This is a genomic window from Stenotrophomonas sp. GD03777, from assembly GCF_029842485.1.
In the GTDB taxonomy this organism is placed as follows: domain Bacteria; phylum Pseudomonadota; class Gammaproteobacteria; order Xanthomonadales; family Xanthomonadaceae; genus Stenotrophomonas; species Stenotrophomonas sepilia.
In genome coordinates this window covers 1-53,116 of the sequence record NZ_JAOCGL010000009.1, presented here as the reverse complement: position 1 = coordinate 53,116, position 53,116 = coordinate 1, and the positions used below count along the sequence as shown (strand labels likewise).

The window sequence follows — 53,116 nt, the reverse complement described above, 5'->3', positions numbered from 1 at the left end:
CGGTGCAATGGCGCTGGTGATGGTCGACCTGGTCAAGGACCATGGCCTGCAGTACCTGTTCGCCGCCAGCATCCTGGCCGGCCTGCTGCAGGTGCTGGCCGGTGTGTTCAAGCTTGGGTCGCTGATGCGATTCGTCTCGCGCTCGGTCATCACCGGCTTCGTCAACGCGCTGGCGATCCTGATCTTCCTGGCGCAGATGCCGGAACTGATCGGCCGCGGTCCCACCGTCTACGTGCTGTGTGCCGCCGCACTGGCGATCATCTACCTGCTGCCGCGCCTCACCCGCGCTGTGCCTTCGCCGCTGGTGGCAATCGTCGTGCTCACCGCCGTAGTGATCGGCTTTGGCGTGGACGTGCGCAGTGTTGGTGACATGGGCCAGCTGCCGGACAGCCTGCCGCAGTTCCTCATCCCCGATGTACCGCTCAGCTGGGAAACGCTGCGCATCCTGCTGCCGGTGTCGGCCACGCTGGCCGTGGTCGGCTTGCTCGAATCGATGATGACCCTGCAGATCGTCGAGGACATCACCGAGACGCCCAGCGAGCGCAACCGCGAATGCGTCGGCCAGGGCGTGGCCAACACGGTCACCGGGTTCCTCGGCGGAATGGCCGGCTGCGCGATGATCGGCCAGTCGGTCATCAACGTGACGTCTGGTGGCCGCGGCCGCCTGTCCTGCCTGGTGGCCGGCGTGCTGCTGCTGGTGCTGGTGGTGTACGGCAGCGACCTGGTGCGGCAGATCCCGATGGCTGCGCTGGTGGCGGTGATGATCATGGTCAGCATCGGCACTTTCAGCTGGCGCTCGCTGCGCGACCTGCGCACGCATCCGCGCAGTTCCTCGGCCGTGATGTTGCTGACCGTGGTGGTCACCGTGGCCACCCACGACCTGGCCAAGGGCGTGCTCAGTGGCGTGCTGCTGTCGGCGCTGTTCTTCGCCCGCAAGGTCGGCCGCATGCTGGAGGTGCAGCGCGAGGATGCCGGAGACACGCAGGTCTACCGCGTACGCGGGCAGGTGTTCTTTGCGTCTGCCGGCCAGCTGGGCGCGGCGTTTGACTACCAGCACGTCGCGCCGAAGGTGCAGATCGACCTGCGTGACGCCCACCTGTGGGACCTGACCGCAGTGGCCGCGCTGGAACGTGCGCAGGAAAAGCTGGCCGCGCATGGGGCGGAGGTGGTGGTGGTAAGCCTCAATGTGGCTAGCCAGACGCTGATCGAACAGGTGGGCGGGCGCGCGGGCGGGCATTGAGGCTTACGCATCCTGCTTCTGCGACGAGGTGCACGCATTCTGAATCCGGTCAGGCATCTGAAACCGGCGCTCGCGTAGCATGCGTTTCCTGATGGGGCCGATGGACGGCCCCGCGTTGACGGGCCACGCGCCTGGATGCCAAGGAGATGCAAGCAATGCAGGGAATAAACCACCTTCCAGCGGCCCCCCGTGAAACGTTCGGCAAGGCTGGGGCCATCGCCCTTGCGCTGGCCTTTGGCCTCAGCCTGGCGGCATGCCAGGCCAAGAGCCCGGAGGCGGATACGGCAGCTGCTCCCGCGGCCGCCGCGCCGGCCACTGCATCGCCGCCCGCCACTGCAGAGCCTGCACGTGCCGCACCTGCCACGACGGTGGCCGATGCCGATGACCAGGACATGCCGCCGCAGCGCCCGGATGATTCCTACAACAAGGCGACGTTGCGGCCGCAGTATGCTGCATGCGTGAGATCCAGCGGCGGCGAGACATCGGCACTGCAGGCGTGTGGTGATGACGAGCTTGCTTGGCAGGAGCAGCGGCTCGAGCAGGCTTTCATGAAGATCGTTGACGGCCCCGATGGCAAGGACAAGGACAGGCTGATGGACGAGCAGGCTGCCTACATGTCCGATACCAATCGCTACTGCAGCTGGAACCCTGCCGAAGACGGGCAGGGGCAGATGCTGGACGCGCAGTCCTGCCGGATCAATCGCACCGCCAACCGTGCCGATGTGCTGCAGGCACTGACCTCAAAGTAAATCCCCCGCAAAGGAGTGCAGGAAGATGGATGTTGTGACCCAGGCAAAGCAGGCAATGGACAGCTGGCATCGCGGCCAGACGTCGGCGCATTTCGAAACCGGAGGTCGTGGCCCCGGCCACGTTTCCACCGGCAGGGGCGACCATGGTGGCGTGTCGTATGGCAGTTACCAGTACGCCACCAACGTTGGCGGCGTGGACGAATACGTCGCCGCCTCGCGCTATGGCAACCGCTTCAACGGCCTGCAGGCAGGAACCCCGGCCTTCACCGAACGCTGGAAGGAAGTGGCGGCGGCCGATCCGGCAGGGTTTGCCAGGGATCAGCACGACTTCATCCAGCACCAGTACTACGACGTGCAGATGGGCCGCCTGAAGGATGTAGGCATTGATCTTTCCGGCCGTGGTCCGGCCGTGCAGGACGCGCTGTGGAGCACCTCGGTGCAGTACCGCGGCATGACACGTTCGGTGTTCCAGAAGGGTCTCCAGCAAGCCTACAGCGAAGACTTCAAGCTGGCTGAGCTGAGTGACGAGCAGATTGTCCGCGCGGTGCAGGACTACAAGCACGCCAACGTGCAGTCGCACTTCCAGAGCTCGCCCACCCTGTGGGATTCGCTGCGTGATCGTGCGCTCACCGAGAAGAACGCGCTGGTCGGGCTGGCGCGCTACGACCAGGTCAACCAAAACCCCGAGGCTTACCGGGGCAAGGATTACCAGCAAGCGTTCGGTGAACCTGAGCCGGGCCGGCGCGGGCAGCGCGCGGCCGCATCGGCGATGGCCGACGGCGTGCTGGCACCCGGCGAGCACGGTACCGAGGTCCAGGCCCTGCAGGCCAAGTTGATCCAGGCCGGCCATACCGGCCGCAACGGGCAACCTCTGACAGCCGATAGCCACTACGGTGCCAACACCGAGCATGCAGTGCGCGAGTTCCAGCAGGCGCATGGGCTGACCGTTGATGGCAAGGCCGGCCGGCAGACCCTGCAGGCTCTGGATACGGTGGTACGCGAGCACACGCCGGCGCAGCCTGTGGCACCGGCCACGCCTGCTGCGGCACCCGCACCCGCGACTGCGCGCGAACCCGATGCCGCTGCCGCACCCGGTGGCCAGCGCATCGTCGTGGTCGAACCCTTTGGCAACGGCAGCAGCAACCGCACACTGCGTCATGGCACCAGTGGCGAGGATGCCTACCGCGAACTGAAGATCCATCACCCCAACACCAACGCCGAGGCCGTGCGCACCGGCAATGCCGCCAAGGCTGACCGCCCGTCGGCAATGGTCGAGGGCGAGCTGGAAACGGTGCGGACCCGTGGTGATCGCAACGGCATTCCGCTGGTGCACAAGGATCTGATCCTGAGTACTTCGCGCGGCGACCGGGAAGTGATGATTCCCAATCCGGTCGCGGGCTACGTGCAGGTCAACAACGACAAGTGGAACTCCATCAGCATCTGGAGCCATCCGGCCGGGCATCCGCAGCGTGAACTGGTCGGGCAGGTGCTGCATGGTGCACGTGGAAGCACCCCCTACAAGACTGGTGATTTCGTCGAGTACGGCGCGCCGTTGATCCGCCAGTCCGATGCCGGCACCCCGGGTGCCGTGCACGCACATATCGAGCTCGAGCCGGACCAGTACCGCAGGTTCCTGGGTGACATGCTCAATGACCGCATCACCCTGGGCGGCAAGGTCCACGCGCAGGGCCCCGAGGCCGCGCAGGCCGCACGCAGTGCACAGCAGGCGCCGATGGCCGATGGCGTGCTGAAGCAGGGCGAGCGCGGCGATGAGGTCAAGGCCTTGCAGGGCAAGCTGGCGGCGCTGGGCTATGCCGGGGCCGATGGCAAGCCGCTGCACGCCGATGGTGTGTATGGCAAGGACACCTTTGCGGCGGTCAAGCAGTTCCAGGCCAACAACGGCCTGGACGACGATGGCAAGGCAGGCCGCAAGACCCTGGCGCAGGTCGATGCCCCCAACGCGGTCAAGGCCGGTACCCCGCCGGCGGCACCGGCCCGGGCCGAGCCCGCAGAGCCGGCCAGCATGCGCGACCCCGGGCACGCCGACAACGCGCGCTTCGGCCAGGCGCTGGGCAAGCTGCAGGCGCTGGAGCAGCAGCGTGCCCAGGCCGGCCTGAAGCCACTGTTCGCCAACCCGCAGGAGGTTGAGCGGGCGGCCGGCCAGCTGGCGTACGAAAGCAAGGTGTCCGGGATGCGCCAGATCGACCACGTCGTGGCCCGCCCCGACGGCACCGGTCTGTTTGCGGTGCAGGGCGAGCTGGGCGACCCGGCGGCGCAGCGGACCTTCGTCGACCGCCAGCAGGCGGTATCGCACTCGGTCGAGGCCAGCAGCCGGCAAAGCGAAGCGCTGGACAGCCAGTTCAACCAGCGTGCGCAGGAGCAGCAGCAGGAACAGGTGCGCAACCGCGGGTTGTAAGCCACGCGGCGACCCCGGGGCCGGTCGAGCGGCCAGTCCCGGCGCCACCCGCCGCCGTTCAGCCGTCCGGTGTAAACTATTGATCTCACTGGCAATGCCAGTCTCCGCGATCAACACCCCGATGACGTCCGCCACCGCCCGCTACGCCGATTCCCTGCGCCTGTCCGTGGCCCCCATGATGGATGGGGCGGATTCTTTCTGAATTCAATTAGTTAGGCGATGGCTGGTGCACTGGTGGTGCACCCTTCGGAGGCAGTCACTCAATGTTCGTCTCGCAATGGTTGAGACAACGTTGTTCTACTATGCAGGAAATGAGGGAGTGCGCAGGAAGCGCACTCAGCATTTGCGACGTGCAAATGCATGTGTAATCACTGAGAGGACGTAGTCATGGCTACGCAAAAGGCGCTTCGCAATTTTGACGTGCCGAAAGCCATCGCAGCAATTGGCATGTTTGTGAAGGGAACTGGCGAAACGCTGTACCCGATCATGAAGATGATGTATCTGGCTGATAAGCGCCATCTGCATGAGTATGGCCGTTTTATCGTGGGCGACGAGTATTGCGCGATGGCTCAGGGGCCAGTTCCCAGCTTGTCATACGACATGCTCAAGAGAGCGAAAGTCGGCACACCGAAGGGTGATGCACTCGACGCGGCAATTGATTTTTTTGATTACCTCGCAGACCACCACATCGCGCTCAAGCAGGAGCCGGATTTGGAGGAACTCAGCGTTTCTGAGCTGAACTGCATACAGGCAATTATTGACGCATACCGAAACGTCGGCAAATGGGCGGTCAAAGACCTGTCCCATGACGAAGCGTGGCGACTTGCGTGGGCCAATAAGCCAACACAAGCGAAGCGCGGTGGATACATCGAGCCGAAGTCTATCGCTGAGACCCTTGAGGGTGGCGACAGGCTGATAAGGCACCTCATAGATGCACACCCCGGTGAGGCGAAGCTCCGACACGGATAACGGGACTGGGCAGGGAAGCGATGGCAGCAGTAGGCGACGTGTACTTTCTTCGGTGTAAGAACTGCAATCCGCCGAAGGATAAGTTCTTTGTGGTTGCGCTGGCGGAGCCTCTAAAGCTCTTCCTAATCAACTCTGAAATGACAGATTTCCAGCGTGTAAGGCGTGAGCATGTGGTTGCGCAAGCACATATCGCTGTTGCTGAGCATGGATTTCTTGAGTACGACAGCTTGATCGGCTGCGACTGGTTGTCACACGAGTACAGCACTGAGGACCTGGAGCGGGTCCTCGCCATTGATGAGCGCTACAGGTATGTAGGTAGCTTGAGCATGGCGGCACGCCAAGCGGTAGCAGCCGCGCTCCAGGGTAACGTGCACATTGCGGGGAAGTGGCTCAAGCAGATCAAGGAACACTGGCCTTAACTTCTTGTGTTCCTCTGCACGTCCCACCATGAGGCCACATCTCTCACGTCGATAACGCCATTGATCGGCCTGGGCGCATCGCCTCTCGCAATCCAATTCTGCACGGTTTTCATCGTCATCTTCGGCAGGAATTCCTCTCGGAACTTTTCCACGGTCATCGTGGGGCCGTACTGCCCGTAGAGCAGCCAGAAGGTCGAGTGTTCAGCTGCGGCCATTCCCTGCTCCTACCGCGCGCTGCCGCGTTGATTCTTCTCCCAGGGTGAGCTTGAACTGCAGCACGTTGTCGGTCGCTTCTGGCGCCGTCGCAGGTCGCGCGCTGCGCTCGGGACGGTTGAGCCGGCGCCACGCTGCGATGGCCTTGTCGGGATCGGCATGCTTGCTGGTCGACCTGCAGGCGCACTCGACCAGGTGGCCACCGCCGGCGGACGCGCAGCGCTTGTCGTGGATGTGGCGCGCGCGGTGGCCGGCGGCGCAGTTCGGCAACCCTTCCGGGTGGCTGATATGTTCCTGGGTCATGGCTTGTTGCACTCCTCGATGTGGGCCTGGAGCTTTTCCAGCAGGAAGGCGGCTTGCGCTGCACGGTGGCGGCGGTCGTAGGCGTTGAGGTTGGCCGGCGCATCCCTGAGCCACTCCAGTGGCTCGACCAGCCATTTCGGATCGAACGGGAGTAGGGTGCGCGGGTCGACCTTCCTGTCGGGCGGGAAGCAGTCCGGGCCGGCCCAGTCCTCGCTCTCGCCGCAGCGGACACACACGCGCTGCTGGAAGTCGTGGATCTTCTCGGGCTGGATGACGCGCGGGGTTTCCCACAGAGCGCGCACGACCCAGCCGCGCTTGGCGGCGTGATAGAAGTGCTCAGGGGTGGCAGTCACCCAGCATCCGGGCCCCACGTCGTTCTTGTTGCGGTACTCCCAGCGCACGGGCGGTTGCGAGTACAGCTCCTGCAGGAGGGTGTCGCCCCACTCGCGAACCTGGTCGGCAGAGATTGGCGCGCCGGCGGCGCCCAGGCGGCGCATGGTGGTGACGACTGCAGCGACGGGCGACGATGCCCTGGTGGCCTCGGCCACCGCGCGTTGGTCGGTGGGGAAGCTAATTTCACCCATGGAAGCGGTCCCTCCGGACAGGAGTCGCGGCCGCAGCTCCCAATTGACGGAGCAGCGTCCTGTCTGGATCAATGCTGGCATTTGTGCCTACTGGGGAAATCCAATGCAGTGTCTTGAGCTGATCGGTTGGGGCCTGATGTCCGTTTCTGCAATTTTGCTCGGGGTAACTGCGCAGGCTGGGGTTACCCTTATGCCGGACGGAAGCGTGGTTATGGGAAACGCCAAAGCGAAATCCCCTGAGCATGGCAGAGCACTCAACAGGAGGCGCTACCGCTGGCAGAAATACGGCAGTGCGGCCGGATGGATCGCTTTTGGCATCGGATCCGTTTGTCAGCTTTTGGTTGTGCTGCTGAAGTAGCGCGCAACCTCGCCCGGCATGAGCATTGGGGCCGGCGATGCCACGCGTCAGTGAGATGGTGAGCAGCTGGTCAGCCATTGTGTTGACTCCGGATTTGGATCCGCCTTGACTCGGTGTTGCGGAACGGACCGTGGATTTCGGCAGCTGCCTGGCAGTAGGCAGCGTGGGCTTCGTTCTTGTCGTGGAAGTAGCCGACGTGGATAGTGCGCTTGCCCTTCATGATCTTTGCCCTCCATCGACCCATTTGAGGAACCCAATAAACCCCGCGCAATCCAGACCGACCCGGACGGGACTTTGCGCTACTTTGGTTCTCGCTGTTGTTCGCCAGTCTTAGGTTCACCGGCCGGTTGTCAGTCTTGATCCCGTTGATGTGGTCGATCTGCATTCCATCTGGCGGCCAGTAGCCGGTGTGCAGTGCCCACGCCACCCGATGGGCGGCCAGCTTCACTTGATCCACCTCCAAACGGACGTACCGGTTGCGGTCGTGCCAGCCAGCCACATCGCCAGGCTTCGCGCCGTTGGGCCGTTCAACCAACCAATGCAGAAGTCCGGTATCCACGTCCAGCCTCAGCAGCGACCGCAAACGCTCCAATGGGACCTTGTTCACTTGGCACCTACGGGCGGGGCGGCGTAGAGCGCCATCGAATCCCATTTCTCTGCGTTGAAGTCGCAGTCGTACATGGGCGATAAGCCGAATTCAACCCGGCCTGTTGCTTTGTGAGTGTGCATCCACGCCGCCGGCACCCCCACCGGCTGCGCGGGCGGGGCGGCGTCGTACTCCGCAAGCGCTGCTCGCAGTTCATCCCCAATGCCGCGCAGGGTGTACCACTCAGCACCGGAATCAGTCTCGAAGTCGAGGCTGTATCCCTGCGCCTCCAGCTCTGCATGGCGTCGATCCCACCATGCTCGCCCTGTGCCGTCCCCATCACGCTGGTAGCTTAGTTCAACCGACTCCGGCAGCGCGGCGCGCTCGCGCAACAGGCGCACCAGCTTTTCGCCCACCGGCTCCCCCACCGGCTGGCGGGCGGCGAGGGCTTCTCGCAGCTCGGCGATGGCCGCAAGGATCGGCTCAGCGCCACCCTGTTCCGGATCGCAGCCCAGTTCTCGCGAAACCTCAGCCAGTGCGGCGCAGGCGTCTACGAACATGCGCTCGTAGTTCAATCCCCCCTGACCACCCGGGGAGGGCTGGGCGGATAGTTCGCTCAGCACTTGAGCTGCAATGCGGCAGTCACGGGCGCGGTCAGCCCACTCGGCAAGCCCGGTTGGCATGTAGGTGCTGAGCCGGTGTGCAACCTCGCCGATGCTGCCGGATAGCCATTTCAGATCAACGTCGCCGTGATATGCCACCTGCGAGGGCTGGGCGGGAATGATCGCGTCGTGCAGCTCCATGGCCTGCTGGCTGTAGCCGATGCCGTGAGTGCCGGCGTTGTATGCGTCGCCCAGCAGGTCGTGCGCGCGGTCGTACAGCACAGTGGCCAGCCTCACCGTCCCACCGGGCTGCACGTCCGCCAGGGTCTTCTTGTCGTTGCTCATGCCTGCATTTCCTTGCTGTTGGTGGAGCGCGCGCCGCGCGCCCTGGCTTCAAGTTGTTCGGCCACGCCGAGGTAGTAGGCATGCCGTTCCAGACGGATCGATTCGGGGAACTGGAAGTGCCTCAGCGACTCTTCCGCCTGCACGCGCCAGGCGGCTGCCTCGCGCGCTGGGTCGTCGTCGAAAATGTCCATCTGGACCGGCTTGGCCATGGGTCAGTGCTTGTCCACGGCGCGGTGGCGGCTGTAGCCGACGCCTTCGATCGGGATGCCACACCAGGTGAGCGTGGCGCCCGGGATTGGCTCGGGCTTCGCTTCGCGCCATGGCTGCTTCGACCCGGCCTTGCGCGCCCGCATCCATGCTGCCTTGGCTTCATCACGATGAGGCTTCTGCATGCGGGCGAGGATCCGGCGCACACAGTGCTTCAGGTCTGACGCCTGCACGACGATGCGCGGTGGCCGCTGGCCCTTGGCGGTGGTGTAGCCCTCAACGAACCCGGCAACCTGCTCGCGGATCAGTTCAACTCGGAGGAGTTCGCCGTTCTCCTTCTTGGCAAACTCGGGTTCGTGCTGGAAATCGACAACGACTGAATCGGTCATGGCGGATCTCGATGTGGAATGGGTTGCCGGCTGCTGGAACCCGGCCGGCGCGGGTTCCCTGCGCTACAGGGGGAGAGCGCAGGGCAGGGGGTCAGTGGGTGTCGTCAGCGATCAGCGACGCGCGTTGTCGTTCATTGCTGCGGCGCTGCATTTCGGCCTTGAACGCTGGCCAGCTGGTGTGGAGGTCTTCCCAGCAGCGCCATCCGAAGAACAGGGCGCCGATGGCGCAGGCGAGGGCGACTGCGTCGACCTGGTTGCGCAGCGCCCAAGCGAGCAGGGCGAGCAGCAGGCCGATGACGACGGCGCAGTAGAAGGGCAGGGCCAGGTGGCGCATCACTCCGCCCCGCACAGGAAGCCCGGGCTGGCTTCTTCCAGCCACGTCCGCATGGTGGTCATTTCGCCGGTCGGCTGTTCGTCTTCGCCGAATTCGGGGATCGACCGATCCAGCTCCGCGGCGGACACCTCGCGGGGATAGCCGTCATCGCAGGGATCGCCCATGTCTTCCTCATACAGACGGGCGGCATCTTCGGGCGTAGCGGCGGCGTAGATGGTCGGCATGTCGTCGACATAGAAGGCTTTCAGCTGGGTCATGGGGATTGCTCCTGGCGGGGTGATGGGCGGGATGCCTACGGCCATGGCGGCGAAGAAGTCGTGGTCGGTCACGCGAAACTGCCATCGGCTGCAGTGGCCACCGGTTCGCGGTAGCGCCTGGGGAACCAATCGCAGTACGTGTCGGTGGGGGTGTGCCCGAAGATCAAGCAGCACCTGTGCACGTGGATGCAGTCGCCACATGTCTTTCCCTTGGGCAGTTCCATGCAGGTGGCGTCGCTGCAGGCTTTGTCGGTGTAGCAGCCGTGCTTATGGCTGGTGGCGCTCATGCAGCACCTGCCTGTGCGCGCGCTGCACGGCGGACGGAGGCGACGGCACCTGCTGCGCTCTGGCCGTGCCGCAGGACGGCATTGGCGGCGATGCTGGAAGCGATGACGACCTGGTAGGGGAGGAGGCCCCAACGGCGCCCGGCACGGGCGACGATGCCGGCTGCTGCAGCGGCGCGCTGAGCGTTGGAGTGGTGGGCGACGACGGCGCTCATGCGGCGGCCGCCGTACAGCTGCGCAGTTCCAGCGCAGCCTGCTGAATATCAAGAGCGAGGCGATCAGCCTCCTCCTGCTCAACGTACAGGCTGGCGGCGCCTACCTTGATGGCGACCATGCCGACTGCGGGCATTGCTACTACGGAAGGCGGCGCCTTGCTGACGCCGAGGGACAGGGTTGCCATTGCTTGATCTCCTGCGCCGGCCCCGGGGTGGGGCGCTGTTGAAGGGCGGAGATAAGATCACACAATGTGATTGTTAGTGCAACACGCAACGTGATGTTCGGTCATGCAAATTCTGAACGCCTCTGATCTCGTTCAGAATTTGGCGGTCGGGCTAGTCGAACGTGTGCCGGATCAAGCCAGCATCTTCAAAAGAAACATCGTCCCTGATGCATTCCCGAGCGCGATCGAGCGCGCGGTGCAGTTCGATCAGATCCTCGTCGCCGAGGTCATCAATAGAGGCGTGCCCTAGGGTTGCTTGGTCGATGATCAGTTGTACCCCAAAGGGGCGATATGTCTTGGCAAGGCTGCGGATCATCCGCAGATGACTCTCTCGGGCGACCGCATCGAAGTGCGTCGACCTCTTGCCCACAACCGCGCGGAGCGCGGGCTTCCTATCAGGCGCGGCGCTTATCCGTTCGACCAGCTTGTGCAGCAGCGCGTCCGTTTTGCTCATTTCTTACAGCTCCCCTTTGTGAATCGCGCTTTTCGCGCCATGCAGCAAAATCCACCAAGTTGCGCTGATCTGCAGGTCGCTCATCCGACAGGATCCACTCGTACACGTCGGCAAACAGATCTGCCTCGGACTCAATGTCGAAAGCTTTTCCAAGCGTGCCGAACGCCTTGTCCAGGAACCGGTGGGTTTCGGCAAGGATTGCAGGATCCGGTCGCGGGGACTGAGACGCCGGGGCCTCCCCGAAAAGGGACGCGATGCTGACCCCAAGCGCGGCAGCTAACAGGGGCACTTCCGAAACCTTGGGCTCGCGCGCGCTGGCGGCCGACGACTCGTAGTTGGCAATACGACTCTGCCCCGACCAGCCGCACGCGAGTGCCAAGGCTTCTTGGGTCATGCCAGCCTTGAGCCGGGCGGCGCGGAGGTTGTCGGAGAAGGCCATACCGGAATTCTTCACGGTATGTGATAAGTCGCTAACACGAAATGTGTTGCGTGGAGGATCACGATATGTGATTCTCCGTGAATGGACGCACTCGACAGAGCCGTGAAAGCCGCCGGCGGGGTCACATCCCTTGCCTCCCATCTTGGTGTTCGCCAGAGCGCTGTCAGCAATTGGCGCTCGCGGGGGCGCGTGCCCCCAGCCATGGCGATCCCCATCGAATCGGTCACGGGCGTCTCGCGCCATGACCTCTGCCCGGAAATCTTCGGCCCCTTCGCCGGGCTGGCCCCAGTCACGAAGCGTGATCTTCTCGCCAAGCTCGGTCTGTCCAATGACGCACATCTTGCGGTCGTGCTGGCGTTGCCTGCGGACCGCGTCGCCGCTTGGGAGTTGGACGCAGCTGTGCCTGCCTTGCCCAGCGTTCTCGCCGTCCTGGGCCCCGCAGTTGGCGCTCCTTCGCCCTGCGTCGATACGGACCCCGACGTTGGCCGCATCGGCCCTGTCGACACCGCCTGAAAGGCCCTCCCTGGCCGTCGTCCCTGAATTGTTGATCTCCATGGCGTCCATCGTGCGCCACCCGGGCCCAGCCCGAAACCTTGAAACACAGCCTTCTCCAAGGTGACCCATGACCTGCCGCACATCTGCTCTCAACTGGCTCGACGTTCTCTACAACTCCGTGCGTAAAACGCCCGGTGGTGTTGCGGATGCGGCCGCATTCCTGGCCGACCGCCGCGGCAAGTCCATGCACCCGGAGACGCTGCGCGCGAAGCTGCGCGGGCTGGAGGGTGAATCGGTAACGCTGGAAATCGCCGAACTGCTGACCGAGTGGATGCAGGAGAAGGCAGGCGGCAGCGATTACGCCCTGGACTGGATGCAGGCGCTGGCCGGGCAGTTCGGCATGGCCGTGGCCACCGTTCCGCCCCCGCCGGAGGGTGGCTGGTCGGACGAGATTGGCGCCATTCAGACGAAGCTGCTGGAGATCACCACGCGGGTGGGACGACTGTCGGGCACTGCGGTGGATGCGATGGCCGACCGACATATCGACAGCGACGAAGCCAAGCTGATGGTGGAAGAGGCCAACTCGCTGATCACCATGGCGCACCGGCTGATCCGCAACGTGTCGCGCGCTGCAGCAAAGGGGAGGGCGCGTCGATGAACCACCCGGCCCGCTCCACCGATCCCCAGTCCAGTCACATCGCCGCCGCCGCGCTCGCTGAAAGCGGCGCGCTGCGTGTCCAGCACGCCAAGACCGAGGCTACGGTGATCCGCCACCCTGGCCAGAGCAGCCTGCACCTGTCGACGCTGACTGGCCTTGACCGCCACATGTTGGGCCGCCGACTGCCTGAGCTGGCCCGCGAGGGCCGCATTTGGCGCGGCCCGACCGCGCCGTGCGCCACCACCGGCAAGCCCGCATGCACCTGGTGGCCGGTTGCGCCGGGCGAGAACCTGACGCTGGGGCTCTGACATGTCGACCATCATCATGTCGCAGTGCTGGCCGCTGCAGGGCCTGAGCGTCACGCAGAAGGCTGTGTTGATCTCGCTGGCTGATCAGGCGAACGACGACGGCGTGTGCTGGCCGGCGGTGGGCACCATCGCCGCGCGCTGCTGCATGTCGGCGCGCGCTGTGCGTACGGCAATGGATCATCTGGAGGCCGTCGGCCTGCTGACCCGTGACCGCCGGTTCAACAGCAGCACGGTCTATAAGGTCACCCCGGCCAACTTCGACAAGGCCGCTGCGCCGTCGAAGGCTGGCCGCAAGTCAGGAAAAGCCGGTACTGCACCGGGCGCAGGGGCTGCGCCCCATGCAGGGGGTGCGCTCGCTGCACGAGGGGATGCGCCCCATGCAGGGGGGGATGCACCGGGCGCAGGTCTAGGGGTGCGCCCCGTGCCGCCTAACCGTCATATAACCCTCAATGAACCGTCAGGAGAACCGTCATTTCCGGCGGGCCTGCCGGCCGCGCCGCTGGCGGTGGATTCCGAAACCGACCTGCAGGCCGCGTGCCGTGCCACCTGGGCGGCCTACGCCAGTGCCTACCGTGACCGCCACGGTGTGGCACCGGTGCGCAACGCCAAGGTGAACAGCAACGTCCGGCAGATCGTGCAGCGGCTCGGCCACGGCGAGGCCCCGCTGGTGGCCGCGTGGTTCCTGACCGTCAACGAGCGCTACGTGGTGCAGAACATGCACGACCTGGGCGCGCTGCTGGCGAAGTGCGAGGCATACCGCACGCAGTGGGCCACCGGCCGTCAGGTCACCGAAGAGGCCGCGCGGCAGACCGACAAGACGCAGACCAACCTCGGCGCCGCCGACGCGGCCAAGGCTCTGCTGGCACAGCGGAGGGCGGCACATGCTGGGTAATCAGGAGCAGGATCGGCTGGTCGATCTGCTGGTGGCCACCGCCGAGGTGATTGGCGACCAGCTCAGCCCGAACGCAGCCGCCTACATGGTTTCGGATCTGGCGCAGTACCCGCTGCCGATGCTGGAGCGCGCGCTGGCGTCGTGCCGCCGGGAGCTGAAGGCGCGGCTTTCGCTGGCGGCGATCCTTGAACGCATCGAGGACGGCCACCCGGCACCGAATGAGGCTTGGGCCAACGCGATCCGCGCCGCCGACGAAGGTGCGACCGTGGTGTGGACTGAGCAGACCCGCGATGCGTGGGCGGCGGCGCTGCCGCTGGTGCAGGCGGGCGACAAGATCGCTGCCCGGCCGGCATTCCTGGAGGTCTACACGCGGCTGGTGAAGGAAGCGCGCGCTGCGCACCGGGTCGCCACCTATCAGCTGTCCCTTGGCGGCGACGTTTCCGGTCGGGATAGCGTCCTGCGAGAGGCGGTGGCCGCTGGCCAGCTCATGAAGGAGCAGGTGGAGGAGTACTTGGCCCTTCCGCCCGCCACCCCGGCCTTCGACCCGGTGGCGCTGCTGGCCGGAACGGTTGAGGCATCGCCGACAGCGGACGACCGGACCCGTGCGCACCTGGCCGACATCGTGGCGCTGCTGGAGGGCAAAGCCGCATGAGCCCCGATCACTTCAACGTCGAAGTGCGCCCTGTGAGCGAGCCGGTGGCCGAGGCGGGCTGGTATCTGGCCTACGGCTACGGGATCAAGCCGCTGGTGGTCTACGCGACGCGCGGGATGACTGTCTGGCGCGACGGCATGCGGCGGATCCCGATCACCCGCTATGCGGGCCCAATCCCGGAGCTGCGCTGATGTGGTCGAACGCACCGCCGCCGACCGAGGCGGAGGCAGCACGCATCGAACTGGCGAAGACCGGGCCGTGCATGGCATGCCTCGTTCGCTACGCGCAGGGACTGATGGCGAAGAAGCACGTGATCTACGGCTGCGAATACAACCACGCCAAGTCGGGAAACATCCGGCGCGGCCATTTCTTCGGCTACGCGTTGTGCCAGTGGCATCACCAGCGCTACCGAACCGAACACATGACGCAGAAGCAAATGGTGGCCCGCTGGGGCCCACCGCTGCACTGGTCCAAGAGATTCCACGAGGCGTTCGGATCCGACGACGACTTGATCGCACAGCAGACCTACATCAACGAACTGAGGGCGGCAGCATGAAGAAGACGAAGGCCATGGCGCCGAAGATCAACCCCCAGCGTGCGCCCCGCGATCGGCGGATGGACCACAACACGGTGTCCCGGCCCAAGCGAGTCAAGGCACGTGTGCTCGCCGATGGCCCGGTTGAGACGGTGGAGCAGTTCGAGGAACGCGGAGGGCAGGTGCAGCGCCTGTCGGCCAGCTGGGACCGTGCGGCGTGACAGGTGCCGCAATAGAAGACAACCAAGCGCGATCACGCGCTGCACGAGCAAACCACCAAGGGGAAGGCGCATGGGAATGAACGAGGCACGCGAACTGCTGTCGAGCCGGACGGGGCCGAGGACACTGAGCTTCGACGGAAGCATCAGCGGACCGAGCACTGAGGAAATCTTGGCCGCCTTGGCGTACGTCCCGGCTGGTCTTGGTCGCGAACTGCTGGAGGCGCTGTGGTGGCCGGAGAGTGGTCAGCGGAGACGCGAACAGCTGCGCCAGGCGGTCATCTCCCTGGTCGCGCCCGAGTTCACCCGCCAGATGCACGCTCTTGCCGACGCCCGTACTGACTACGGCATCGCCAAGGCCAGCATGGGCTGGTGCGGCGGGTCGATTACGGAGGCACAGCGGCGCGAGCTGCTCCGTACGGAAAAGGCTCTGGACGACGCGCGCGCTGCGGCCTGGCCGAACAACACGATGGAACAGTTGGGAGTACTGGCCGGGGCGGTGATCGCTGAAATGGCCGGCGCGCGCCAGTGCGCGCACTGCGATGGCAAGAGGTTTCTGCGGGGCCAGCGCGTAGCAGGTGTAGTGAACTGCGTCGAGTGCGGTGGTAGCGGGTATGAGCCGCTGAGCGGTCGTAAGCGCGCCGCCGCGATCGGGGCCGACTGGTCGGCATACAGCCGGTTCTGGCGCCCGGTGTACGAGTGGATGCTGTGCAGCTTCCGTGCTGCCGAGGCGCGCGCTGCAAGGAAGTTCAATAGGGCTCTTTCCAAGGCTGCATAGCGATGACTTCCTAGGTCATCGGAAACGGGTGCAATCTTCCCAGCATCCAGACGCAAGCCCCGGCCAAGCCGGGGCTTCTTTTTCTGGAGTTGGGCCCTGGGATCAATGACTCGCCCAAGTGCTGTAGATGTACCATCCGATAAGCCACAGGCCGGATCCGAATCCGAGTGCGACGGTTGGTACGAGGATGAACAGCCACGTCCTGTGTGCGCGGCGATTGAAGTCCGTTATCGAAGCCTTGAACTGAGCTACGCCCGCAGGCGAGGGGTCTCTATTTAGGCGTTGATTCGCTAGTTGAACTGCGAATCCCCTCCGTACCGACATGTAGACCTCATAGCCGATGTAGCAGAGCAAGGACAGTAGGAAAAGCGTGCCGATCCACGCGTGGTGTGGCTGGGGTATCACCTGAGCAGACTTACCCCAGAAGGTTAAGAAGCCGGCGTAGCCCGCCGCTACGATCAGCTTGGTGTAAGCCTCATTGGCTGATCGTTCCTTGTCCATCAGCTTGTTGAGCGCCTCGGTCTCCTTCTCCGACTCGGCGGTGCGTTGGTGGTTCTGCAGGCTTTCAAGGCCCTTTTCCAACGCCCCTAAACGGCGCTGCGTAAGTTGCTCGGTGTATCGGGCTTCCGGCGATTGATTCATATGCCCCCCTGGCTGGTTTGTCCGCTGATTATGCGCAAATCCCCGCCAATTACTGAACTTAAGGACATTCTCAATGGCTGAGATCACTCGCCAAGAGGCTGGCGGCGTGAACGTCGTGGCCTTCCTCGACATGCTTGCCTGGTCCGAAGGTACGGACAACGGTAAGCAGCCCACCAAGGACCGCGGCTATGACGTGATCGTTGGCGGGCAATTGTTCAAGAGCTACGCCGACCATCCGCGCGTGCTGGTGGACCTGCCGAAGCTCAAGATCCAGTCGACCGCAGCCGGCCGCTACCAGCTGCTGCGCCGCTACTACGACGCTTACAAAAAGACGCTCGGCCTGAAGGACTTCTCGCCTCTGAGCCAGGACCTGATTGCGTTGCAGCAAATCCGGGAGCGCCGCGCGCTGCCGCTGATCCAGGCGGGCAAGATCGAGGACGCCATCAAGGCCGTCCGCAAGATCTGGGCGAGCCTGCCCGGCGCGGGCTACGGCCAGCACGAACACAAGCTTGCCGACCTGTTGGCGGTTTACCGCAAGGCCGGCGGGACGGTGGCGCCATGATCGGGGTCGACGTGGATTGGCAGGCAATCGGCACCGCCGTCGGCGGCCTGATGGTTGGGGCTGGCGGTGTGGCGCTGTGGTGGCGCAAGCAGTTCGTAGAGACAGCCAGAGAAGGGGCCGAGGTCAACGTGATCCAGCTGATGCGCGAGGAAGTGACCCGGCTGGGCGAACGGGTTGGTCGCATGGAGGCCAGGGAGCTTTGCCTGATCCGCCACATTTACCGGCTGGAAGGGTTGATGCGCGCGGCCGGCCTGGAGCCGCCGCCGTTTGACCCGGACAGCGACACCATCAGGGCAGGAGGGTCCGAATGAACCGGATCACCATCGCGGTTGCTGCCTTCGTTCTGTGGTCAGGTGCAATGTTCGGTGCTGGCTGGGCCTGGCGTGGCGACCGGGCCGATGCCAGCGACGCCACCCTGCGCGCCGCCGGCGCATCGGCAGTCGCCGACCAGGTGAACCAGACCCGTGCCACCGAGCAGAGCAAGGCTCTGCAGCTGGCCGACATTGGAGCTAAGCATGAAGAAGACCGCACTGCGGCCGCGACCGTCCCCGCTGCTGTTGTGGCTGACCTGCGCGCTGGGCGTCTCCAGTTGCGCGACGACCTCGCCACCTGCCACACCGCTCGCCTGTCCGAAGCTGCCGCCGGCGCCGCCGAACGTGATGCGCGAGCCGAATTACGTCCAGAGGTTGTCGGAGCTGCTGTTCAGATCGTCACCGACGCCGACGACCAGCTCCGAGCATGCCAAGCAGTGATCCGGGTGGATCGCGATCAGCACTGACCGAAATCTGGAGTCAACTTTTATCTGAGGGCCGCCTTGAGCGGCCCTCTGCCGTTTTGGTGCCTCGGATAGGCCGTTGCACCGACTACCGCCGCAAAGGCAACAACTAAGGAGCAATTCAATGAGCAAGAACGAACACAAGGACGACTACATGATGCAGCGCGCAGGCGGTGGCACGATCGATCAGCCGATGGACGATAGTGGCTGGCAGGTCAGCGGCAGCGTCGTGAACGAAAATGGGCGCCCCGTGGGTGCGAGCTTCACCGGCAACATCGACGGCACCGCCGTCAGCGGTGAGGTAAAGACGGGCAATGCGCAGGTCAAGGTGGGCGAGAACGACTCGTTCCTGAATCTGAAGTACCAGAACGAACGCGTCACTGGTACGGTCGGCTACGGCGTGGGTAACGAAGAGGCCCGACTGACCGGCACCTTCGACAGCAACGGCAAGCTGTCTGGCTCCGCCAAGGTCCAGTTCAAGAACACCGCGATCGACATCTCCCCTGCAAGTGCCGGCATCACGTATGACTTCGGCGGTGGTTGGTCCGGAAGCGTCCGACAGGAGTTCGGCGGTGGCATGGGAATCCAGTTCTCCGGCGGCTCGTCCTTTGGTGGTGGCAGCAGCTTCAGCCTGAGCCTGGGCGCTTCGGGGGGCGGTGGCGGCTCGTGGGGCGTGAATGCCAAGTTCCAGCTGATCGTGCTGACGAACTAAGGCCAGGCCCGGCCAGCGAAAGCGCTGGCCGGGCATCTACTTCTGGCGTGTCCAAGCGCCTCAGCAATGCAGGTGACAGATTCCGAGGTGCTTCGTCGATGGGACGAACTAACGGGGTGGAGCGCCGCATGCTGGCGCTTGGCCGGCTGCGGACCGGCGAGATGAACAAGACCGAGGCTGCGTATGCCGCGCGGCTGCGTGCGCTGCAGGCTGCGGGCGAGGTCCAGTGGCACCGGTTCGAGGGCATGAAGCTGCGCCTGGCCGACAACACGTTCTACACCCCGGACTTTGCGGTCATGGCTGCCGATGGCGTCATGGAGTGCCACGAGGTGAAGGGGCACTGGCAGGACGATGCCAGGGCCAAGATCAAGATTGCCGCGGCCATGTACCCGTTCCGCTTCATTGCGGTGAAGGTCAGGCCCAAGCGCGACGGCGGTGGCTGGGAAGTGGAGGAGTTCTGATGCTCGCGACAGTGACTGCATCGGTCCGCTTGCGCTGGTGGCTGCGGTGGTATCTGGCTGCCGTGGTGTGGTTTGCCCGGGCCACGGGCATGGAACCGGACTGGGATCGGGTCGAGTGGTGGATACGCCGCGGCCTGGTGCTGCGAACGACGAGGGTTGGTGATGGACGCTGCACGGATTGAAGAGGTGGCGCGCGCTGCGGCTGTCACGGCCCTGGCGGGGCTGATTGAGAGCAGCGCCGACAGCCGTATCGACCGACTGGTCGGGATCATCGAGCAGCAGGGCAAGCAGATCGCCGAGCTGGCGATGCACATTGGCCTGCTGGTGCAGGCCGTGGCGCAGCTGCTGGGCGAGGAGGCCGGAACGCCGGTGCATGACGAAGGTGCCGAGCCGGAGCGAGTCGACCTGGACGGGAAGCCTTACTGATGCCAGCCCGGCCACCCCAGCACCGCGCGGCCGGCTGGCGCCCCTACAAGGAGACCACCGCCCAGGTCCGCAAGAGGCAGGCACGCCGCGCCCTGCCCACCAACTGCTCGCTGTGGCGCCGGCTTCGTGTGGTGGTGCTGGCTCGTGAACCGCTGTGCAGATGCTGCGCTGGGCAGGGCAGGGTGCGGCCGGCCACCGAGGTCGACCACATCGACGGAGACGACAGCAACAACGCCGACAGCAACCTGCAGCCGCTGTGCCGGCCGTGCCATAGCGCCAAGACGGCGCGGGAGAACGGCGGGTTCGGCAGGGATGCCCGCCCACACGGCGGAGCTGGACGAGCGGCGAGTTATCCACCGAAAGCTGAACAGAATGGGAGGGGGGAGGGTCAAAGTTGAGGGCCTTCCTCGCCCGATACGCGCGCCCCCCTTTCTTCTCGCGTCCGCAGAATTTGAATTTCAGAAATGGGAGGTCCGATGGCTCGCCATCGACAGCCGAGGGAACTGGCCGAGCTGAAGGGCGCGACCAAGAAGGATCCGCAGCGCTACAGGAACGAAGCGCCCAAGACGAATTCGCCATTGGGCAAGGCGCCGGCACATCTTCCGACCGAGGTCGCGGTGGTCTGGAAAGAGCTGGAGAAGTGCGCCTTGCCGGGCGTCCTGACCAGCGCCGACCGTTTCATCATGGAGGTGGCGTCATCGCTGCTTTCCGAATTCCGCACCAAACCCGGTGATTTCGTCGCGGCCAAGTACACCCACCTGATCGGCTGCCTGGCGCGCCTGGGCCTGACCCCGGCTGACCGCCAGAAGCTGGGGACCGAAAAGACCCCGGAGGGCAACCCATTCGACGAGTTCTGATCCATGACGCCGAGCGAATCAGCCAAGGCATACGCCAAGGGCGTCACGTCAGGAAAGATCCCCGCCGGCGAGTTCATCCGTCTGGCGTGCCAGCGGTTCCTGGATGACCTGAAGCGCAAGGGGGCCGACTGGCCCTACAAGTACGACGCCGAGAAGGCGGACCGCGCGGTGCGGTTCATGGAGAAGATGCCGCACACGAAAGGAAAGTGGGCGGCGCAGAAGCGCCTGCTGGTGCTGGAGCCCTGGCAGCACTTCATCGAGTGCAATCTGTTCGGCTGGGTTCACAAGAAGACCGCCCACCGGCGCTTCCGCCGTGCATATGAGGAAATCCCGCGCAAGAACGGTAAGTCCTTGCGACTGGCTGCCCGTGGCCTGTACCTGTTCTGCGCTGACGGCGAGGCGGGCGCGGAGGTCTACTCGGGCGCTACCAGCGAGAAACAGGCGTACGAGGTGTTCCGCCCGGCCTGGCAGATGGTCCAGAAACTGCCGGCGCTGCGCGCCCGCTTCGGTATCGAACAGGCAGGCAACCCGAAGAACCCGGGGCCGCTGTTCGTCATGGAGGACATGTCCAAGTTCGAGACGATGATCGGCAAGCCCGGCGACGGCTCTAGCCCGCACGCGGCGCTGGTGGACGAGTACCACGAACATGACGATGACCACATGGTCGACGCCATGGAAACCGGCATGGGCGCGCGCGAGCAACCCCTGCTGTCGATCATCACCACGGCAGGCACTAACCTTTCCGGCCCATGCTTCGAGATGCGGGGCGATGCCATCCGCATCCTGCGCGGCGAGGTGACCGACGAAACTGTGTTCGCGGCAATCTACTGCATTGACGAGGGCGATCGCTGGGACGATCCGGCGAGCCTGCGCAAGGCCAACCCGAACTACGGCGTTTCCGTGTTCGAGCAGTTCCTGCTCGACCAGCTCGCCAAGGCAAAGCGGTCGGCCAGCAAGCAGAGTGCGTTCCGTACCAAGCACCTGAATGACTGGGTCGGCGCCAAGCTGGCATGGATGAACATGCTGGCCTGGCAGCGGCAGAAACGACGGTTTGAGGTGTCGGACTTTGCGGGCTGTCCGTGCTGGGTGGGCGTCGATCTGGCATCCAAGCTGGACGTGGCTGCTGTGGTGCTGCTGTTCGAGAAGGGCGATAGCTACTACGTCATTCCCCGGTTCTACGTGCCGGAGTCGGCCGTGGAGGAAAACGAGAAGTACCAGCAGTTCCTGCTGGACGAGCTGATCGTGTCCACGCCCGGGAACATGACGGACTACGCGTTCATCGAAGAGGAGCTGAAAGAGCTTGCGGCACAGGGCGTCGACGTGCGGGACATTGCCTTTGACCCGGCGCAAGCGGCGTACCTGATGACGCGCCTTGAACAGGAAGGGCTGCCGACCGTGGAGATGGCGCAGTCGGTGCGCAATCTCTCCGAGCCCATGAAAGAAGTGGAGGCGCTCATCCTGTCGCGGCGCCTGTGGCACGACGGCAACGCGGCCATGACCTGGATGATGGGCAACGTAGTGGCGCGCGTGGATGCCAAGGAACACGTCTATCCCCGCAAGGAAAAGATGGAAAGCAAGATCGACGGCGCGGTGGCGCTAATCATGGCCATGGGCCGCGCCATGCAGGCGCGGGACACCGGCACAACCCAACAAGGCTTCGTGGTGATCGACTGATGTTCGGACTATTCGAGAAGAACCGGCGGGCCGACGCCCGCGACCGTATCGAGCCGACGATCAGCAACCTGGTCGACGGCGAGGTGATCCAGTCCTCCGACATGCGCATGTTCGAGGTGTTCGGGAATCCGACGACGGCCTCCGGAGCGGTGGTCAGCCCGGAATCGGCGATGCGGGTTTCGGCGGTGTTCGCTGCCGTTTCGCTGCTGGCCGGCGCGATCGCCCAGCTGCCGCTGCCTGTGTTCGAGCGGGTGGACGGCCATCGCAAGCGGGCGGAGCATGACTACTGGTGGCTGCTGAACGAGCAGTTCTCCTCCGGCTGGTCGAGCGCCACCGGCTGGGAATTCATCGTCGGCCAGATGCTGCTGCGCGGTGATGGCGTGGTGTACGTGACGCGCAACCGTGCCGGGGTGGCGACCGGGTTGATCCCCTGGCCACGCGACAGGGTGATGATCCTCAAGCAGGAGAAAGCCAGCCCACGGGAGCCGACACGCCTGCAGTACACGTTCCACGATGCGGACGGGTACTTCACCGTCGACCAGGACGACGTGCTCCATTTCCCCGGCTTCGGTTTCAACGGCGTGCACGGCATGTCGGTGATCCAGTGGGGCGCGCGGAACGGCATCGGCATCGCCATCCAAGGTGACGAGCACGCCGGCAAGTTCTTCAGCGAGGGCGGCAAGCCCGAAGTGGCCATCCGAACGCCCAACAAGATGACCAAGGAGCAGCAGGACGACTTCCGCGATGCCTGGGTCAAGAAGTACGGCGGGGTGCAGGGTAACCGTCGCATCCCGCTGGTACTGACCGAGGGGCTGGAGATTCACGAACTGACCATGTCAGCGGTCGACCAGCAGCTGCTGGAGTCCCGGCAGTGGCAGGTGATCGACGTGGCCCGTGCATTCGGTGTGCCGCCCCACATGATCGGCGAGACCAGCAAGGCCACCAGCTGGGGAACCGGCATCGAGAGCATGGGCATCGGCTTCGTGAAGTACACCCTGGGGCCGCACCTGAAGCGGATCAAGGACGAGCTGAATCGCAAGCTGTTCCGCACGCCGCGCTACTTCGTTGAGCACAACGTGGACATGTTCATGGCCGGCGACTCGAAGACCCAGGCCGAGTACTTCAGCAAGGCGCTGGGTGGCCCCGGTACGCAAGGCTGGATGGTCGTCAACGAGGTCCGCCGCCTCAAGAACCTGCCTCCCATTGAGGGCGGCGACAAGCTCTACCAACCGAAAGATCCCGCGCCGCCGGCGAAGCCGGACAGCGACGACCCTGAAAGGAACCCTGAAGATGCCGATTCCTAAGTTGCTGCAGCTGGCCAAGAACAACGCCGGCCAGTCCAAGCCCATCCGGGCGGAGACCGAAGGTAAGGAGGGGACCATCTACCTGCACGGCGTCATCGGCGGGTGGTGGGGCGATATTGACGAGACGATGTTTGCCCAGGCCATGGCCGGAATCGACGCGGACGTGATCCATCTGCGCATCGACTCGCCCGGCGGTGACGTGTTTGCGGCCCGATCGATGATGACCGCCATCGCCCAGCACAAGGCAACTGTCATCGCCCACATCGATGGCTTGGCTGCCTCGGCTATGACCGGGGTCTGCATGGCGTGCGACAAGGTCGAGATCAGCCAAGGTGGTGCGTTCATGATCCACAACGCATGGACCATCACGGTCGGCAACAAGGCCGACATGACCAAGACCGGTGAACTGCTGGCCAAGATCGATGCCGGCCTGGCCGGCGACTACACCCGCCGTACTGGGAAGGATCAGGCGCAGATCGTCCAGTGGATGGACGAAGAGACCTGGTTCACGGCCGACGAAGCCAAGGAACACGGCTTCGCAGACGAGGTGGTGGAGATCGTGGGCAAGAAGAAGGCATCCAACACCTGGGACCTGTCCGCCTACGACAACGCGCCTGCCGCACTGGCGAACCGCACCCCCGATCCCGACGACGGCGCCGCCGCCGCCGACCACAAGGCCAACCTGTCGCGCCGTCTGGCGCTGCTGGAACGCTCCGCTGCGTAAGCGACTCCCGCCCGCAGTTCATCCTGACCGCCGAAAGGCGGTTTTTTCTCGACACGAGGAAATCACCAATGCCCTTCAACATTCAGGCCGAGCGGGAGCGCCGCACCGCGCTGGCAAAGGAAACCCGCAATCTGCTGGATACCAGCACCGGCGACGGCAACAAGTGGACGCCGGAGAACCAGGCCAAGTACGACAACAACATCGCCGAGATCGAGCGCATCGACGCGGCGATCGAGCGTCATCAGAAGGTCATGGACCTGACGGCCGACGAGGCGCTGCGCGAACAGGGCGTGCGTGAGCACGACACTGCCAACCGCGGCGGTCGTGACCTCTCCAACGAGGAGCGCCTGTTCGACCGCTGGGCGCGTGGCGGTGACAGCGCCCTGAGCGCCGAGGACTGGAAGCAGGTCAACGCGGCCATGTCGGGCAATCCGGCCGTCAACCCGGAGCAGGGTGGCTACACCGTTCCGACTACGCTGGCCGAGCAGATCCTGGATGCCCTGAAGGCATTCGGCGGCATGCGCCAGGTGGCTGATGTGTTCAGCACTGCCGGCGGCGAGCCGATGCAGTACCCGACCAGCGATGGCACCTCCGAAGAGGGCGAACTGGTCGCTGAAAACCAGTCGGCGAACGACCAGGACGTGGCCTTCGGCACCAAGGGCCTGCAGGTGTACAAGTACAGCTCCAAGGTGGTGACCGTGCCGTGGGAGCTGCTGCAGGACAGCACGGCCGATATCGCCGGCTTCATCGAGAAGCGCTTGCAAACCCGCCTGGGCCGCGTCACCAACCGCCACTACTCCGTCGGCACCGGCGTTGGGCAGCCGATGGGCGCCTTTACTGCCGCGACGGTGGGCAAGATCGGCGCTGTCTCGGCGCTGCCGATCGTCACCTACGACGACCTGGTCGACCTGGAGCACAGCGTCGATCCGGCGTATCGCCAGCTGGCCAAGTGGATGTTCCACGACGACATGCTGAAGCTGATCCGCAAGGTGAAGGACGACCAGGGCCGGCCGATCTTCGTGCCGGGTTACGAGCAGGGCAATCCGGGCGGTGCGCCGGATCGTCTGCTGAACCGCGATATCCAGATCAACCAGCACGCTCCGGCTCCGGCCGCGGGCGCCACCTCGATCGCGTTCGGCGACTTCAGCTACTACAAGATCCGCGACGTGATGGCCGTGACCCTGTTCCGCTTCAACGACTCGGCCTACGTGAAGAAGGGCCAGGTGGGCTTCATGGCCTGGATGCGCTCCGGCGGCAACCTGGTCGACGTGGGCGGCGCGGTGAAGACCTTCAAGCACGGCGCTGCGGCTTAACCGCCTCGGCCCAAGAACGGAGGGACGCCCCAGCGTGGGCGTCCCTCGGAGACGATCATGGCAAAGCAGAAGAACACCTCCGCGCAGGCGGCCAGCGGTCCGGCCGACGCGCAGGAAGGGCCCGCTGGGGTAGTGGACGCAGCGGCTGGCCAGGGCGAGCAGGCGGACGCCGAAAGCCCCGAGGCTGACGCGGCGGCTGCCGCCGTTGAGCCGGAGACGGACGAGGGCGGAGACAGCCAGAGGCCCGAAACCGTGAAGGCGGACAACGACCTGCCGCCACCGGATAAAGAACCGGCTCCGCCGGAGGGCGAAACCGTGCCGGCGCTGGTGCTCAGTAACAACCACCTCGGGAAGGTTGGCCAGGTGATCCAGGTCAACGCGGCACACGTTGAGGCGCTGCGCCTTGGCGGGCTGATCGACCCCCACCCCAATGCCATCAAGTCGGCAACGCCGGAGGAATGACCCATGCTGCGCACGTTGACCCCGGCGGCAGAGGAACCCGTGTCGCTGAGCGAAGCGAAGGCGCACCTGGTAGTTATCCACGATGCCGACGACGCGCTGATCGGCGCCTTCATCACCGCCGCGCGTGAGTCGGTGGAGCGCACCACGGGGTATGCGTTGGCAGCAGCGACCTATGAGTGGACCCCGGTCGGCGAGGGCCGCTCTCCGCTGCCTATTGAGCCGGCGGCGCTCGACAGCGAGCCAGGCGCCTATCCGGTCAAGTTCACGACGACACCTGGCCCGCTTCCGGGGCCGTTGCGCGCGGCCGTACTGCTGTTGCTGGGTGACCTGTATGCCAACCGCGAGGCGGTGGTGGCTGGCTCGCAGTTGGCCGAGAACCCAACCCTGGACCGGCTGATGTTTCCCTACCGGCGGGTGCTGCCATGAGGCGGGCGGGCAAGTACCGGCATCGCATCGAGCTGCAGGACTACGGCCCGGTGCGTGATCCGCTCGGCGGGGACGTGAAGCAATGGCGTAGATGGCGGGCTGACGTGCCGGCAGAGGTGGTTCCGCTCTCGGGTCGGGAGTTCACCGCGGCCGCAGCCGAGCATGGAGAGGTGACTGCGCGCATCGAGATCCCTTACCTGCCCGGGGTAGTGCCGACCATGCGCGTGGTGTTCGACGGGCAGGTGTACGCGATTCGTGCGGTGCTGCCAGATGCGACAGCACGCGGGCATATCACGCTGATGGTCGATGCCGGGGTGTCCGATGGCTGAGCAAGTGAAGATCGACGGCCTGGACGGCCTCCTGCGCTCACTGCGGGAGGCGCCCAAGGCGATTCAAGGGCGAGCCGTGCAAGCCGGTATGCGCAAAGGTGGCAACGTCATCCGTGACGACGCCCGCCGCCGCGCCCCGAGAGCATCGCGGTTCATGGCCTCGCAGATCGTCACCCGCCGGGCCAACACCAAGAGCCGGCAGCGCGCAGGTGTAGGCCAGGGCGGCGAGTACTACACGGTCGGGGTTAAGACCGGTCGCCGGCGCAAGTACGCCAACACCAAGCGCAACCGGCGCCGCGGCCGCGTCGGGAAGGTTTATGAGGAGGCGGGCTGGGCCTATTACTGGCGCTTCAAGGAATTCGGCACCAGGAAGATGAGGGCCGAGCCGTTCCTCACGCCGGCAGGCGAGGCCAAGGGGCCGGAGGCGGCGCAGGTGATCATCAATGAAACCTGGGCGGCGCTCGACAAGCAGCTCAAGAAGGATGGCTGGCGATGATGGTTCCCCTGATCCAGTCCCTGCTGCAGGGTGATGCAGCGGTTCGGCACGTGCTGGGCGACCCGATCCGGTTGTGGCCGGGAACCGCGCCACAGGATGCAGCACTGCCCTACGCGACGTGGGAGGTGGTCGGCGGATCGCCCACCGCGATGCTGTCCGATGCGCCGCCGGCCGACGGCTGGCGAGTCCGATTAACCGTGTGGGGCAAAGCCATGACGCAGGCCAACGGCGCGGCCGTCGCCATCCGCGACGCGATCGAGCGCGTGGGCAGCATCGAGTCTTACAACCCGACGCCTGGCAGCGACGGCACGGACGCCTTTGGCATCTCCTTCGACGCCAGGCTCCTGCAACTGCGCTGAACCACACAACGGCAACCCACTGGCCCCGCAAGGGGCCTTTTTCATGCCCGGCGACGGGCGCAACACAAGGAAACCCCTATGGGACAGGTAATCAAGTCGAAGCACACGCAGCTGTTCGTCGCCATCGCCGCGGCCGAGGTCATCAAGGTGACCCGCCTGCGTACGGTCGGCTTCCCCGATGGCCAGGCGTCGGAGATCGATATCTCCGACTACGACGACGACTGGGATCAGTTCGTCGCCGGCCGCAAGCAGACCGGCAGCACCAGCATCGAGATCATCTACGACAGCGTCGACCACGAGAAGCTGGAAGAGCTGCACGAGACCGGTGCCGTCGTGAATTGGCTGGTGACCGCGCCGCTGTCGGAAACCGAAGGTGTGGCCAAGCCGACCGCCGTTGCCGGAAAGATCACCCCGCCGGACACCGTGCTGTCCAAGCAGTTCGACGGCTTCGTGCAGAACTTCGCGGTGACCAGCCAGGACAACGATGTGTGGAAGGCGACGATCACCATCCGCGGCTCCGGCGCCGTCACCACGCACCGCCCGACGCCGTAAGGCTGCGGCAACGGCGCACACCCAGGCCCGCTCCGGCGGGCCATCTCTCTGACGGGGCGCGCGGATCCTCCGCGTGTTAGCCGTGCGCGGCCCGCGCGCCCTGTCGCCATTCAAGGAAACGGCCAATGAGCAAGACCAGCGAAACCACCCAAACCCAGCCGCAGCAGCCCGTGAGCATCCTGCAGTCGTTCACCAACCTGGGCATGTTCGCCTCCAAGGACGTTCGTGCCGACACGATCACCTTGCCCAACGGTGCCAAGGCACGGTTCCACGTGCGCGAGCTGCCGGACGCGGAGTTCCGCAAGCTGTGGGGCGAAGGCGATCGCGCCAAGCTGATCGCAGCGACCATCTGCGACGAGGACGGCAAGCCCGTCATGAACGTGGAGCAGGCCGCCCAGCTCAAGCCCCTGGTGGCCGCTGAGCTGCAGCGCGTGGCCATGAAGCATTCCGGCTTCGGCGAGGATGCTGCCCAAGCCCAGGCCGACGCGGGAAACGGCTAAGGCAGCGCGGCGAGGACTGGTTCTGGAAGGTCCTCGCCGGCCACCTGCATCGCACGGTGTCGGAGCTGCAGGCGAGCATGTCGCGTCGGGAGTTCCTCGAATGGTGGGAGTTCCATAAGCGGAATCCCATCGACCCCGTAAGCCTGCACATCAAGCCCGCTGCCTTCGCCGCGTACATCACCGCCTCACACAGCCAAGGCGGCACCAAGCGCTCCTTTCAGGAGTACCTGGAAACCCTTGTGCCACGGTCCGAGGAGGACGAGGCACAGGACTGGTTCGATCGACTGGGATAGCCATGACCGACACCTTTGGGCGCTTTGCCGCCCTCCCGATCGGCCCGCTGCTCGCTGCGCGCGACGGTGGGCTCACTCTTGCCACGACGGCCGCAGCCGACCTTAACCGCTGCGCCCGGTCCGACTTTGCCCTCAGCGCCGGCGTTGTCGGCGTCGAGTTCGCGCTGTGGGGCGATGACGACCTCTCGGCCGTCGTGGGCTTTGTCACGGCAGCAGCGCCCCTCAGCCAAGCGCCGGGCGCGAACGGGGAGGGTATCGGCTGGGAACTGGCCACCGGTCGCCTGATCCAGGGCATCGGCGCGATCGCAACCGGCCTGCCCGTGGTCGCGTTGGGCGATATCGTCGGGATGCGGGTCTCCTTCGGGAGTACCTCCAGGCTCCACCTGTACCTCAACGGCGCGCTGGTCCACCAGCGCGATCTGCTGCTGTCCGGCCCGCTCCACTTCGCCGCCGCACTGGCTGCGACGAAGGCCGGTGGGCTGTGCCTGGCCGTGAACGCTGGGCAGTGGGGCGCCCGCAGCGATGCCGCTGTTGCCGGTTGGAAGCTGGACCAGGCCCAAGCGCCGACCACGCGGCTGGCCGACGATGACTGGCTCTCCGCTCCAGGCGATAGCCCGGCCAATGCCCGGTACGAAGGGCTGGTCGCCGAAGGCGTCAACCTCGTCCAGGAGCTGAGCTTCTGGCCGTGGGGCGGCGATCCGGTGTCGCAGACGGCAGCGGCGGAGTGCGTGGTCGCTGACGCCGAGGGGCTGCTGGATGACCTGGCTTTGTCCGGCGCCTCCGGCGCTGCGGTGCGCATCCTGCAGGTGAACGACGGCGGCATGCTGGCCGACGCCGCTCCGGTATTTCGCTGCGTCATCGATCAGATCGAGGTGAACGATGACGGCAGCAAGACCTTGCACCTGCGCGATGCGCACGACTACCTGGGCCAGACCATCAACCGGGGCGTGTTCCTGCCCAACATCACCTCGCTGGCTTGGAAGCCGCAGCCGGTAGTGATCGGTGCGGTGGCCAGCGTGCCGGCAGCCGGCGCCAATTCGGACGCGACAGCGATGTTCCTGGCCGACAGCCCGGTGCACGTAAACGCTGTGATGGACCGCGGCGATCTGATGGAAGACGGCACCTTCAGCATGGCGCCGGACGGCCAGCAGCTGCTGCTGAAGTCTCCACCCGTCACTCCAGTGGTGGTCGACGGTTCGAGCATCGGCCCCGGCATGGCCCCGGCGCGCCTGGAGCAGGCCGTGGGCGACGTGATGGCTCGTCTCGGGGCAGGGGCGTGGTCGGCAGCGGACTGCGCAGCCGTGGACGCTGCAACCGGCTACGCCGGCATCGGCTACTACGCCGGAGCAGCCATCACGGGCAGGGATGCCCTGAACGCGATGCTGCCCAGCTACGGAGTCGGGTGCTACCAGGATCCCACCGGTGTGCTGCGCTTCGTGCAGGTGGTTGCGCCGGAGACCTACCAGGGGCAGCCGGCGTTTGAGATCTCGGAAGCCGACATGGCCAGCGACCTGATCGGCGTCCCGGACGACGCGCCCAACCTGACCCGGCGCATGGCCTACCGTCCGAACGCGCAGGCCCTCGGTGCCTCCGACCTGGTCACCGACGTGGTGGACGTGCCGCAGAGCCGCCGCGACGAGCTGACGGGCCTCTACCGAGGTCAGGTGTTCGCTGCGGGCGCACTGGACGCACACTACCGCCGCGCCGATGCTGCCGATCCGGTCATTTCGCTGTTCTGGCATGCCGCCGACGCGCAGGCCGAGATCAACCGCGTCGTGGCGATGTACGAGCGACAGCGGTTCTTCTACCAGGTCGCCATTCGCGGTGATCAGGACATGGCCCCGCTCCCTGGTCAGATCGGCCGGCTGACCTACAGCCGCTACGGCCTGGCCGATGGCAAGCCGGTGCTGGTGCGGCGCGTAGAGCGCAACCCTGCCACGGGGGACGTGGTACTTACCCTGTGGGGATGATGACGTGTTGATTGGATATGGCATGCCGGCGGTGGAGACGGCCACCCTCACCGGCGGAACGTGGCTGTCGGCCGACCAGGGCTCGGCGCTCTTCGATGGCAAGCCTGGGCGCTCGTCGCGCATCCGGCGCACCGGCTCGTTGGCGATCACGATCACCCTGGCCGAGGCTGTTGTGCCGGGGATCATCGCGGTTCTCGGCCTCAACATCCCGCCCGGCGTGCAGGTGAGCGCGGCCGGCGCCAGCACCGCCACGGTGCGGCTGCCCGACGGTAGTGTCTGCGCGTGGCTGTTTCCGCAGGCCGGCGCCCTCGTCTCGACAGTGTCCGTCGAGATCGCCACAACTGCCACGAACGTGGACGTGGGCGAGATCGCGATCTTCCGCGCAGTCGAGGTGGGCATCAGCGACGGCTGGGCGGTGGCCACGATCGACACCAGCGTGCACACCCGCACCAAGGGTGGGCAGGTCAACACGGTTCCTGGGCCTCTGTACCGCCGGCTGACCTGCACCTTGTCCGGCCGGGCGACAGCTGCCGTGCGCGGCGGTGGACTGGGCGGGACCGATTGGGAGACGGTGGCGGCAGCGATCGCGGGACGCCGGCGCTCCTGCGTTGTGCCGCAGTACCGGGACATGGCCAGCAAGGTGTTCGACCCACTGCTGGCGGCGCGGTCGGCGCTCTACGGCTACCCGACACAGCTGCCATCGGCGGAGAACATCAGCCGGCAGTACTTCACCGGATACATGGAATTTGAGGAAATCCCGGCCTGATTTTGTTGTGCAGGCTCCCCGCTGGCACAATCCCGAACTCAACGAGCAGGGAGCGGAAATGATTGAACATACGAGCAAAGTCGATGTTCCGGACGGGGGTCCCCGGCCAGAAAAGTTGCCGGCCAAGGCTGGATCTGCGCTGGAGGACGTGGGCCGATTGATGGTGTTGCTATCGCTGGTTGCGGGAGTGGTTGGCGTGTTCGCCTTTGGGCGTGTGCCGCGCATTGCCTCGTGGGGCGGGGTTTCCCACGACTGGAATCTGCTCAACGTGTTCGCGGTGGTGCTGAGCACCGGATGGGCTCTTGCCATGTCATGGGCCGTTTACCGATTGGGCACCGCCCTCTGCTGGCTTGAGCGTATCGGGAAGAAAGTCGAAGTTGAGTAGAGATCGGGCGCAACGCCCGAAAACCTGTAGCCCGAGGCCCGCCCAGTGCGGGCCTTTTTTATGGACGAAATCATGAGTCTGTACACCCTCACTGTCGATCTTCTGTTGAAGTCCGGATCGTTCGAACGGGACAGCGGCAAAGCGGCACGAGTCGTTCAGCGCGACATGTCGAGCATCCAGTCGGCCATGTCTGATGCCGCGCGCCGCGGTGCCGATGACGTGGCGGCAGGGTTCCGTCGCGTGACACTTGAGGCGGTTGGCATGGGCTCGGCCCTGGCCGCCGTCAAGGCGACAGTCGGCCGGGCTGACGAATGGACCGGGATGAGCAACCGCATCCGCTTGGTCACCGCCTCGCAGGCCGAGTTTGTTGCGGCCCAGCAGGATGTGGTCAGGATCGCCAAGGCGACCTATCAGCCATTGGACGCCACGGCGAGCCTCTATCAGAACCTGGCAATGGTCCAGGATCGGCTAGGCGTAACAGGCGCGCAGACAGCCCGGATCGTGGAGACGGTAAACAAGACGATTGCCATGTCCGGCAGTAGCGCGGCTGCGTCGGAGGGCGCGCTTACTCAGTTTGGCCAGGCCCTGGCGGCAGGTACGCTGCGCGCCGAAGAGTTCAACTCGATGGTCGACGGCGCATCCAAGTTGGTGCAGACCATCGAAGACGGCATGGGCATTGCCCGAGGCAGTCTCCGCAAGTTCGTGGTGGATGGCGGTGTCGCGGCCGATCAGATTGTCAACGCTCTGCTGAAAATGTCAGACGGAGTTGATGACTCGTTCGGAAAGATGCAAGTTCGTGTCTCGCAGTCGATTACCAACCTCAACACCAACCTGACCGAGATGATCGGCAGGGCAGATGAGGCAACTGGGGCATCCCAAGCGTTGTCTGCTGGCATCGGGGCGCTTGCCAACAACCTGGAGATGGTGGCGGTTGCCGGTGCTGCGGTGGCTTCTGGCCCACTACTCAAGGCTCTGTTGGCGCGGGTCGCTGCAGCAAATGCAGGGATGGCAGCAGATCGTGCGGCCGCCGCGCAGAACGTCGCCGCGGCTCAGCAGCTTGAGCTACGGACCCGTGCGGCCATGCTTGATGCTCAGGCAGAGGTTCGTCGCGCTGCTGCGATCGGCGGAAGCGTTTCTGTCAGTTCCAAAGCCGCTGCCGCGACGCTGGAGCATCGGCAGGCCGTCCTCCTGCTTGCCCAGGCACAGGGACAGGCCGCTGCGGCGAATGCTGGGTGGGTTGCCCGTGCAGGTGCATCGACGCTCGCAATGCTTGGAGGGCCGGCAGGTATCGTCACGATGCTGGCGACCGCAGCCGCCGGGTGGCTGATCTTCCGCGACAACACCGCGACCGCATCGGTTGCGCTGATCGATTTCAGTGGCGCAGCAGATACCGCCATCGAGAAGTTCAAGACCCTCAACGCCCAGATGCAGGCTGGTGAGATCCTTCGCCTGCAGAAGGAGATCGATGAGAACTACCGGACGATCACCAGCTCGATTACGGAGATGGTCGCTGCGGCGACGAACTTTGCCACCGCAAGCCAGGCTTCAGAGTTCATCCAAGAAACGCAGCGGCTGGATGCCGCCTTTAAGGCCGGCAAGATTGGCGCCGATGAGTTCTCCAACGGTCTGGAGGCGGCATGGCGAGCAATGATCGCTGGCTCGCCAGCTGCTGCCACCGTGGCCAAGAGCCTCACGGAAGAAACCGCTGCCGCGGCGACTGCTGGCAGGGAGGTGGATCGTAAGCGTGCGATCCTCGACGCCTTTACGGGCAGCAGTAGCCAAGCGAAGAGCGCAACTGATGCCCTGTCAGGTTCGTTCAACGTTCTGGGCGACTCGGCAGGCGCCGCGGGCAAGCGCATCGCGTCGGCAATGCAGTCGCTGCCGGGCCAGCTCGCCCGCGTCGGCAAGAGCGCGGCCGAGGTCGCAAAGCTGGACGTAAATGACTGGTTCAAGGAGGCCCAAGCCAGCGGCGTCGACTTCTCCAAGCGAGATGACCCCAAGGTCAAGCAGTACATCGAGCAGGGCGCACAGTACATCCGGCTCCAGACGGAGCTGGCCGCTGCGCAGAAGAACTTCACGGAGTCGCGCAAGGCGTCGGCAGCCGCCGAGCGCGCCGGCGCCAAGGATCGCAAGGCAGATGCAGAAGCGATCAAGCGCTACAACGAACAGGCTGCAATGGCCGCGGCTACGATGGCCGGGCCGCTAGCCGAGGCCACCGAGCGACAGAAGCAGCTCGAAGACAAGCTGAAGGAAGCGCTGAAGGAAGGGCGCATCGAGCGGGCCGCGTACAACACGCTGGTCCTGGAGTCGCAGAAGGCGTTGGAGCAGTCCAGCGCGGAGATCAAGAAGGCGCTGGCCAGTCCCGAGGCGCTGCTTGCGACGATGGATGCCGAGGTCGCCATGCTCGGCAAGGTCGGCCGTGCGCGCGAGCTGTCGCGGCGCGAGATGATGAACGAGCGGGACATGCGGCAGGAGCTGCAGAAGGCGGTGGAGGCCGCTGGCGGCAAGGAAGCGCTGGCGCTGTCCAAGGGGGCGGCGAGCTACGAGCAGTACGAGCAGTCCATGCTGGACGCGGCCCGAGCATCGGCCGATCTGTCGCTGCGCGTGGAGGAGGCCGCTGCCAACGTTGAAGCGTGGGCCGGCGTGGTCGTCAACGGCGTGGGCGATGCCGCCGACGCCATGGCCGACTTCGTTGCCGGCGGCATGCGCGACTTCGACAACCTGTGGGACGACCTGAAGGATGCCGCCAAGCGCGGGCTGCGTGACCTGGCCCGCGAGTTCCTGCAGCAGAAGATCGTGATCCCGATCCAGACGCAGATCCTCAACGGGATGAACGGCCAAGGCGGTGGCCTGAGCCTTCAGAGCATCATGGGGCTGTTCGGTGGCAACGGCGCTGCCGGCGGCGGTCAGAACCTGGGGACCATCGCCGGGCTGCTGTCCAAGGGCCAGGGGCTGTTCAGTGCGGGCGCAAGTGCGGCGAGCAGCGGCGCCAGCGCCGGCAGTCTGCTGGGGTTCGGGAACAACGTTGCCGCCCTCACCGGTGGCGGCGCTGCCGCAGCGGGTGGTTCTTCCGCTGCTGCCGGTGCCGGTGCGGCCGGATCCGCTGCTGCAGCGGTCCCGATCATCGGCTGGATCGTGGCCGGCATGATGAAGAACGCCGAGCTGTTCGATCAGGGCTGGAACATCGCCAACGGGGAGAGCTGGGCCGGCAAGATTGCCACCGCCGGCGCGGTGGGCCTCGCCGACAAGACGTTCCGCGGGCTGGGTTTCAACGACAAAGTCGCATCGATCCTGTCCGGGTCGAGCATCCACGCCAAGCTGTTCGGTCGCGGCGCGCCGAAGATCACCGGCCAGGGCCTGACCGGCTCGTATGGGTTCGGTGGCTTCGACGGCCAGACCTACGCCGATATCAAGCAGAAGGGCGGCTTCTTCCGGTCCGACAAGAAGTGGACGCAGTACGGCGCCGTTGATCCCGGGATCGATCGCACGTTCGACATGGCCGCGCGTCAGGTTCGCGGTGCGGCAACCGGCCTTGCCAAGCAGTTGGGCGTCGACCTGACGCAGCAGCTGGGTGGGGTGCGGGTGAGCCTGGGCAAGCTGCAGCTGTCGGCGGACTCCGCCGAGGCCAAGGCGCAGCTGGAGGCGTACCTCGGTGACATGACCGACCGGCTGTTCACCGAGGCAGTGAAGGCTGCCGGCTTCGGAGGCCAGCTGGACGGTTACTTCGAGGCGTCGGACGTGTTCAACGCGCTGAGTGCGTCGATTGCACTGGCGGTGGGCAATGCCGACGAGCTGGGCCGCGCCCTCAACGGGATGGAGGTCGACAAGGTCAACAAGGCGGTGGACTACTTCCAGGACCTGGCCAGCGTCGCCGGCACGGACCTGGCCACCCAGGTAGAGAAGGTGACCGGATTGCTTGGGAACTACGCCTCGCTGATGGCGGACGTTTCCACGCAGCTTATGACCGGCGACCTGTCCAGCTACCAGCAGCAGGCCCTGAGCATCGAGCGGACCTACTGGCAGCAGGTGAAGTCGGCCAACGACTACGCCAAGGCCCTGGGGTTGTCCGGTGCACGTGCCGAGGACCTGGCCAAGATCGAAGCGCTGCGCGCGATGAACATGGGCAAGCTGCAGGCGCAGATCGACAAGGACAAGAAGGCCATGCAGTACGGCCTGTCGATCAGCGACCTGTCGCCGCTGACGGACCAGCAGAAGCTCGGCGAGGCCATGAAGGAGCTGGAGCGGGCCGTGGCCGGTGGCGACACCAGCGCCGCCCAGGCGGCCGCACAGGCGGCGCTGGGCTTCGGTCGGAACCTCTATGCCAGCGGCCAGGACTACAACAGCCTCTACGGCCAAGTGACGGGCCTGATCGACGGCATGAAGGTCGGCGACCTGAACACCGAGGACGGCACCAGCATGGGACAGCTGGCGGACGCGATCGAGGCCCTGCCGGACAACTTCAGCCGTGCGGTGTTCGACCTGGTGGTGAACAACGAGTCGCAGTCTCACACCACGGCAGCCGTGCAGGAAAGCAATGCGCTGCTCACCGAGCAGAACCAGCTGCTGCGCGAGCTGCTGTCCACCACCACCCAGGGCGTCCGCGCCTCCAGCAGCAACGCGCTGCGTCAGGCACTCAACGCGAGGTAATCCGCAATGCAAGCAAGGAAACTCACGCTGGTGGAGATCGGCGTGGGCGCGCTGCCGTCGCCGTCTCCGGCGGCGCCGCGCTACTCGAACTGGTTCCCGGTCGTGCACCGGCCACCGGGCGTGCCACCGGTGGATGGGGTGACCCCCAACCCGGTGGCCGACGGCGTGCTGCTGGAATGGCCGGCTGTCGATCTGGCCGGCGTCGTGTACGTGGTCGAGCGTGGCCCCTCTCCGGAGGGGCCGTGGATCGAGATCTATCGGACCACCGACACGCGCTACTTCTACAGCGACAACACCGGCACCAAGTGGTGGTTCAAGATCACGCCGACCGTGCGCGGCCGGCCAGGCTCGGGCTCGGTGGTGGAGGCTACGCCACCGCCTACCACGGCCGAGCTGATCAAGCAGACGGAGCGGATCACGAAGGAGATCGCCGACCGAATGGAGGCAGATGCCGCAGAAGCGGCCGCGCGGGCCGATGGCCTGGCTGCCGCTGCGCGGGATCTTCTGGCTGAGGCGGACCTGCGGCAGCGTGGGGTGTCCGACGCAATGGAGGCGATCGCGCAGGAGGCGCAGGCCCGGGTCGACGGCCTGCTGAATGAGCGCCTCGAGCGCGAGGCTGCCATCACGCTGGAGACGCAAACCCGGCAGAGCGACGTGGAATCGCTGTCACGCGCGTTGTCCGAGGTGGCCGCCGGCAGTGGGACCCAGTTCGACAGCCTGCGCATCTGGTACTTCGACACCACCGTGGAGGAGTGGACCGGCAACGGTGCGCCACCGACGGTGGTCGATGGCTGGCTGCGGCCGGCCAATGGCACCGAGAACCCGTATGTTCAATCGCCGGCTGCGCTGGCCGTTGACGGCAGCGCTTACCGCTTCGTCAAGCTGAGGGTGAAGCGCGTTGGCGATGCCGCGTGGGACGGCTTTCTGCAGTGGATCACGCTGGCCGACCAGGCATGGGACGTGGACAAGCGGGCAGCGATCCCGGAGCCGCGGTGGGACGACAATGGCGTCGGCACGGTCGACGTGGCCGATATCGCCTGGTGGCCGGGTGAGGTCGACGCCATCCGGCTGCAGTTCGGCGCGACCCAGACCGTCTCCAGCTACTTCATGACCGACTGGGTGGCCATCGGGCGTCCGACGCCCGGTGCCGGTGTGGCGCTGGTCCAGGAGGAAGCCCGCGCCCGCGTAGCGGCGGACGTGGCCGAGGCCAGCAAGCGCGAGACGCTGGCCGTGCAGCTGCGGGGCGACTACGAGGGCAGCGACCTGTCCCAGGTTCCGAGCGGCCTGTTTGCTGCGGAGCGCGATGCGCGAGTCTCGGCTGATGAGGCCAACGCCAGCGCCATCGAGGTGATCCAGGCGCGGATGCCGACGGGCGACGGGACGGTGGCTACGGAGGCTAGCGTCACCGAGGAGCGCCAAGCGCGCGCAGACGGCGACAGCGCCAACGCTGAGGCGATCGATCGGGTGTCCGCGAGGATGCCCGCCGGCGACGGCAAGGTGGCCTCTGCGGAAGCGCTGGATGCCGTCTCGACCCGTGTGGAAGAAACGGAGGAGGGCATCCGGGCGGTCGGCGATAGAACGTCGTCGCTGGAAGCGCAGGTGACGTACAAGCACGCCGGCGACCGGGACTGGAACGCCGGAGACCGCGACGTGCGCGCGGGCGTGAAGACCTGGCAGTCCGTGATCGCCCAAGGCGACCGCGCCGTCGCTAAGCAGGTGGAGTCGGTCCGGGCCGAACTGGGCGAGTTTGAGGCCACGGCGACACGCTCCATCGAGGTCATCGCCACGGAGCAGAGCGCCCAGGCGGTGCAGATCCAGCACCTGGGCGTCGAACTGGACGGGAAAGCCTCAGCGGACTACGTCGAGGAGATCAGCGCCCGGGTCGGCGTGACCGAGCAGGGCATCGAGGCATTCACTGGTCAGCTGCAATCGGTGAAGGCTGAGCTAGATGGCAAGGCCAGCGCCCAGGTGGTCCAGGGCATGGAGGCCCGGGTGGTCCAGACCGAAGGTGCTTTGGCGCAGGTCATGGCCAAGGCATTCCTGCACCTGATCGCCGACTCCGGCAATGGGCCACTGATCGGTGGCATGGAGCTGGGCAACGACGGCAACGTGGTCAGCCTGCGGTTCCTGACCAACAGCATGGAGATCCTCGCGCCCAACGGTGCCAGCGAGGGCATGGAGTGGCGCAACGGCTACCTGCGCGTATGGAAGGGAGCGGCGCAGCGCATCATCGGCGCCAGCTTCGGCGCCGCCGGCGACAACCTGGTCGACTACTTCGGGCCGAACGTCGGCGCCGGCGCCGCGTCGAAGGCCAACGCGGTGATGTGGATGGACGCCAGCGGCAGTGCCTACTTTGGTGGTCAGCTGTCGGCGGGCATCCTGCGCAACGCAGTCCAGACGACGACCACGCAGACCGTCGGCGTGGAGCTGGTCAACGGCCCGTTCGCCACCAACGGCCGCGTGCGGAGCGTCACTGTCAGCTTCTCCCGCCGGCATATCCGGACCAAGACCACCTACGGCAGCGACGGCTCTGTCGCGGGCGCTGGCCAGAACACCGCACGCGTGGAGATCTATCGGCGGGTGGGGGAGGGCGCTGAATCGTTGTGGCAGGTCCTGAACGTCACAGGGTCGGTGAATATCCTTAATGAAATGGACGGCCCCGACAGCGCGATCTCCAACTGGGGCGGATCGTTCACCGTGAATGACACCAGCACCAGCGCGCAGACGATGACCTACCGGGCGGTGATCACGAGCTTCACTGAACAGGATGTGCGGCACGAGTCCGGCTCATTCCAGCAGCAGTCCATCACGCAGAGTCTTTCGATCATCTCGGTCGAGAACTGAAACAGCCCAATGCACGGGTCGGCATGTCCGGCCCGGCTTTGCCGTGGGCGATCAACAGCAGAGAACACACATGCCGCAGAAATACATCGATCAAACGACCATCCAGCCGGATGGCCGCCCAGGCGACGACGCATTCACCGCGTTTGCGACCTGCAACGACAACTTCGAGGACGCCGAACAGCGTCTTTCCGCGCTGGAAGGTGGGTCATCGAACATCGGCCAGGACGTGGCCGACCTGAAAACGGGCTTGCAGCAGGAGACGCAGCTGCGCACTGATGCCGATACGGCTCTTTTGCAAGCAATCGCAGCAGAAGTGGCCGCACGACAGAGCGCCGAAACTGCGCTCGGTGCGCGTATTCCCGGAAAGAATCGCTTGATCAACGGTAATTTCGATTTCTTCCAACGCGGGAACTTCGGCAACGTAACCAGTGCTGCGCCCTACACGGCAGACCGCTGGATCTGCTCAGCAGCAGGCGGCGCAACTTGCAATTGGGGGATCGGCGCGCCAGCGGTCGGAGAAATTCCTTGGGCTCGCCGGTTCCTTGGCTTCAACATCGTGTCGGGCACCACGTCCGCGTGGGTAGGACAGCGGATTGAGAATGTCAGCACTTTTGCAGGCGGTAAGGCGACAGCTTCATTCTGGATGCGTAGCGGAGTAGCGGGTAAAAAAGTAGGCGTACTGATCCAGCAGGTGTTCGGTTCCGGCGGATCAGCCCTTGTGCAGGTTGACGGGCCGGTAATCACGCTCGGTACTGCCTTCCAGAAACACACGGTAACGTTTGACGTGCCGAGTGTTGCGGGGAAGACCTACGGTGCCAATGACAACTTGCTGTTGTGTTTCTTCTATACCGACAATCGGCCGGAATTGTTTGGCGGTCAACTTATCAATCAGACCGGACTGTTTGAGCTTGCGCAAGTACAGTTCGAAAGTGGCGACATGGCCACGGAGTTCGATTTCCGCCCTTGGGGGTATGAACTGTCGTTGTGTCAGCGGTACTACGAAAAATCTTTGGACGTTGAGACTGCCCCGGCAGGAAACGTACCATCGGGTTACACGGTAGGTACTGCCATCGCAGCAGGTACTTGTCGCTCCACTGCGCAAACTTTTAAAGCAGCTAAGCGGTCAAACCCTGCGATCACTCTTTATACCAACAGTGCAGTAGCGGCAGGCACCGGATTTTGGGGTCTATTCAATGGTTCGTCCTGGTCTCGGGGCGCAGCTAGCGCGCTGGAAGTAAATACCGCGCAGTTTCACGTCAACCTCAACTTCGGCTCGGGGCTTACCACCTTCTATTCTTATTTGCTTGGTGGGCACTGGACAGCGGACGCGGAAATTTAATCATGTACCAACTTACTGAAGACCCGGATGTGATTCGCTGCGTCGAAACCGGCGCGTTCATTCCGCGCGGCCACTACCTGTGGCCGACCGAATGGCTGGAGCAGAACACGCCGCTGCCGGCGCCATCTCCTGGCTTGGGCTTCGAGCTGCACACGCCCGCGCACTACCGCTACATTCGCGACCAGGCGTTCGCTTGGATGCGCGCCGAAGCGGTAGAGCGTGGCTACGACAGCATCGAGTCGTGCGCCAGCTACTACAACAGCGGCGTGGCCCGATACCGCGCGGAGGCGCGGGCGATGGTGGGCTGGCGCGATGCTGTGAACCAGGCGCTGGAGCAGCTCGTGCTGGCGCCGCCGGAAGGCATCGAGACCTGGGAGCAGGTGCGCGCGCTGTTGCCGCAGCCCGAGACGTTCGCCTGGCCGGAGAAGGCGGAGCTGCCGCTGGAGACGGCGAGCCCGTTCGTTGTTCTCTGAGAGACCTGCTGCAGGGGGCCCTTTCCGTTGTCACTCGGCGAGTTCACCACTCTTCCAACTCGCCGCGTTTCAGAACGCCACGATCTTCATCGTGGACCTGACGGAGGTGCCGCTGGGGTTTGGGTGAGGGGAGCCCTCACGCGGCCGCAATGGGCGCACCCAGATGACGTCATGATTTGGTGACAAAAAAAAGCCCCCTGATCGCGGGGGCAAAATTTTTAGAAACCCAAAAGCGTGGAAGGGAGCTTCAGCGCTTCAGCTTGGACACCGATAAGGCCATGGTCGCAGTAGCAACACCAAACAGCAGGGCCAAGATGGAGATTGGGTAGAGGTCAGCCCAATCGTTGAGCCTCCGCTCAATGGCGATCGCAACTAGTGCGGAAACGAACCCTACGCTGAATCCCATCAGAAACGCCTTTCCAGGCGAAGCGCCGAGCATGCCGGTTGCGAACGCGATAGCGACACAGAAGATCGCAAATTCCATACATGATCGCCGTAAAGTGAGAGAAGGCTTGAGAAGCATGCTCGAACGGATGACCTAGGATCACTAGCCTATGGAACTCGCTGTGCACGCCAATCTTGAGGTGACAACGCGAACCAAAAGTGGTCAAGTCGTCTTCGCCATCGTTCCTTTCATTCCGTTAAGCGTTGACGTTACTGCAAGCGGAAGGTGTTGTTCCCGCTTGCCTGAACTTGTCCGTGCTTCGAATGCTACTTCGGACGAACAGGGATAATTGGCTTGATCGTTACGACTCCGCTGCCGCCACCGCCGCAGTTTCCGTAGCAACCGCTACCAGGATTAGCTCCACCAGTGCCGCCACCACCGCGACTGCCGCCGCCGCCGCCGGCGCCGCCAGGTAATTTCCCCCGCGCGCGCGCATTGGTTCCTTCCCACGATCTGGACGTCGTCATCTTCCAGTCAACACAGATTGAGCTGCAGATAATTATGACGTCACCAGGGGAATCAGCGGGGCCCTTGGAATCGTCAAAGAAGTCGGTCTTTAGGAAGTGATTCTGATAATTTATCTCCCTGAGGTCGTTCTCCGTCGCAACGGGATAATCCTTGTTGCAGGATACGCAAGTATATGGACCAATTCTGCGGGGCTCTCTGGCTTCCGCTCTATTGAATGCCCAGTACATGAGGGGGATTGTTGCTGCAATTATTAACAGGGACGCTACCTTTGCCCTTCCTGATTTAATCATTTGGAATTTCCATTAGTTTGTGCAGCAGCTTTTGAATATTTCCTTGCTTAATTGCTCGGCGCGGTTCTGTTGCTCTCGTGTCAGTGATCTTCTTAGATCTAGTTGCCTCTGGTTGTTGGGGTTTCCCAATTTGGCGTTGTCATAGGCAATTTGATATGCCAGGCTCTTGATCGGGTCGGCAGATGCCACGATCCCGTTTTCATAGATGTTTGATAGTTGAAAGAGTGCGTTGGTGCTGCCTTGCTTTGATGCTTCTTCAAGGTACTGGATGGATTTCTCTTTCCATTCTGAAACCTTTTCTGGCTTCATTGAATAATCGTCTACATTCCCTAGGATGTGATCTGGATTGATCGAGTACATTATCTTGGCCTCGATTGATCCTTGCTCTGCGGCAAGATCTAGCCAGTTTTTTGAGGTGAATGACGGGTCGCCAAGCAGGCTCTCACATTCAGTTAGCTTTGTTTTGAAGTAATCAATCTCTTGGCGAGAAAATTCTCGCATCTCCGGCTCATTGCTGGCGATGGGAGGGGCGCCCTCCATTGCATTCTGGCAGTCTGAAACCGTTAGAAAAATTTCATACGTAGAGGTCGCGTCGCCGCGCCTTGATGCCGCGAGGAGCCCATTGGCGAACGCAAGGGCATCGCCTGGGGGGCGAAATATTGGCGGTCGTTGTAAGGTGAAAGCTCTTCCGTTTGCTGCAGTGACGTATCGCGAATCAATCTTTCTTTGGGCGGCGAGTTGTACATACGGTGTCGGTTTCACGCCCGCGTCGCTGTCTATATTTGCATTGGCGATTTCGGTGGCTGCATTTTTCGCGCTACTTGAGTCATTGCCAAGCATGATGGCAATGGCTGCGGTTGTTGCTATTAGCAAGGCCAAGGCGGTGATGGACACATTCTTCCGATTCATGATCGATTTCTTAGGTTGTGAGACGTGCCTATTGATATCTAAAACGTCGTCAGGGCCCAACTTCCCTACGTGATACGGGTGAATTATTCATGAGGCATTCATAATGCAGGGCCTGGTCTGGGCTGCACCTTCTAGGTCTTTTCAGTTTGGTCGCGTTCCATCGGATCTTCGACGACAAGCGGCCCCCGTTCTACGAGCGCCGGCTGGCGGCGCAGGGAACCCCCGATCCTGCGGCACGCCGTTGCCCGATGGCACAGGCGAGGCGGGACGAGCATGCTGGCCCTGCCGGACCCCGGGGCCTATGGCAGCTCAACCCGGGGGCGCGTGAGCAGTGCCGTGCCGGCACAGAGTCGAGCCAGGCTCTATCCTGCGATTCGGGCAAATTGACGATTTCGTCAAATCGCCGGTGCAGCACTTAACAACTCGTTCCCCGAACGATTCAGGCAGGTCGCCAACGCGATCGCGGTCTTTGCGACGGCCGGCCGTATGCTGCCGGCCATGACGCTCCCCCCCCCCTGACTTTCGCTGGACGACCCGGTCTGCCAGCCTCCCGGATGACCCGTTGACGGTGATCGCCTGCCACAGCGTGTGGGTGGTGGCCATGATCCGTCGGGTGAACGACGGCATCTGGATTGCCTCGCTGGACCGGCACCGGCATGGCCCGGGCGGTCCGTTCCGCGTGTGCAGCAGCTACGAGCAGGGCCGCGCGGGGGCCGAGCTGTGGGTGACCAGGCACGAGGCCAGGCTGCGGGAGGACGTGGCCACCATCTTGGCCTGGCAGGAGAAGGTCCGCGGCAACCGGCTGGCCAAGGCCGACCTGAAACCGCCGTTCGGCTGGATGGGGTGAGGTTCGGCTATGTGATGGCTTTGAAGACCCAACCGCCATATCCCCAAAGCACAGTGCCTGCGATGACCATCACGCAGCCCCAAATCTCGTCGGCCTCAACCGACCTGACCTTGGTAGCCATTGCTTCCTCGGCGGTCTCGCTTGCGAAAGTGGAAGCCCTCGTTATCGCGTAGAACTTCGCGCGGGTCGGAAGAGGAGACCCGTCTGCCGCTTGGCGATGGAAGATCGCGCTCTGTTTGATGTTCAGAAGAAAACGCCGAGGGTGAAGATCGCGCCCGAAGCAGCAAATAGACCTGAGTCCGGGCAGCGCAGTTCAAGACACCCCGGAAAATGCAGTGCAGGCAGCGACAGACCGCCAGCGGTTGAACGCGATCGCTCTGAACGACTTTCCTACCACTCGCTTGAAGTCAATCAATATCGGGCTCCGAGGCAGAAGTTGGCGCCGGCCGGTGTATCAATGACTGAGGCAGCGGCTGGTGAAGGGGATCTCGATGTAGCGAACTTGGTGCGAGCTGCGTGTAGCGCTTCAGCGATTTCCAATCCTTGTGGCCGGTCACGATTGCGACCTCTGGAATGGTGTACCCCTGCTCAAACAGCCTGGACGTTCCCTCGTGACGCAGATCGTGGAAGTGAAGATTCTCGATCTGTAGCCGGTTGCAGGCGCGGCGAAACGATGCACCGATGCTGTCTGCCTTATAGGGGAAGATCAGCGGGCCAATACGGGGCTGACTCTCAATGATCGCCGCCGTCCGCCCCAGCAGTGGGACCCATTGATGGTTGCCCTTCTTGTCCTTGGGATCCTTTCTGTCCCGGATCAGGATCATCGGCTTCTCGCCGCCTTGGTAGTCGTCCCAGCGCAGTGCGACAATCTCACCCATGCGCATGGCCGAATCGATGGCGAACGGGATCAGATCGCGCATCGGGATGGCGCCGAAGTTGAACTTGTAAAAGGCGGCAAGCTCGTCCAGCTCCTGGGCTGTCGGGCGCCGGTCGCGCTCCTCTGGTTTGGCGATTGCTCCGGCGCGGCGCAGTACTGGCCGGACGGCAGTGACCACGTCGGGGATGGTCATGTTCCATAGCGACCGAGCAGCGGCCAGGGCCTCAGCCAGGAACCCGAGTTCCATTGCCATGGTCGCCGGTCCCGGGGCCTTGCCGCCATTCAGTGCAGCGGACGGGTCCGTCCTGGCCCGGATATGGTTCAAAATGTCCTGCCCGGTGAGGGTGGACACCTCTCGGTCGCCCAGGCTTTCAATCCATCTGCGAAGGTTCCCGCGCTTGGTGGCGGAGATGGGTTTGAACCGGTCCATCTCCTTGATGTACCGATCAATGAGGGTTTCCAGCGTCATGCTCTCCTGCGGGGGAGGCAGGCCAGCTCGAAGGGCGTCTTCTGTAATGCGAGCCCAATCCTCAGCGGCCTTGCGACCGTTGAAGGTCTTCGAGGCGGTAGGATGGGGCTTGATGCGGACCATTGCCCGCCACTTCTTTCCGCGCTTTTCGACTACTGCCATGTCTTGGTGCACTCCCCGCTGCTTGGTGCAGCAGGGGTACATTACACCGGGATCGACAGGGAAAAACAGGGACTTACAGGGAGTCCCAGCGCACCAAGGATGCGCCGAAACATGCATAACACTTTGAATTTAAAAGATATTCGCCTTTCCGTGGCCCCCATGATGGACTGGACCGACCGCCATTGCCGCGTGTTCCACCGCGTGCTGGCGCCGGGTGCGCGCCTGTACACGGAAATGGTGCACACCAACGCGGTCATCCACGGCGACCGCGAGCGCCTGCTCGGCTTCGACCGCAGCGAGCAGCCGCTGGCGCTGCAGTTGGGGGGCAGCGACCCGGCGCTGCTGGCGCAGGCCGCGCGCATCGCCGCGGAGTGGGGCTACGACGAGGTCAACCTCAACTGCGGCTGTCCGTCCGACCGCGTGCAGGCCGGGCGTTTTGGCGCCTGCCTGATGCGCGAGCCGGCGCTGGTAGCCGACTGCGTGGCGGCGATGGTCGACGCGATCGGGATCCCGGTGACGGTGAAGTGCCGCCTGGGCGTGGACGAGGACAACGACTATGACGTGTTCGCCGCCTTCGTCGACCGCCAGGTCGCCGCCGGTGCCGCAATGGTGGTGGTGCATGCGCGCAACGCGTGGCTGAAGGGCCTGTCGCCGAAGGAGAACCGCGAGGTTCCGCCACTGAAGTACGACTGGGCCTACCGCCTGAAGCAGGAGCGCCCGGCGCTGCCGGTGGTGCTCAATGGCGGCCTGGCCAGCATCGAGGCGGTGCAGGCGCAGGCCGCGCACGTCGATGGCGTGATGCTGGGCCGCGCGGCCTACCACGACCCCTACCTGCTGCATCAGCTGGAGGCGCTGCAGACCGGCGCGCCGTTGCAGGCGCGCGGTGACCTGCTGCGCACGCTGCGTCCCTACGTGGAAGCGCGCCTGGGCGAAGGTCTGGCACTGAAGCACATCACCCGCCACCTGCTCGGCCTGTTCCACGGCCAGCCCGGTGGCCGCGCGTTCCGCCAGGTGCTGAGCGAGGGCGCGCACCGCCCGGGCGCCGACTGGAGCCTGGTCGAGCAGGCGCTGTCGGTCACCGAGCGCGAAGCCGATCGTGCCGCAGCGTGACCGCAGTCACATTCCTGACTTGACAAGGGACGGCGATTCGTCCCGAATGTTCACCTAGCTGAACATCGCAGGGCTGCGGCCGGAAAAGTTCAGACCGGATTCACTGCCCCAAACCAAGAATTTGCAAAGGAATTGTAAAGGCCGGGTCCCGCACCCGGCTCCCGGATTTACGACTTTTGAACGAATCGCCGTGCTCGGCTAGGATCGCATCGATGTCTTCCGCTCCCTTCCATTGCCGCATTGCCCTGGCCACCTGCGTGGTGCTGTCGGCTGCGCCGCTGTCGTCGGCGCTGGCGCAACAGCCGCCGCGCGGCGAGCAGGCACGGGCGGAAATGATGGATCGGGGAGAGCGCGGCAACCGTGGCGACGAGCGTTCGCTGTCCGATGCCGTGCGCCGCGTGCAGCGCAGCACCGGCGGCCACATCCTCGGCGCCGAGCGCGTGCCGTTCGATGGTCGTGATATCAACCGGGTGAAGTACATGGACGACCGGGGCCGGGTCCGCTACATGGACGACCCCGCCCCGTCGCGTTCACAGCCGCGCACGCCGCGGTCGGATATGTCATCACTACGCGGCGATAACCCCTGAACAGGGATAGTCGTCGGTATCAACCCGTACCCCACAGGCCTCCGGGCCACACCCAGGACACTAGGGAGAGTTCATGCGTATCCTTCTGGTCGAAGACGAAGCCCCGCTGCGTGAGACCCTGGCAGCCCGGCTCAAGCGCGAAGGCTTTGCCGTCGATGCTGCGCAGGACGGCGAGGAAGGCCTCTACATGGGGCGCGAAGTTCCGTTCGATGTCGGCATCATCGACCTCGGCCTGCCCAAGATGTCGGGCATGGAGCTGATCAAGGCCCTGCGTGACGAAGGCAAGAAGTTCCCGGTACTGATCCTGACCGCGCGTTCGAGCTGGCAGGACAAGGTCGAGGGCCTGAAGCAGGGCGCCGACGATTACCTGGTCAAGCCGTTCCACGTGGAAGAGTTGCTGGCCCGCGTCAACGCGCTGCTGCGCCGCGCCGCCGGCTGGAGCAAGCCGACCCTGGAATGCGGCCCGGTCGCCCTGGACCTTGCTGCCCAGACGGTCAGCGTGGCCGGCAGCAATGTCGACCTGACCAGCTACGAGTACAAGGTGCTGGAGTACCTGATGATGCATGCCGGTGAACTGGTCTCCAAGGCCGACCTCACCGAACACATCTACCAGCAGGACTTCGACCGCGACTCCAACGTGCTGGAGGTCTTCATCGGCCGCCTGCGCAAGAAGCTGGACCCGGATGGAGAACTGAAGCCGATCGAGACCGTGCGCGGTCGCGGCTACCGTTTCGCGATCCCGCGCAACGAGGGCTGAGCCGGCTCACCCTGGCGATAACACGATGTCCGGCCGTCTGTGGTTCTTCCGACGCTGGCGGCCGCGCTCACTGCAGGCGCGCCAGATGCTCGCCGCGTCCGTGGGCCTGGTCGCGTTCCTGGCGCTGGCCGGTTACGCGCTCGACGCCGCCTTCGCCGATACGGCGAAGGCGAACCTGCGTGAGCGCCTGAAGAACTACGCCACCTCCTATGCGGCCGGCATCGACTTCACCCGCGACCGCTCGCTGTACATCCGCGAGCAGCCGCCGGATTCGCGCTTCGACGTACCGGGCAGTGGCCTGTACCTGCAGGTGGTGATGCCGCACGGCAAGGGCAATTCGATGTCCGCCGAAGGCCCGATGCTGCCCACCGTCGGTGGCGGCCTGCTGGCGCCGCGCCAGGAAGTGTTCGAAGGTCCGCTGCCGATGATCCAGATCGATGGCAGCCAGGGCTCGGTGTACCGCTATGGCCTGGGCCTGGTGTGGGGCGCCGACGCCGACCCCGCCACCGAATTCCCGTACACCATCTACGTGATGGAAGACTCGCGCGCGCTGGGTGCGCAGCTGCGCGTGTTCCGTGGCCGCGTCTGGTTCTACCTGGGCGGCATCGGCCTGATCCTGCTGCTGCTGCAGACCGTCATCCTGCAGTGGAGCCTGCGCCCGTTGCGCCGGGTGATCACCGAGCTGACCAAGGTGCAGCGCGGCGAGACCGAGCGCATGAGCGAGCGCCACCCGCGCGAGCTGGAACCGCTGACCGACAGCATCAACGCCTTCATCGAAAGCGAGCGCGAGAACCTCGAGCGCCAGCGCAATACCCTTGCCGATCTGGCGCACAGCCTGAAAACGCCAATCGCGGTACTGCGCACGCAGATGGACAGCGGCGCCGGCGACGGTGCGCTGCGCGAAGAACTGGACGTGCAGCTGCAGCGCATGAACAACCTGGTTTCGTACCAGCTGGCACGCGCGGCCTCGTCGGGCCACAAGCTGTTCTCCGCGCCGCTGCCGATCGAGTCCAACGCCGAGGAAATCGTGCGTGGCCTGGAAAAGGTCTACGCCGCCAAGGGCGTGCTGTGCGAATTCGATATCGACCCGGCCGCGCGCTTCCACGGCGAGCCGGGTGACCTGCAGGAACTGCTCGGCAACCTGCTGGAGAACGCCTTCAAGTGGGCCAACCGCCGCGTGCTGCTGACCGCGCAGCCGCTGCCGGCGCCGAACGCGCGCCGTGCCGGCCTGCTGCTGGCGGTGGACGACGATGGCCCGGGCATCGCCCCGGATGACATCGGCAAGGTGCTGCAGCGTGGCGTGCGTGGCGACGAGCGCGTGCAGGGCCACGGCATCGGCCTGTCGATCGTGCAGGACCTGATCAAGGACTACCGCGGCGAACTGAGCGTGGGCCGTTCGGCCGAACTGGGTGGCGCCCGCTTCGAAGTGCGCTTGCCGCCGGGGCCGTAAACCTCGTTGATCGGTAGTGCCGGCCGCTGGCCGGCAACCAAGCAATGCCATCGAAGATCATGAGGTTGCCGGCCAGCGGCCGGCACTACGGCATTTCGATCTTCGGCGGCTCGCCATAGAACCGCCGCAGCTGCGCGGCCACCTCCGGCAACGCCTGCTGCAGCAGATCCGGTGCCGAGAAGTGGTACTCGCTGCTCACCGCGAAGAACTCCTCCGGCGCCTCGGCCGCATACGGATCGATCAGGGTCTCTTCGCCGGCGTCCACCTGCGCGCAGAAGGCGTCGTAGGCGCGCTGGAACGTGGCTGCCCACTCAAGCTGCCATTGCCGCGGCAGCGGCGGTGTGCCGTCCATTGCACCATCCAGCGCATCGAGCTTGTGCACCATCTCATGCACCGCCACGCAGTAGCCGTCGTGCGGTGCGGCCAGGTCGGCCTGCACATCGGCCCAGGACAGGATCAACGGACCGCTGTCCCACGACTCGCCGATCAGCTCGTCATCCCACTCGTGCAGCACGCCGGCCGCATCCATGTGGCTGCGGTGCACGCGGAACGCATCCGGGTAGACGATCAGTTGCGACCAGCCCTCCAGCCCCACCGCGCCGAACTCCAGCAGCGGCAGGCAGCACAGCGCGGCCAGCAGCACGCCGTCGCCGGCCTGCAACTGCAGCTCACCGATCGGAGTAATGGTCTTCTCATGCAGGAAGCGCGTGGCCAGCACGCGCAGTCGCGCGCGGCGTTCATCGTCCAGGCCGTGCAGCCAGGCCGCACGGCGGCAGGCGTCTTCCCAAAGCGCATCGTCGATCGGCCGCGGCGAGGGCCGCAGCCACTGCAGCAACGACTTGATCAGCGGAACATTCCCGGCAGGTAGCTGTGCCACTTCGGCGCACGGATGCGCTGCAGCACGTCGTCGTCGCTGCCGCCGCCCCCGGTGCTGGTGGCACTGCCGGCCGCAGGGCGTACCGGTGCCGGCTTGGTGGTCGCAGCCGAGGCGGTCGCGGTCGGCGCGCGCTGCGAGGCGGCATCACCGTTGGAGGACACGCAGGCGCCCCGGCTGTCGTCCAGCGCTGCCGTTGCAGACGCCGCGAAGGGCATCATCAGCAGGATCAGGCAATGGGCATAACGGCGCATTGACGACATCCACGTTAAGGGAGGGTGAGTTCCCGATTCTAGCCCGAACCCGGCGCCCCGTTGGAAGCCCCGGCGGAACCCAGCGTGGCAGGCGTCGCTGGCGGCTTTCCCGCATAATTCCTTCCTGACTTCGTGGAAGCTGCCGTGGACGATCGCCAATTGCTGGCCAAACTCGCTGCCGGTCGCCTGTCCGGCGACGCCCTGGCCCGAGAGCTGGGCCAGACCCGGGCGGCTGTTTGGAAGCGTATTCAAGGGCTTAGGGCCGCAGGTGTGGACATCAAGGGCCGTGCTGGCGAGGGCTATGGCCTGACCCGCCCGGTCGACCTGCTGGACCCGGTGGCGATCCGCGCCGGCCTGCCCGCCGATGCCCAGGCCCTGCTGCACGACCTGCAGGTGGCCTGGACGGTGGACTCCACCAACGCTGAATTGCTGCGGTGCAGCGCGCCCCAGCGCGGGGTCAGCGTGCTGCTGGCCGAACGCCAGACCGGTGGCCGCGGCCGTCGTGGCCGCACCTGGGCCTCGCCGTTGGCCGCGCATATCTACCTGTCGGTGATGCGCCTGTACTCCGGCGGCCTGGGCCGCCTGGCCGGGTTGAGCCTGGTGGCCGGCATCGCCGTGGCCGAAGCGCTGCACGACCTGGGCTACACCCAGGCGCAGTTGAAGTGGCCGAACGACCTGATCGTCGATGGCAAGCGCAAGCTGGTCGGCCTGCTTGCCGAGGGCGGTGGCGAATACGCCGGCCCGGCGCGCGCGGTGATCGGCATCGGCATCAACACCCACATGCCGCCGTCGTTCGGCGAGCAGATCACCCAGCCGTGGGTGGACCTGGACACGTTGGCCGGCAAGCCGGTGGACCGCAATGGGGTGGTTGCTGCCGTGCTGGCGCGTCTGCTGCCGGCGCTGGAAGAATTCGATCGCGAAGGCCTCGCTCCGTTCCTGCCGCGCTACGCTGCGTTCGACATGCTGGCCGGCCGCGAAGTGCGCGTGGAACTGGACGGGCAGTGGCAGCACGGTACTGCGCTTGGCCTGGCCGATGACGGCGCATTGCGCGTACGCATCGATGGCCAGGAACGCCTGCTGCACGCCGGCGAAGTCAGCGTGAGGGCGGCATGAGCGATTGGTTGTTCGACCTTGGCAACTCGCGCTTCAAGTTCGCGCCGTTGCAGGGTGACCGTGCCGGTGACGTACAGGCCTGGGCGCATGGCGCCGAAGGCATGGCCGGGCAGCCGCCGCACAGCCTGCCCAGCGGCCGCACCGCGTTCGTGGCCAGCGTGGCCGCACCGTCGCTGACCAGCGCGATGCTGGACCAGCTGCAGCGCCGCTTCGAGCATGTGCATGTGGTGCGCACCAGCGCCGAATGCGCCGGCGTGCGCATTGCCTATGCCAAGCCGGAAAAGTTCGGCGTCGACCGCTTCCTGGCCCTGCTGGCTGCCGCAAAGGCACAACGCCCGGTGCTGGTGGTCGGCGTGGGCACCGCGCTGACGATTGACCTGCTCGACGCCGACGGCCAGCACCACGGTGGCCGCATCTCCGCATCGCCCACCACCATGCGCGAAGCACTGCACGCCCGTGCCGTGCAGCTGCCCGCGACCGGTGGCGGCTACAGCGAGTTCGCCAACGACACCGCCGACGCGCTGGCTTCCGGCTGCGATGGCGCTGCGGTGGCGCTGATTGAACGCAGCGCACAGCACGCGCACACGCTGCTGGGCGTGGCACCGTCGCTGCTGGTGCACGGTGGCGGCGCAGCGGCGCTGATGCCGTTGTTGCCCGCTGCCGATTACCACCCCTCGCTGGTGCTGGATGGCCTCGCCCGCTGGGCGGTGCACCAGCCCGCGCGCTAGTATCCGCGCATGCTCACCCGTGCCCTGATCGTCGTACTGGCCATTCTCAATCTCGGCGTCGCCTGCTGGTGGCTGCTGCGCGAGGCGCCGCAGAAGCCTGCGCCTGCGCCGCAACCGGCTGGCGTCGCCGAGCTGCGCTGGGTGCCCGGTGGCGTGGATGCCAATGCCGCAGCCGAGGCCACCGCCGCCGCCCCGACTGCACCGCTGATGGAGCGCGAACCGGCGGCGAAGACCGCGGTGGCTGCGACACCCGCGCCCGTTGCGCCGCCAAAGCCGGAGATCGCCAAGCCGCAGGTGGCTGAGGCTGCGCTGGTTGCTGCCGCTGCCAAGCCGGTAACACCGCCTGCACCCGTTCCGGCAGC

The 53,116-nt window shown here is 65.0% G+C and carries 69 protein-coding genes and 1 pseudogene (1 of these 70 cut by a window edge); 50 read left to right on the top strand and 20 right to left on the bottom strand.

The features are described from left to right. The 5 genes from N5E02_RS04180 to N5E02_RS04160 all read left to right on the top strand — a co-directional run. Nucleotides 1-1,240, top strand: partial view of a SulP family inorganic anion transporter gene (locus N5E02_RS04180; RefSeq protein ID WP_065178425.1) — the 3' portion only. The gene continues 215 nt to the left of window position 1, outside the view; only the last 1,240 of its 1,455 coding nucleotides appear in the window; its start codon lies beyond the left edge, outside the window; its stop codon occupies nt 1,238-1,240. A gap of 155 nt (nt 1,241-1,395) precedes the next feature. Next, the gene (locus N5E02_RS04175; RefSeq protein WP_053498749.1) at nt 1,396-1,989 is read left to right on the top strand and encodes a lysozyme inhibitor LprI family protein; all 594 of its coding nucleotides are present in this window, start codon (nt 1,396-1,398) and stop codon (nt 1,987-1,989) included. Nucleotides 1,990-2,014: 25 nt separating this feature from the next. Then, on the top strand, nt 2,015-4,405 hold the full coding sequence (locus N5E02_RS04170; protein ID WP_065178426.1) for a peptidoglycan-binding protein: 2,391 nt from the start codon (nt 2,015-2,017) through the stop codon (nt 4,403-4,405). 387 nt (nt 4,406-4,792) lie between these two features. Then, nucleotides 4,793-5,374, top strand: coding sequence for a Panacea domain-containing protein (locus tag N5E02_RS04165; protein WP_279945889.1), 582 nt, complete (start codon nt 4,793-4,795; stop codon nt 5,372-5,374). Nucleotides 5,375-5,394: 20 nt separating this feature from the next. Further along, on the top strand, nt 5,395-5,793 hold the full coding sequence (locus N5E02_RS04160; protein ID WP_279945888.1) for a hypothetical protein: 399 nt from the start codon (nt 5,395-5,397) through the stop codon (nt 5,791-5,793). Here the strand turns inward: N5E02_RS04160 and N5E02_RS04155 are convergent. The 3 genes from N5E02_RS04155 to N5E02_RS04145 are packed head-to-tail and all read right to left on the bottom strand — an operon-like array spanning nt 5,790 to nt 6,893. Beyond that, the gene (locus tag N5E02_RS04155; RefSeq protein WP_279945887.1) at nt 5,790-6,008 is read right to left on the bottom strand and encodes a hypothetical protein; all 219 of its coding nucleotides are present in this window, start codon (nt 6,006-6,008) and stop codon (nt 5,790-5,792) included. The genes N5E02_RS04160 and N5E02_RS04155 overlap by 4 nt on opposite strands. Next, entirely contained in the window at nt 5,995-6,309 is a 315-nt protein-coding gene (locus N5E02_RS04150; RefSeq protein ID WP_279945886.1) for a hypothetical protein, read from the bottom strand. The genes N5E02_RS04155 and N5E02_RS04150 overlap by 14 nt, the downstream gene beginning before the upstream one ends. Then, nucleotides 6,306-6,893 carry a hypothetical protein gene (locus N5E02_RS04145; protein ID WP_279945885.1) on the bottom strand — a complete coding sequence of 196 codons (588 nt, stop codon included), beginning with the start codon at nt 6,891-6,893 and terminating at the stop codon, nt 6,306-6,308. The genes N5E02_RS04150 and N5E02_RS04145 overlap by 4 nt, the downstream gene beginning before the upstream one ends. Before the next feature lie 43 nt (nt 6,894-6,936). Here N5E02_RS04145 and N5E02_RS04140 point away from each other — a divergent pair, with 43 nt between their 5' ends. Continuing rightward, the gene (locus tag N5E02_RS04140) at nt 6,937-7,251 is read left to right on the top strand and encodes a hypothetical protein (RefSeq protein WP_279945884.1); all 315 of its coding nucleotides are present in this window, start codon (nt 6,937-6,939) and stop codon (nt 7,249-7,251) included. A 70-nt stretch (nt 7,252-7,321) separates the two neighbouring features. Here the strand turns inward: N5E02_RS04140 and N5E02_RS04135 are convergent, their stop codons facing one another. The 11 genes from N5E02_RS04135 to N5E02_RS04085 form a co-directional block, all read right to left on the bottom strand. Further along, nucleotides 7,322-7,858 (bottom strand): HNH endonuclease signature motif containing protein, encoded by a 537-nt coding sequence (locus tag N5E02_RS04135; RefSeq protein ID WP_279945883.1) that lies wholly within the window; start codon nt 7,856-7,858, stop codon nt 7,322-7,324. Next, nucleotides 7,855-8,784, bottom strand: coding sequence for a hypothetical protein (locus N5E02_RS04130; RefSeq protein WP_279945882.1), 930 nt, complete (start codon nt 8,782-8,784; stop codon nt 7,855-7,857). Before N5E02_RS04130 ends, N5E02_RS04135 begins: the two co-directional genes overlap by 4 nt. Further along, entirely contained in the window at nt 8,781-8,993 is a 213-nt protein-coding gene (locus tag N5E02_RS04125) for a hypothetical protein (RefSeq protein WP_279945880.1), read from the bottom strand. Before N5E02_RS04125 ends, N5E02_RS04130 begins: the two co-directional genes overlap by 4 nt. 3 nt (nt 8,994-8,996) lie before the next feature. Continuing rightward, nucleotides 8,997-9,380 carry a hypothetical protein gene (locus N5E02_RS04120; protein ID WP_279945879.1) on the bottom strand — a complete coding sequence of 128 codons (384 nt, stop codon included), beginning with the start codon at nt 9,378-9,380 and terminating at the stop codon, nt 8,997-8,999. Between the two features lie 91 nt (nt 9,381-9,471). Continuing rightward, nucleotides 9,472-9,714: a hypothetical protein gene (locus tag N5E02_RS04115; RefSeq protein ID WP_279945878.1), complete on the bottom strand. Its 243-nt coding sequence runs from the start codon at nt 9,712-9,714 to the stop codon at nt 9,472-9,474. Then, nucleotides 9,714-10,043 (bottom strand): hypothetical protein, encoded by a 330-nt coding sequence (locus tag N5E02_RS04110; RefSeq protein WP_065185286.1) that lies wholly within the window; start codon nt 10,041-10,043, stop codon nt 9,714-9,716. Before N5E02_RS04110 ends, N5E02_RS04115 begins: the two co-directional genes overlap by 1 nt. Further along, nucleotides 10,040-10,258 (bottom strand): hypothetical protein, encoded by a 219-nt coding sequence (locus tag N5E02_RS04105; protein WP_279945876.1) that lies wholly within the window; start codon nt 10,256-10,258, stop codon nt 10,040-10,042. Before N5E02_RS04105 ends, N5E02_RS04110 begins: the two co-directional genes overlap by 4 nt. Beyond that, entirely contained in the window at nt 10,255-10,470 is a 216-nt protein-coding gene (locus tag N5E02_RS04100) for a hypothetical protein (protein WP_279945875.1), read from the bottom strand. The genes N5E02_RS04105 and N5E02_RS04100 overlap by 4 nt, the downstream gene beginning before the upstream one ends. Continuing rightward, on the bottom strand, nt 10,467-10,655 hold the full coding sequence (locus N5E02_RS04095) for a hypothetical protein (RefSeq protein WP_279945874.1): 189 nt from the start codon (nt 10,653-10,655) through the stop codon (nt 10,467-10,469). The genes N5E02_RS04100 and N5E02_RS04095 overlap by 4 nt, the downstream gene beginning before the upstream one ends. Before the next feature lie 151 nt (nt 10,656-10,806). After that, the gene (locus tag N5E02_RS04090) at nt 10,807-11,148 is read right to left on the bottom strand and encodes a hypothetical protein (RefSeq protein WP_235649313.1); all 342 of its coding nucleotides are present in this window, start codon (nt 11,146-11,148) and stop codon (nt 10,807-10,809) included. Continuing rightward, nucleotides 11,090-11,587: a helix-turn-helix transcriptional regulator gene (locus N5E02_RS04085; RefSeq protein ID WP_180890396.1), complete on the bottom strand. Its 498-nt coding sequence runs from the start codon at nt 11,585-11,587 to the stop codon at nt 11,090-11,092. Before N5E02_RS04085 ends, N5E02_RS04090 begins: the two co-directional genes overlap by 59 nt. 81 nt (nt 11,588-11,668) lie before the next feature. Here N5E02_RS04085 and N5E02_RS04080 point away from each other — a divergent pair, with 81 nt between their 5' ends. From N5E02_RS04080 to N5E02_RS04040, 9 genes are all read left to right on the top strand, one after another. Next, the gene (locus tag N5E02_RS04080) at nt 11,669-12,100 is read left to right on the top strand and encodes a YdaS family helix-turn-helix protein (protein WP_164283408.1); all 432 of its coding nucleotides are present in this window, start codon (nt 11,669-11,671) and stop codon (nt 12,098-12,100) included. A gap of 109 nt (nt 12,101-12,209) precedes the next feature. Next, entirely contained in the window at nt 12,210-12,740 is a 531-nt protein-coding gene (locus tag N5E02_RS04075; protein ID WP_262090414.1) for a phage regulatory CII family protein, read from the top strand. Next, on the top strand, nt 12,737-13,048 hold the full coding sequence (locus tag N5E02_RS04070; protein WP_279945872.1) for a winged helix-turn-helix domain-containing protein: 312 nt from the start codon (nt 12,737-12,739) through the stop codon (nt 13,046-13,048). The genes N5E02_RS04075 and N5E02_RS04070 overlap by 4 nt, the downstream gene beginning before the upstream one ends. A 1-nt stretch (nt 13,049) precedes the next feature. Further along, entirely contained in the window at nt 13,050-13,940 is an 891-nt protein-coding gene (locus N5E02_RS04065) for a helix-turn-helix domain-containing protein (protein ID WP_279945871.1), read from the top strand. Next, the gene (locus tag N5E02_RS04060) at nt 13,930-14,592 is read left to right on the top strand and encodes a hypothetical protein (protein WP_279945870.1); all 663 of its coding nucleotides are present in this window, start codon (nt 13,930-13,932) and stop codon (nt 14,590-14,592) included. The genes N5E02_RS04065 and N5E02_RS04060 overlap by 11 nt, the downstream gene beginning before the upstream one ends. Continuing rightward, nucleotides 14,589-14,783 (top strand): hypothetical protein, encoded by a 195-nt coding sequence (locus N5E02_RS04055; protein WP_005418745.1) that lies wholly within the window; start codon nt 14,589-14,591, stop codon nt 14,781-14,783. The genes N5E02_RS04060 and N5E02_RS04055 overlap by 4 nt, the downstream gene beginning before the upstream one ends. Further along, the gene (locus tag N5E02_RS04050) at nt 14,783-15,148 is read left to right on the top strand and encodes a Ref family protein (RefSeq protein WP_262091485.1); all 366 of its coding nucleotides are present in this window, start codon (nt 14,783-14,785) and stop codon (nt 15,146-15,148) included. Before N5E02_RS04055 ends, N5E02_RS04050 begins: the two co-directional genes overlap by 1 nt. Beyond that, a complete protein-coding gene (locus N5E02_RS04045; RefSeq protein ID WP_279945869.1) occupies nt 15,145-15,348 on the top strand; it encodes a hypothetical protein in 204 nt (67 codons plus the stop codon). Before N5E02_RS04050 ends, N5E02_RS04045 begins: the two co-directional genes overlap by 4 nt. Nucleotides 15,349-15,424: 76 nt before the next feature. Then, a complete protein-coding gene (locus N5E02_RS04040; RefSeq protein ID WP_279945868.1) occupies nt 15,425-16,123 on the top strand; it encodes a hypothetical protein in 699 nt (232 codons plus the stop codon). A gap of 102 nt (nt 16,124-16,225) precedes the next feature. Here N5E02_RS04040 and N5E02_RS04035 read toward each other — a convergent pair whose 3' ends face one another. Then, a complete protein-coding gene (locus N5E02_RS04035) occupies nt 16,226-16,765 on the bottom strand; it encodes a hypothetical protein (protein WP_164283391.1) in 540 nt (179 codons plus the stop codon). A 73-nt stretch (nt 16,766-16,838) separates the two neighbouring features. Between N5E02_RS04035 and N5E02_RS04030 the strand changes: the two genes are divergently transcribed. The 27 genes from N5E02_RS04030 (at nt 16,839) to N5E02_RS03900 (ending at nt 41,414) form a co-directional block, all read left to right on the top strand. Then, complete coding sequence (locus tag N5E02_RS04030; RefSeq protein ID WP_279945867.1) at nt 16,839-17,327, top strand: glycoside hydrolase family 104 protein; 489 nt, start codon at nt 16,839-16,841, stop codon at nt 17,325-17,327. Beyond that, the gene (locus N5E02_RS04025; RefSeq protein ID WP_279945866.1) at nt 17,324-17,638 is read left to right on the top strand and encodes a hypothetical protein; all 315 of its coding nucleotides are present in this window, start codon (nt 17,324-17,326) and stop codon (nt 17,636-17,638) included. Before N5E02_RS04030 ends, N5E02_RS04025 begins: the two co-directional genes overlap by 4 nt. Next, nucleotides 17,635-18,105 carry a lysis system i-spanin subunit Rz gene (locus N5E02_RS04020; RefSeq protein ID WP_053497188.1) on the top strand — a complete coding sequence of 157 codons (471 nt, stop codon included), beginning with the start codon at nt 17,635-17,637 and terminating at the stop codon, nt 18,103-18,105. Before N5E02_RS04025 ends, N5E02_RS04020 begins: the two co-directional genes overlap by 4 nt. A gap of 121 nt (nt 18,106-18,226) precedes the next feature. Further along, nucleotides 18,227-18,814, top strand: a complete 588-nt coding sequence (locus N5E02_RS04015; protein WP_053497189.1) for a hypothetical protein — start codon at nt 18,227-18,229, stop codon at nt 18,812-18,814. Nucleotides 18,815-18,912: 98 nt separating this feature from the next. Next, the gene (locus N5E02_RS04010; protein WP_279945865.1) at nt 18,913-19,275 is read left to right on the top strand and encodes a DUF1064 domain-containing protein; all 363 of its coding nucleotides are present in this window, start codon (nt 18,913-18,915) and stop codon (nt 19,273-19,275) included. Between the two features lie 162 nt (nt 19,276-19,437). After that, nucleotides 19,438-19,701 carry a hypothetical protein gene (locus N5E02_RS04005; protein ID WP_279945864.1) on the top strand — a complete coding sequence of 88 codons (264 nt, stop codon included), beginning with the start codon at nt 19,438-19,440 and terminating at the stop codon, nt 19,699-19,701. Beyond that, the gene (locus N5E02_RS04000; protein WP_279945863.1) at nt 19,701-20,099 is read left to right on the top strand and encodes an HNH endonuclease signature motif containing protein; all 399 of its coding nucleotides are present in this window, start codon (nt 19,701-19,703) and stop codon (nt 20,097-20,099) included. Before N5E02_RS04005 ends, N5E02_RS04000 begins: the two co-directional genes overlap by 1 nt. Before the next feature lie 78 nt (nt 20,100-20,177). Beyond that, nucleotides 20,178-20,558, top strand: coding sequence for a hypothetical protein (locus N5E02_RS03995; protein WP_279945862.1), 381 nt, complete (start codon nt 20,178-20,180; stop codon nt 20,556-20,558). Nucleotides 20,559-20,561: 3 nt separating this feature from the next. Then, entirely contained in the window at nt 20,562-22,232 is a 1,671-nt protein-coding gene (locus tag N5E02_RS03990; RefSeq protein WP_279945861.1) for a terminase TerL endonuclease subunit, read from the top strand. Continuing rightward, nucleotides 22,232-23,536, top strand: a complete 1,305-nt coding sequence (locus tag N5E02_RS03985) for a phage portal protein (RefSeq protein WP_279945860.1) — start codon at nt 22,232-22,234, stop codon at nt 23,534-23,536. The genes N5E02_RS03990 and N5E02_RS03985 overlap by 1 nt, the downstream gene beginning before the upstream one ends. Before the next feature lies 1 nt (nt 23,537). Next, entirely contained in the window at nt 23,538-24,260 is a 723-nt protein-coding gene (locus N5E02_RS03980) for a head maturation protease, ClpP-related (protein ID WP_279945859.1), read from the top strand. A gap of 68 nt (nt 24,261-24,328) precedes the next feature. Next, entirely contained in the window at nt 24,329-25,573 is a 1,245-nt protein-coding gene (locus tag N5E02_RS03975) for a phage major capsid protein (protein WP_099605632.1), read from the top strand. 57 nt (nt 25,574-25,630) lie between these two features. Beyond that, nucleotides 25,631-26,035 carry a hypothetical protein gene (locus N5E02_RS03970; protein WP_111008123.1) on the top strand — a complete coding sequence of 135 codons (405 nt, stop codon included), beginning with the start codon at nt 25,631-25,633 and terminating at the stop codon, nt 26,033-26,035. Between the two features lie 3 nt (nt 26,036-26,038). Next, complete coding sequence (locus tag N5E02_RS03965) at nt 26,039-26,461, top strand: head-tail connector protein (protein ID WP_049450655.1); 423 nt, start codon at nt 26,039-26,041, stop codon at nt 26,459-26,461. Next, entirely contained in the window at nt 26,458-26,790 is a 333-nt protein-coding gene (locus N5E02_RS03960) for a phage head closure protein (protein WP_111008122.1), read from the top strand. Before N5E02_RS03965 ends, N5E02_RS03960 begins: the two co-directional genes overlap by 4 nt. After that, nucleotides 26,783-27,286 (top strand): HK97-gp10 family putative phage morphogenesis protein, encoded by a 504-nt coding sequence (locus N5E02_RS03955; protein WP_279945857.1) that lies wholly within the window; start codon nt 26,783-26,785, stop codon nt 27,284-27,286. The genes N5E02_RS03960 and N5E02_RS03955 overlap by 8 nt, the downstream gene beginning before the upstream one ends. Beyond that, on the top strand, nt 27,283-27,645 hold the full coding sequence (locus N5E02_RS03950) for a DUF3168 domain-containing protein (RefSeq protein WP_111008120.1): 363 nt from the start codon (nt 27,283-27,285) through the stop codon (nt 27,643-27,645). The genes N5E02_RS03955 and N5E02_RS03950 overlap by 4 nt, the downstream gene beginning before the upstream one ends. A 78-nt stretch (nt 27,646-27,723) precedes the next feature. Continuing rightward, nucleotides 27,724-28,197, top strand: a complete 474-nt coding sequence (locus N5E02_RS03945) for a phage tail tube protein (RefSeq protein WP_049450663.1) — start codon at nt 27,724-27,726, stop codon at nt 28,195-28,197. Nucleotides 28,198-28,322: 125 nt separating this feature from the next. After that, nucleotides 28,323-28,697, top strand: a complete 375-nt coding sequence (locus tag N5E02_RS03940) for a hypothetical protein (RefSeq protein WP_279945856.1) — start codon at nt 28,323-28,325, stop codon at nt 28,695-28,697. A gap of 56 nt (nt 28,698-28,753) precedes the next feature. Continuing rightward, nucleotides 28,754-28,990, top strand: coding sequence for a hypothetical protein (locus tag N5E02_RS03935; RefSeq protein WP_231109155.1), 237 nt, complete (start codon nt 28,754-28,756; stop codon nt 28,988-28,990). Nucleotides 28,991-28,992: 2 nt separating this feature from the next. Beyond that, nucleotides 28,993-30,960: a hypothetical protein gene (locus tag N5E02_RS03930; protein WP_279945855.1), complete on the top strand. Its 1,968-nt coding sequence runs from the start codon at nt 28,993-28,995 to the stop codon at nt 30,958-30,960. Between the two features lie 4 nt (nt 30,961-30,964). Further along, nucleotides 30,965-31,726 carry a hypothetical protein gene (locus N5E02_RS03925; protein ID WP_279945854.1) on the top strand — a complete coding sequence of 254 codons (762 nt, stop codon included), beginning with the start codon at nt 30,965-30,967 and terminating at the stop codon, nt 31,724-31,726. A gap of 58 nt (nt 31,727-31,784) precedes the next feature. After that, entirely contained in the window at nt 31,785-32,111 is a 327-nt protein-coding gene (locus N5E02_RS03920) for a hypothetical protein (RefSeq protein ID WP_262233172.1), read from the top strand. 72 nt (nt 32,112-32,183) lie between these two features. Continuing rightward, nucleotides 32,184-36,758, top strand: coding sequence for a tape measure protein (locus N5E02_RS03915; RefSeq protein WP_279945853.1), 4,575 nt, complete (start codon nt 32,184-32,186; stop codon nt 36,756-36,758). Nucleotides 36,759-36,788: 30 nt separating this feature from the next. After that, a complete protein-coding gene (locus N5E02_RS03910) occupies nt 36,789-39,602 on the top strand; it encodes a hypothetical protein (protein WP_279945852.1) in 2,814 nt (937 codons plus the stop codon). 70 nt (nt 39,603-39,672) lie between these two features. Further along, on the top strand, nt 39,673-40,941 hold the full coding sequence (locus tag N5E02_RS03905; protein ID WP_279945851.1) for a hypothetical protein: 1,269 nt from the start codon (nt 39,673-39,675) through the stop codon (nt 40,939-40,941). A gap of 2 nt (nt 40,942-40,943) precedes the next feature. Then, on the top strand, nt 40,944-41,414 hold the full coding sequence (locus N5E02_RS03900; protein WP_279945850.1) for a hypothetical protein: 471 nt from the start codon (nt 40,944-40,946) through the stop codon (nt 41,412-41,414). A gap of 247 nt (nt 41,415-41,661) precedes the next feature. On the opposite strand, the gene N5E02_RS03895 is transcribed toward N5E02_RS03900, so the two are convergent. Together N5E02_RS03895 and N5E02_RS03890 are read right to left on the bottom strand one after the other, a co-directional pair. Continuing rightward, nucleotides 41,662-41,898, bottom strand: a complete 237-nt coding sequence (locus N5E02_RS03895; RefSeq protein ID WP_279945849.1) for a hypothetical protein — start codon at nt 41,896-41,898, stop codon at nt 41,662-41,664. Nucleotides 41,899-42,629: 731 nt separating this feature from the next. Next, on the bottom strand, nt 42,630-43,526 hold the full coding sequence (locus N5E02_RS03890) for a sel1 repeat family protein (RefSeq protein ID WP_146260251.1): 897 nt from the start codon (nt 43,524-43,526) through the stop codon (nt 42,630-42,632). Between the two features lie 562 nt (nt 43,527-44,088). Here N5E02_RS03890 and N5E02_RS03885 point away from each other — a divergent pair. Next, the gene (locus N5E02_RS03885) at nt 44,089-44,373 is read left to right on the top strand and encodes a hypothetical protein (RefSeq protein ID WP_238379407.1); all 285 of its coding nucleotides are present in this window, start codon (nt 44,089-44,091) and stop codon (nt 44,371-44,373) included. Nucleotides 44,374-44,780: 407 nt separating this feature from the next. On the opposite strand, the gene N5E02_RS03880 is transcribed toward N5E02_RS03885, so the two are convergent. After that, nucleotides 44,781-45,881 carry a site-specific integrase gene (locus N5E02_RS03880; protein WP_279945848.1) on the bottom strand — a complete coding sequence of 367 codons (1,101 nt, stop codon included), beginning with the start codon at nt 45,879-45,881 and terminating at the stop codon, nt 44,781-44,783. A 111-nt stretch (nt 45,882-45,992) separates the two neighbouring features. On the opposite strand from N5E02_RS03880, the gene dusA reads away from it, so the two are divergent. The 4 genes from dusA to N5E02_RS03860 all read left to right on the top strand — a co-directional run bounded on the left by dusA (nt 45,993) and on the right by N5E02_RS03860 (nt 49,785). After that, entirely contained in the window at nt 45,993-46,991 is a 999-nt protein-coding gene (gene dusA / locus N5E02_RS03875; RefSeq protein WP_279945847.1) for a tRNA dihydrouridine(20/20a) synthase DusA, read from the top strand. Nucleotides 46,992-47,203: 212 nt separating this feature from the next. Continuing rightward, nucleotides 47,204-47,578: a hypothetical protein gene (locus N5E02_RS03870; protein WP_005420623.1), complete on the top strand. Its 375-nt coding sequence runs from the start codon at nt 47,204-47,206 to the stop codon at nt 47,576-47,578. Nucleotides 47,579-47,651: 73 nt separating this feature from the next. After that, nucleotides 47,652-48,335 carry a response regulator transcription factor gene (locus N5E02_RS03865; protein ID WP_004136763.1) on the top strand — a complete coding sequence of 228 codons (684 nt, stop codon included), beginning with the start codon at nt 47,652-47,654 and terminating at the stop codon, nt 48,333-48,335. 25 nt (nt 48,336-48,360) lie between these two features. Beyond that, entirely contained in the window at nt 48,361-49,785 is a 1,425-nt protein-coding gene (locus N5E02_RS03860; RefSeq protein ID WP_065185596.1) for a sensor histidine kinase, read from the top strand. 85 nt (nt 49,786-49,870) lie between these two features. On the opposite strand, the gene N5E02_RS03855 is transcribed toward N5E02_RS03860, so the two are convergent. Continuing rightward, nucleotides 49,871-50,662, bottom strand: coding sequence for a M90 family metallopeptidase (locus N5E02_RS03855; protein ID WP_204325516.1), 792 nt, complete (start codon nt 50,660-50,662; stop codon nt 49,871-49,873). After that, nucleotides 50,629-50,913, bottom strand: a complete 285-nt coding sequence (locus N5E02_RS03850; RefSeq protein WP_049412595.1) for a hypothetical protein — start codon at nt 50,911-50,913, stop codon at nt 50,629-50,631. Before N5E02_RS03850 ends, N5E02_RS03855 begins: the two co-directional genes overlap by 34 nt. Nucleotides 50,914-51,057: 144 nt before the next feature. Here N5E02_RS03850 and birA point away from each other — a divergent pair, with 144 nt between their 5' ends. From birA to N5E02_RS03835, 3 genes and pseudogenes are all read left to right on the top strand, one after another. Next, nucleotides 51,058-52,026: a bifunctional biotin--[acetyl-CoA-carboxylase] ligase/biotin operon repressor BirA gene (gene birA, locus N5E02_RS03845; RefSeq protein WP_065179623.1), complete on the top strand. Its 969-nt coding sequence runs from the start codon at nt 51,058-51,060 to the stop codon at nt 52,024-52,026. Then, nucleotides 52,023-52,754 (top strand): type III pantothenate kinase, encoded by a 732-nt coding sequence (locus tag N5E02_RS03840; protein ID WP_065185599.1) that lies wholly within the window; start codon nt 52,023-52,025, stop codon nt 52,752-52,754. The genes birA and N5E02_RS03840 overlap by 4 nt, the downstream gene beginning before the upstream one ends. A 9-nt stretch (nt 52,755-52,763) precedes the next feature. After that, nucleotides 52,764-53,116, top strand: a pseudogene (locus N5E02_RS03835) (SPOR domain-containing protein); the annotation flags it as partial.

Coding starts and splice junctions, on each gene's coding strand:
- N5E02_RS04175 (WP_053498749.1), top strand. CDS start 1,396: ATGCAGGGAATAAACCACCTTCCAGCGGCCCCCCGTGAAACGTTCGGC.
- N5E02_RS04170 (WP_065178426.1), top strand. CDS start 2,015: ATGGATGTTGTGACCCAGGCAAAGCAGGCAATGGACAGCTGGCATCGC.
- N5E02_RS04165 (WP_279945889.1), top strand. CDS start 4,793: ATGGCTACGCAAAAGGCGCTTCGCAATTTTGACGTGCCGAAAGCCATC.
- N5E02_RS04160 (WP_279945888.1), top strand. CDS start 5,395: ATGGCAGCAGTAGGCGACGTGTACTTTCTTCGGTGTAAGAACTGCAAT.
- N5E02_RS04155 (WP_279945887.1), bottom strand. CDS start 6,008: ATGGCCGCAGCTGAACACTCGACCTTCTGGCTGCTCTACGGGCAGTAC.
- N5E02_RS04150 (WP_279945886.1), bottom strand. CDS start 6,309: ATGACCCAGGAACATATCAGCCACCCGGAAGGGTTGCCGAACTGCGCC.
- N5E02_RS04145 (WP_279945885.1), bottom strand. CDS start 6,893: ATGGGTGAAATTAGCTTCCCCACCGACCAACGCGCGGTGGCCGAGGCC.
- N5E02_RS04130 (WP_279945882.1), bottom strand. CDS start 8,784: ATGAGCAACGACAAGAAGACCCTGGCGGACGTGCAGCCCGGTGGGACG.
- N5E02_RS04125 (WP_279945880.1), bottom strand. CDS start 8,993: ATGGCCAAGCCGGTCCAGATGGACATTTTCGACGACGACCCAGCGCGC.
- N5E02_RS04120 (WP_279945879.1), bottom strand. CDS start 9,380: ATGACCGATTCAGTCGTTGTCGATTTCCAGCACGAACCCGAGTTTGCC.
- N5E02_RS04115 (WP_279945878.1), bottom strand. CDS start 9,714: ATGCGCCACCTGGCCCTGCCCTTCTACTGCGCCGTCGTCATCGGCCTG.
- N5E02_RS04105 (WP_279945876.1), bottom strand. CDS start 10,258: ATGAGCGCCACCAGCCATAAGCACGGCTGCTACACCGACAAAGCCTGC.
- N5E02_RS04100 (WP_279945875.1), bottom strand. CDS start 10,470: ATGAGCGCCGTCGTCGCCCACCACTCCAACGCTCAGCGCGCCGCTGCA.
- N5E02_RS04095 (WP_279945874.1), bottom strand. CDS start 10,655: ATGGCAACCCTGTCCCTCGGCGTCAGCAAGGCGCCGCCTTCCGTAGTA.
- N5E02_RS04090 (WP_235649313.1), bottom strand. CDS start 11,148: ATGAGCAAAACGGACGCGCTGCTGCACAAGCTGGTCGAACGGATAAGC.
- N5E02_RS04085 (WP_180890396.1), bottom strand. CDS start 11,587: ATGGCCTTCTCCGACAACCTCCGCGCCGCCCGGCTCAAGGCTGGCATG.
- N5E02_RS04080 (WP_164283408.1), top strand. CDS start 11,669: ATGGACGCACTCGACAGAGCCGTGAAAGCCGCCGGCGGGGTCACATCC.
- N5E02_RS04075 (WP_262090414.1), top strand. CDS start 12,210: ATGACCTGCCGCACATCTGCTCTCAACTGGCTCGACGTTCTCTACAAC.
- N5E02_RS04070 (WP_279945872.1), top strand. CDS start 12,737: ATGAACCACCCGGCCCGCTCCACCGATCCCCAGTCCAGTCACATCGCC.
- N5E02_RS04065 (WP_279945871.1), top strand. CDS start 13,050: ATGTCGACCATCATCATGTCGCAGTGCTGGCCGCTGCAGGGCCTGAGC.
- N5E02_RS04060 (WP_279945870.1), top strand. CDS start 13,930: ATGCTGGGTAATCAGGAGCAGGATCGGCTGGTCGATCTGCTGGTGGCC.
- N5E02_RS04055 (WP_005418745.1), top strand. CDS start 14,589: ATGAGCCCCGATCACTTCAACGTCGAAGTGCGCCCTGTGAGCGAGCCG.
- N5E02_RS04050 (WP_262091485.1), top strand. CDS start 14,783: ATGTGGTCGAACGCACCGCCGCCGACCGAGGCGGAGGCAGCACGCATC.
- N5E02_RS04045 (WP_279945869.1), top strand. CDS start 15,145: ATGAAGAAGACGAAGGCCATGGCGCCGAAGATCAACCCCCAGCGTGCG.
- N5E02_RS04040 (WP_279945868.1), top strand. CDS start 15,425: ATGAACGAGGCACGCGAACTGCTGTCGAGCCGGACGGGGCCGAGGACA.
- N5E02_RS04035 (WP_164283391.1), bottom strand. CDS start 16,765: ATGAATCAATCGCCGGAAGCCCGATACACCGAGCAACTTACGCAGCGC.
- N5E02_RS04030 (WP_279945867.1), top strand. CDS start 16,839: ATGGCTGAGATCACTCGCCAAGAGGCTGGCGGCGTGAACGTCGTGGCC.
- N5E02_RS04025 (WP_279945866.1), top strand. CDS start 17,324: ATGATCGGGGTCGACGTGGATTGGCAGGCAATCGGCACCGCCGTCGGC.
- N5E02_RS04020 (WP_053497188.1), top strand. CDS start 17,635: ATGAACCGGATCACCATCGCGGTTGCTGCCTTCGTTCTGTGGTCAGGT.
- N5E02_RS04015 (WP_053497189.1), top strand. CDS start 18,227: ATGAGCAAGAACGAACACAAGGACGACTACATGATGCAGCGCGCAGGC.
- N5E02_RS04010 (WP_279945865.1), top strand. CDS start 18,913: ATGGGACGAACTAACGGGGTGGAGCGCCGCATGCTGGCGCTTGGCCGG.
- N5E02_RS04005 (WP_279945864.1), top strand. CDS start 19,438: ATGGACGCTGCACGGATTGAAGAGGTGGCGCGCGCTGCGGCTGTCACG.
- N5E02_RS04000 (WP_279945863.1), top strand. CDS start 19,701: ATGCCAGCCCGGCCACCCCAGCACCGCGCGGCCGGCTGGCGCCCCTAC.
- N5E02_RS03995 (WP_279945862.1), top strand. CDS start 20,178: ATGGCTCGCCATCGACAGCCGAGGGAACTGGCCGAGCTGAAGGGCGCG.
- N5E02_RS03990 (WP_279945861.1), top strand. CDS start 20,562: ATGACGCCGAGCGAATCAGCCAAGGCATACGCCAAGGGCGTCACGTCA.
- N5E02_RS03985 (WP_279945860.1), top strand. CDS start 22,232: ATGTTCGGACTATTCGAGAAGAACCGGCGGGCCGACGCCCGCGACCGT.
- N5E02_RS03975 (WP_099605632.1), top strand. CDS start 24,329: ATGCCCTTCAACATTCAGGCCGAGCGGGAGCGCCGCACCGCGCTGGCA.
- N5E02_RS03970 (WP_111008123.1), top strand. CDS start 25,631: ATGGCAAAGCAGAAGAACACCTCCGCGCAGGCGGCCAGCGGTCCGGCC.
- N5E02_RS03965 (WP_049450655.1), top strand. CDS start 26,039: ATGCTGCGCACGTTGACCCCGGCGGCAGAGGAACCCGTGTCGCTGAGC.
- N5E02_RS03960 (WP_111008122.1), top strand. CDS start 26,458: ATGAGGCGGGCGGGCAAGTACCGGCATCGCATCGAGCTGCAGGACTAC.
- N5E02_RS03955 (WP_279945857.1), top strand. CDS start 26,783: ATGGCTGAGCAAGTGAAGATCGACGGCCTGGACGGCCTCCTGCGCTCA.
- N5E02_RS03950 (WP_111008120.1), top strand. CDS start 27,283: ATGATGGTTCCCCTGATCCAGTCCCTGCTGCAGGGTGATGCAGCGGTT.
- N5E02_RS03945 (WP_049450663.1), top strand. CDS start 27,724: ATGGGACAGGTAATCAAGTCGAAGCACACGCAGCTGTTCGTCGCCATC.
- N5E02_RS03940 (WP_279945856.1), top strand. CDS start 28,323: ATGAGCAAGACCAGCGAAACCACCCAAACCCAGCCGCAGCAGCCCGTG.
- N5E02_RS03930 (WP_279945855.1), top strand. CDS start 28,993: ATGACCGACACCTTTGGGCGCTTTGCCGCCCTCCCGATCGGCCCGCTG.
- N5E02_RS03920 (WP_262233172.1), top strand. CDS start 31,785: ATGATTGAACATACGAGCAAAGTCGATGTTCCGGACGGGGGTCCCCGG.
- N5E02_RS03915 (WP_279945853.1), top strand. CDS start 32,184: ATGAGTCTGTACACCCTCACTGTCGATCTTCTGTTGAAGTCCGGATCG.
- N5E02_RS03905 (WP_279945851.1), top strand. CDS start 39,673: ATGCCGCAGAAATACATCGATCAAACGACCATCCAGCCGGATGGCCGC.
- N5E02_RS03900 (WP_279945850.1), top strand. CDS start 40,944: ATGTACCAACTTACTGAAGACCCGGATGTGATTCGCTGCGTCGAAACC.
- N5E02_RS03895 (WP_279945849.1), bottom strand. CDS start 41,898: ATGGAATTTGCGATCTTCTGTGTCGCTATCGCGTTCGCAACCGGCATG.
- N5E02_RS03890 (WP_146260251.1), bottom strand. CDS start 43,526: ATGAATCGGAAGAATGTGTCCATCACCGCCTTGGCCTTGCTAATAGCA.
- N5E02_RS03880 (WP_279945848.1), bottom strand. CDS start 45,881: ATGGCAGTAGTCGAAAAGCGCGGAAAGAAGTGGCGGGCAATGGTCCGC.
- dusA (WP_279945847.1), top strand. CDS start 45,993: ATGCATAACACTTTGAATTTAAAAGATATTCGCCTTTCCGTGGCCCCC.
- N5E02_RS03870 (WP_005420623.1), top strand. CDS start 47,204: ATGTCTTCCGCTCCCTTCCATTGCCGCATTGCCCTGGCCACCTGCGTG.
- N5E02_RS03865 (WP_004136763.1), top strand. CDS start 47,652: ATGCGTATCCTTCTGGTCGAAGACGAAGCCCCGCTGCGTGAGACCCTG.
- N5E02_RS03860 (WP_065185596.1), top strand. CDS start 48,361: ATGTCCGGCCGTCTGTGGTTCTTCCGACGCTGGCGGCCGCGCTCACTG.
- N5E02_RS03850 (WP_049412595.1), bottom strand. CDS start 50,913: ATGCGCCGTTATGCCCATTGCCTGATCCTGCTGATGATGCCCTTCGCG.
- N5E02_RS03840 (WP_065185599.1), top strand. CDS start 52,023: ATGAGCGATTGGTTGTTCGACCTTGGCAACTCGCGCTTCAAGTTCGCG.